Origin of the sequence: Stenotrophomonas sp. SMYL20 (genome assembly GCF_036320045.1) — a bacterium.
Classification (GTDB): Bacteria; Pseudomonadota; Gammaproteobacteria; order Xanthomonadales; family Xanthomonadaceae; genus Stenotrophomonas; species Stenotrophomonas maltophilia_A.
In genome coordinates this window covers 105,219-148,277 of sequence record NZ_JAWIRT010000012.1, presented here as the reverse complement: position 1 = coordinate 148,277, position 43,059 = coordinate 105,219, and the positions used below count along the sequence as shown (strand labels likewise).

General features: G+C 67.2%; 36 protein-coding genes and 1 pseudogene. 24 read left to right on the top strand and 13 right to left on the bottom strand.

The genetic code is table 11. The features are described 5' to 3' along the window. Window positions 1-110 precede the first annotated feature (110 nt). A complete protein-coding gene (locus V3B48_RS11335; RefSeq protein ID WP_004135417.1) occupies window positions 111-536 on the bottom strand; it encodes a YkgJ family cysteine cluster protein in 426 nt (141 codons plus the stop codon). Window positions 537-640: 104 nt separating this feature from the next. On the opposite strand from V3B48_RS11335, the gene oleC reads away from it, so the two are divergent. The 3 genes from oleC to V3B48_RS11320 all read left to right on the top strand — a co-directional run bounded on the left by oleC (window position 641) and on the right by V3B48_RS11320 (window position 3,526). Beyond that, window positions 641-2,299, top strand: coding sequence for an olefin beta-lactone synthetase (gene oleC / locus V3B48_RS11330; RefSeq protein ID WP_285303417.1), 1,659 nt, complete (start codon window positions 641-643; stop codon window positions 2,297-2,299). Further along, entirely contained in the window at window positions 2,296-3,288 is a 993-nt protein-coding gene (oleD, locus tag V3B48_RS11325; RefSeq protein WP_032130147.1) for a 2-alkyl-3-oxoalkanoate reductase, read from the top strand. Before oleC ends, oleD begins: the two co-directional genes overlap by 4 nt. A gap of 82 nt (window positions 3,289-3,370) precedes the next feature. Continuing rightward, a complete protein-coding gene (locus V3B48_RS11320; protein WP_004153593.1) occupies window positions 3,371-3,526 on the top strand; it encodes a DUF1328 domain-containing protein in 156 nt (51 codons plus the stop codon). A 192-nt stretch (window positions 3,527-3,718) separates the two neighbouring features. On the opposite strand, the gene ddlA is transcribed toward V3B48_RS11320, so the two are convergent. Beyond that, window positions 3,719-4,813 carry a D-alanine--D-alanine ligase gene (gene ddlA, locus V3B48_RS11315; RefSeq protein ID WP_285303418.1) on the bottom strand — a complete coding sequence of 365 codons (1,095 nt, stop codon included), beginning with the start codon at window positions 4,811-4,813 and terminating at the stop codon, window positions 3,719-3,721. A gap of 508 nt (window positions 4,814-5,321) precedes the next feature. On the opposite strand from ddlA, the gene V3B48_RS11310 reads away from it, so the two are divergent. The 4 genes from V3B48_RS11310 (at window position 5,322) to V3B48_RS11295 (ending at window position 9,078) form a co-directional block, all read left to right on the top strand. Next, complete coding sequence (locus V3B48_RS11310; RefSeq protein ID WP_032130462.1) at window positions 5,322-5,957, top strand: SCP2 sterol-binding domain-containing protein; 636 nt, start codon at window positions 5,322-5,324, stop codon at window positions 5,955-5,957. Then, on the top strand, window positions 5,954-7,609 hold the full coding sequence (gene ubiB, locus V3B48_RS11305) for a ubiquinone biosynthesis regulatory protein kinase UbiB (RefSeq protein WP_329893759.1): 1,656 nt from the start codon (window positions 5,954-5,956) through the stop codon (window positions 7,607-7,609). The genes V3B48_RS11310 and ubiB overlap by 4 nt, the downstream gene beginning before the upstream one ends. Window positions 7,610-7,614: 5 nt before the next feature. Beyond that, a complete protein-coding gene (locus V3B48_RS11300) occupies window positions 7,615-8,193 on the top strand; it encodes an O-methyltransferase (protein ID WP_279913612.1) in 579 nt (192 codons plus the stop codon). A gap of 141 nt (window positions 8,194-8,334) precedes the next feature. Next, a complete protein-coding gene (locus V3B48_RS11295; RefSeq protein ID WP_032130465.1) occupies window positions 8,335-9,078 on the top strand; it encodes a pseudouridine synthase in 744 nt (247 codons plus the stop codon). A gap of 75 nt (window positions 9,079-9,153) precedes the next feature. On the opposite strand, the gene V3B48_RS11290 is transcribed toward V3B48_RS11295, so the two are convergent. Then, window positions 9,154-9,681 carry a DUF2059 domain-containing protein gene (locus V3B48_RS11290; protein WP_032130466.1) on the bottom strand — a complete coding sequence of 176 codons (528 nt, stop codon included), beginning with the start codon at window positions 9,679-9,681 and terminating at the stop codon, window positions 9,154-9,156. 133 nt (window positions 9,682-9,814) lie between these two features. Here V3B48_RS11290 and arfB point away from each other — a divergent pair, with 133 nt between their 5' ends. From arfB to dcp, 3 genes are all read left to right on the top strand, one after another. Then, the gene (gene arfB / locus V3B48_RS11285) at window positions 9,815-10,246 is read left to right on the top strand and encodes an alternative ribosome rescue aminoacyl-tRNA hydrolase ArfB (RefSeq protein ID WP_032130467.1); all 432 of its coding nucleotides are present in this window, start codon (window positions 9,815-9,817) and stop codon (window positions 10,244-10,246) included. 4 nt (window positions 10,247-10,250) lie between these two features. Beyond that, window positions 10,251-10,853 (top strand): lysophospholipid acyltransferase family protein, encoded by a 603-nt coding sequence (locus V3B48_RS11280; protein WP_032130468.1) that lies wholly within the window; start codon window positions 10,251-10,253, stop codon window positions 10,851-10,853. 111 nt (window positions 10,854-10,964) lie between these two features. After that, window positions 10,965-13,121: a peptidyl-dipeptidase Dcp gene (gene dcp, locus V3B48_RS11275; RefSeq protein WP_329893758.1), complete on the top strand. Its 2,157-nt coding sequence runs from the start codon at window positions 10,965-10,967 to the stop codon at window positions 13,119-13,121. Window positions 13,122-13,234: 113 nt separating this feature from the next. On the opposite strand, the gene V3B48_RS11270 is transcribed toward dcp, so the two are convergent. Together V3B48_RS11270 and V3B48_RS11265 are read right to left on the bottom strand one after the other, a co-directional pair. After that, complete coding sequence (locus V3B48_RS11270) at window positions 13,235-13,681, bottom strand: 3-dehydroquinate dehydratase (RefSeq protein ID WP_004153636.1); 447 nt, start codon at window positions 13,679-13,681, stop codon at window positions 13,235-13,237. Between the two features lie 3 nt (window positions 13,682-13,684). Next, complete coding sequence (locus V3B48_RS11265) at window positions 13,685-14,086, bottom strand: hypothetical protein (RefSeq protein ID WP_329893757.1); 402 nt, start codon at window positions 14,084-14,086, stop codon at window positions 13,685-13,687. Between the two features lie 182 nt (window positions 14,087-14,268). On the opposite strand from V3B48_RS11265, the gene lepB reads away from it, so the two are divergent. Beyond that, window positions 14,269-14,895, top strand: a complete 627-nt coding sequence (gene lepB / locus V3B48_RS11260) for a signal peptidase I (RefSeq protein ID WP_164080343.1) — start codon at window positions 14,269-14,271, stop codon at window positions 14,893-14,895. Window positions 14,896-15,018: 123 nt separating this feature from the next. Beyond that, window positions 15,019-16,275, top strand: coding sequence for an MFS transporter (locus V3B48_RS11255; protein ID WP_285303422.1), 1,257 nt, complete (start codon window positions 15,019-15,021; stop codon window positions 16,273-16,275). A gap of 82 nt (window positions 16,276-16,357) precedes the next feature. On the opposite strand, the gene V3B48_RS11250 is transcribed toward V3B48_RS11255, so the two are convergent. Beyond that, window positions 16,358-17,266, bottom strand: coding sequence for a LysR substrate-binding domain-containing protein (locus V3B48_RS11250; RefSeq protein ID WP_329893756.1), 909 nt, complete (start codon window positions 17,264-17,266; stop codon window positions 16,358-16,360). A gap of 281 nt (window positions 17,267-17,547) precedes the next feature. Then, window positions 17,548-18,516, bottom strand: coding sequence for a LysR family transcriptional regulator (locus tag V3B48_RS11245; protein ID WP_132808798.1), 969 nt, complete (start codon window positions 18,514-18,516; stop codon window positions 17,548-17,550). 110 nt (window positions 18,517-18,626) lie between these two features. Between V3B48_RS11245 and aceB the strand changes: the two genes are divergently transcribed. The 4 genes from aceB to V3B48_RS11225 all read left to right on the top strand — a co-directional run bounded on the left by aceB (window position 18,627) and on the right by V3B48_RS11225 (window position 25,608). Beyond that, on the top strand, window positions 18,627-20,249 hold the full coding sequence (gene aceB / locus V3B48_RS11240; protein ID WP_329893755.1) for a malate synthase A: 1,623 nt from the start codon (window positions 18,627-18,629) through the stop codon (window positions 20,247-20,249). Between the two features lie 64 nt (window positions 20,250-20,313). Next, window positions 20,314-21,615 carry an isocitrate lyase gene (gene aceA, locus V3B48_RS11235; protein WP_285303216.1) on the top strand — a complete coding sequence of 434 codons (1,302 nt, stop codon included), beginning with the start codon at window positions 20,314-20,316 and terminating at the stop codon, window positions 21,613-21,615. 417 nt (window positions 21,616-22,032) lie between these two features. After that, entirely contained in the window at window positions 22,033-23,082 is a 1,050-nt protein-coding gene (locus tag V3B48_RS11230; RefSeq protein WP_329893762.1) for a GGDEF domain-containing protein, read from the top strand. Window positions 23,083-23,097: 15 nt separating this feature from the next. Continuing rightward, complete coding sequence (locus V3B48_RS11225; RefSeq protein ID WP_285303214.1) at window positions 23,098-25,608, top strand: putative peptide modification system cyclase; 2,511 nt, start codon at window positions 23,098-23,100, stop codon at window positions 25,606-25,608. A 7-nt stretch (window positions 25,609-25,615) separates the two neighbouring features. Here the strand turns inward: V3B48_RS11225 and V3B48_RS11220 are convergent, their stop codons facing one another. Beyond that, window positions 25,616-25,900, bottom strand: a complete 285-nt coding sequence (locus V3B48_RS11220; protein ID WP_285303213.1) for an NHLP-related RiPP peptide — start codon at window positions 25,898-25,900, stop codon at window positions 25,616-25,618. 120 nt (window positions 25,901-26,020) lie between these two features. Here V3B48_RS11220 and V3B48_RS11215 point away from each other — a divergent pair, with 120 nt between their 5' ends. After that, complete coding sequence (locus V3B48_RS11215) at window positions 26,021-27,184, top strand: putative peptide maturation dehydrogenase (protein WP_285303212.1); 1,164 nt, start codon at window positions 26,021-26,023, stop codon at window positions 27,182-27,184. A gap of 24 nt (window positions 27,185-27,208) precedes the next feature. Here the strand turns inward: V3B48_RS11215 and V3B48_RS11210 are convergent, their stop codons facing one another. The 3 genes from V3B48_RS11210 to V3B48_RS11200 are packed head-to-tail and all read right to left on the bottom strand — an operon-like array spanning window position 27,209 to window position 32,002. Further along, window positions 27,209-29,191 (bottom strand): acetyl/propionyl/methylcrotonyl-CoA carboxylase subunit alpha, encoded by a 1,983-nt coding sequence (locus V3B48_RS11210; protein ID WP_329893754.1) that lies wholly within the window; start codon window positions 29,189-29,191, stop codon window positions 27,209-27,211. A gap of 26 nt (window positions 29,192-29,217) precedes the next feature. Beyond that, window positions 29,218-30,828 carry a carboxyl transferase domain-containing protein gene (locus tag V3B48_RS11205; RefSeq protein WP_329893753.1) on the bottom strand — a complete coding sequence of 537 codons (1,611 nt, stop codon included), beginning with the start codon at window positions 30,826-30,828 and terminating at the stop codon, window positions 29,218-29,220. Between the two features lie 10 nt (window positions 30,829-30,838). Further along, window positions 30,839-32,002, bottom strand: a complete 1,164-nt coding sequence (locus V3B48_RS11200) for an isovaleryl-CoA dehydrogenase (RefSeq protein WP_032128216.1) — start codon at window positions 32,000-32,002, stop codon at window positions 30,839-30,841. 161 nt (window positions 32,003-32,163) lie between these two features. On the opposite strand from V3B48_RS11200, the gene V3B48_RS11195 reads away from it, so the two are divergent. From V3B48_RS11195 to V3B48_RS11185, 3 genes and pseudogenes are all read left to right on the top strand, one after another. Beyond that, complete coding sequence (locus V3B48_RS11195) at window positions 32,164-32,772, top strand: TetR/AcrR family transcriptional regulator (RefSeq protein WP_005407661.1); 609 nt, start codon at window positions 32,164-32,166, stop codon at window positions 32,770-32,772. A gap of 205 nt (window positions 32,773-32,977) precedes the next feature. After that, a pseudogene (locus tag V3B48_RS11190) lies at window positions 32,978-33,498 on the top strand (c-type cytochrome). Window positions 33,499-33,690: 192 nt separating this feature from the next. Next, window positions 33,691-35,133, top strand: coding sequence for an ExeM/NucH family extracellular endonuclease (locus V3B48_RS11185; RefSeq protein ID WP_049400583.1), 1,443 nt, complete (start codon window positions 33,691-33,693; stop codon window positions 35,131-35,133). Between the two features lie 57 nt (window positions 35,134-35,190). Here the strand turns inward: V3B48_RS11185 and V3B48_RS11180 are convergent, their stop codons facing one another. Beyond that, complete coding sequence (locus tag V3B48_RS11180; RefSeq protein WP_329893752.1) at window positions 35,191-36,048, bottom strand: EamA/RhaT family transporter; 858 nt, start codon at window positions 36,046-36,048, stop codon at window positions 35,191-35,193. Between the two features lie 43 nt (window positions 36,049-36,091). Between V3B48_RS11180 and V3B48_RS11175 the strand changes: the two genes are divergently transcribed. Continuing rightward, entirely contained in the window at window positions 36,092-36,763 is a 672-nt protein-coding gene (locus V3B48_RS11175) for a CocE/NonD family hydrolase (RefSeq protein ID WP_180844599.1), read from the top strand. Next, window positions 36,760-37,860: a cell division protein ZapE gene (gene zapE / locus V3B48_RS11170; protein ID WP_329893751.1), complete on the top strand. Its 1,101-nt coding sequence runs from the start codon at window positions 36,760-36,762 to the stop codon at window positions 37,858-37,860. Before V3B48_RS11175 ends, zapE begins: the two co-directional genes overlap by 4 nt. A 75-nt stretch (window positions 37,861-37,935) precedes the next feature. On the opposite strand, the gene V3B48_RS11165 is transcribed toward zapE, so the two are convergent. Continuing rightward, complete coding sequence (locus tag V3B48_RS11165; RefSeq protein ID WP_032128211.1) at window positions 37,936-38,772, bottom strand: DUF2884 family protein; 837 nt, start codon at window positions 38,770-38,772, stop codon at window positions 37,936-37,938. Between the two features lie 530 nt (window positions 38,773-39,302). Between V3B48_RS11165 and V3B48_RS11160 the strand changes: the two genes are divergently transcribed. Together V3B48_RS11160 and V3B48_RS11155 are read left to right on the top strand one after the other, a co-directional pair. Further along, on the top strand, window positions 39,303-41,705 hold the full coding sequence (locus V3B48_RS11160; protein WP_032128210.1) for a ribonucleoside-diphosphate reductase subunit alpha: 2,403 nt from the start codon (window positions 39,303-39,305) through the stop codon (window positions 41,703-41,705). A gap of 127 nt (window positions 41,706-41,832) precedes the next feature. Beyond that, entirely contained in the window at window positions 41,833-42,852 is a 1,020-nt protein-coding gene (locus tag V3B48_RS11155; RefSeq protein WP_008264781.1) for a ribonucleotide-diphosphate reductase subunit beta, read from the top strand. Window positions 42,853-43,059: the final 207 nt, after the last annotated feature.

The window sequence follows — 43,059 nt, the reverse complement described above, 5'->3', positions numbered from 1 at the left end:
GTGCCGACCAACGGTCGGCACCCACCGGAAGAGGACATGGGTAGGTGCCGACCGTTGGTCGGCACACCCGAAGGGTTCATGAGGTTGCCGGCCAGCGGCCGGCACTACCACTACGCCGCGATCGGCGCCTGCGGTGACGGGCTGTTGCCGTTGTCGTCCGGGTGGTCGTCGTCGTTGCCCGCTTCGTCGCGCCAGCGCCAGTCGGCCAGGGTCAACGGATCCAGGCCATAGGCAATGCGCGCCTTGTCGCACTGCGGGCTGGCCTTGCCGTACTCCCACGATGCATCCACCTCACGGCACACGCTGGGCCGGTTGGGGTGGATGGTGCAGCGTGAATACACGCCGATCTGCGCATCCAGCGCCACGCAGCGCACCGGCTTGGAGTGGGTGCCGCGCATGCACAGGCGATGCGGGTCCAGCACCTCGGTCAGCTGGTGCGGTACGCCGCCGGGGGTGACCTCGTCTGATTCCATCCAGTGGAAGGCCACGCGGTATTGGGTGCAGCAGGCGCCGCAGGTCATGCAGGGATGTTGCATGGGCAAGCCGCCTCGGGCGGCAGTCGGAATCAGGAACGAGGGTGCGGATTTTCCACGAAGTTGGCCGCCGCGCAAGAAATTCCGTAAGCGGCGACAATGAACGGATGAACCGACCCTGCAATATTGCCGCCCGTTTGCCTGAACTGGCGCGTGAACGGCCCGACCAGATCGCCATCCGCTGCCCGGGCCGCCGTGGCGCCGGCAACGGCATGGCCGCCTACGACGTGACCCTGGATTACCGCCAGCTGGACGCCCGCAGCGACGCCATGGCGACTGGCCTGGCCGGCTACGGGATCGGCCGCGGGGTGCGCACGGTGGTGATGGTGCGGCCGTCGCCGGAGTTCTTCCTGTTGATGTTTGCCCTGTTCAAACTGGGTGCGGTGCCGGTGCTGGTCGACCCGGGCATCGACAAACGCGCACTGAAGCAGTGCCTGGATGAGGCGCAGCCGGAGGCCTTCATCGGCATTCCGCTGGCACACGTGGCGCGGTTGGTGCTGCGTTGGGCGCCCTCGGCGACCCGCCTGGTCACCGTCGGCCGCCGCCTCGGCTGGGGCGGGACCACGCTGGCCGCGCTGGAGCGCGCCGGTGCCAACGGGGGGGCGATGCTGGCCGCCACCGATGGCGAGGACATGGCCGCGATCCTGTTCACCAGCGGCTCCACCGGCGTGCCCAAGGGCGTGGTCTACCGCCACCGTCATTTCGTCGGCCAGATCCAGCTGCTGGGCAGTGCCTTTGGCATGGAAGCGGGCGGGGTGGACCTGCCGACCTTCCCGCCGTTTGCCTTGTTCGACCCGGCGCTGGGCCTGACCTCGGTGATCCCGGACATGGACCCGACCCGGCCGGCACAGGCCGACCCGGCACGCCTGCACGATGCCATCCAGCGTTTCGGCGTGACCCAACTGTTTGGCTCGCCTGCGCTGATGCGGGTGCTGGCCCGTCACGGCCGGCCGTTGCCGACGGTGACCCGGGTGACCTCGGCCGGCGCCCCGGTGCCGCCGGATGTGGTCGCCACCATCCGCAGCCTGTTGCCGGCCGATGCGCAGTTCTGGACCCCGTACGGCGCCACCGAGTGCCTGCCGGTGGCGGTGGTGGAAGGCCGCGAGCTGGAGCGTACCCGCGCGGCCACCGAGGCCGGTGCCGGTACCTGCGTGGGCAGCGTGGTTGAACCGAATGAGGTGCGCATCATCGGCATCGATGACGCACCGTTGGCCGACTGGTCGCAGGCGCGCGTGCTGGCCACCGGCGAGGTGGGCGAGATTACCGTGGCCGGACCGACCGCTACCGACAGTTACTTCAACCGCCCGCAGGCCACCGCGGCGGCGAAGATCCGCGAGACGCTGGCCGATGGCAGCACGCGCGTGGTGCATCGCATGGGTGACGTGGGCTACTTCGATGCGCAGGGCCGCCTGTGGTTCTGCGGCCGCAAGACCCATCGCGTGGAAACCGCACAGGGGCCGCTGTACACCGAACAGGTGGAGCCGGTGTTCAACACCGTGCCGGGCGTGGCGCGCACGGCACTGGTTGGCGTTGGCCCGGCGGGTGCGCAGGTGCCGGTGCTGTGCGTGGAACTGCAGCGTGGCCAGAGCGACAGCCCGGCATTGCGCGAGGCGCTGCGCGCCCAGGCCACCCTGCGATTGCCCGAGGCGAACCTGCAGCACGTACTGATGCACCCCGCGTTCCCCGTCGATATCCGTCACAACGCCAAGATCGGCCGCGAGAAGCTCGCCGTCTGGGCCAGCGCCGAACTGGAGAAGCGCGCATGAAGATCCTGGTCACCGGTGGTGGTGGTTTCCTTGGCCAGGCGCTGTGCCGTGGGCTGGTCGAACGTGGCCACCAGGTGCTGGCGTTCAACCGCAGCCACTACCCGGAACTGCAGGCCATGGGCGTGGGCCAGATCCGTGGCGATCTGGCCGATGCGCAGGCGGTGCTGCATGCAGTGGCCGGCGTCGATGCGGTGTTCCATAACGGCGCCAAGGCCGGCGCCTGGGGCAGCTATGACAGCTACCACCAGGCCAACGTGGTCGGCACCGACAACGTGATCGCCGCCTGCCGCGCGCACGGCATCAGCCGGCTGGTCTACACCTCCACGCCCAGCGTGACCCACCGCGCGACCCACCCGGTGGAAGGCCTGGGGGCTGATGAGGTGCCGTACGGCGAGGACTTCCAGGCACCGTATGCGGCGACCAAGGCGATCGCCGAACAGCGCGTGCTGGCCGCCAACGATGCCTCGCTGGCGACGGTGGCACTGCGCCCGCGCCTGATCTGGGGCCCGGGCGACCAACAGCTGGTGCCGAGGCTGGCCGAGCGTGCGCGGCAGGGCCGCCTGCGTCTGGTCGGCGATGGCAACAACAAGGTGGATACCACTTACATCGACAATGCCGCGCTCGCGCACTTCCTCGCTTTCGAAGCATTGGCACCGGGCGCGGCTTGTGCGGGCAAGGCCTACTTCATTTCCAACGGCGAACCGCTGCCCATGCGCGAGCTGGTCAACAAGCTGTTGTCCGCGGTGGGTGCACCAACGGTGGACAAGGCGATCAGCTTCAAGACCGCTTATCGCATCGGTGCGGTCTGCGAGCGGCTGTGGCCGCTGCTGCGCCTGCGTGGCGAGCCGCCGCTGACCCGCTTCCTGGCCGAGCAGCTGTGCACGCCGCACTGGTACAGCATGGAGCCGGCGCGCCGTGACTTCGGCTACGTGCCGCAGGTCAGCATTGAAGAAGGGCTGCGCAGGCTGAAGGCTTCATCTGCCGCATAGGTCGCCATCACTGGTTGCACACCGCCAGATCGGGAGGATGGACCCACGCCATCCAACGGCCCGGACATCTGCGAGGAGCACCATGCTGCATTACGCCGTTATTTTCTTCGTCATCGCCATCATCGCTGCCGTGCTCGGCTTCTCCGGCATCGCCGGTGCCGCCAGCAACATCGCCTGGATCCTGTTCGTTGTGTTCCTGGTACTGGCAGTGATTTCGATGTTCCGCAAGCGCGGCTAGAAGACCGCTGGGTAGTGCCGGCCGCTGGCCGGCACTGTTCTTTCCGGTGGGTGCCGACCGTCGGTCGGCACGCCATCGTCTGGTAGGTGCCCACCTTGGTCGGCGCGCCATCGTCTGGTAGGTGCCAACCTTGGTTGGCACGCCTTTTGTAGAGTCGAACATGGCTCGACTCTACAAAGACACAGAGCGCCTCTACACGGCGCTGTGCAATCCGCGATCGGCTTCATGGCGCTCCAGCGCCAGTTCGATCAGGCGCGTGATCAGCGTGGTGTAGTCCACACCGCTGGCGCCCCACAGCTTCGGGTACATGCTGATGCGGGTGAAGCCCGGCAGCGTGTTGACCTCGTTGATGACGATCTCGCCGTCTGCGGTGAGGAACACATCCACGCGCGCCATGCCCGCACACTCCAGCGCCTGGTAGGCCCGCAGCGCGATCTGCTGGATACGCGCCTGGGTTGCAGCATCGATATCCGCGGGTACCACCACCTCGGCGCCATCCTCGTTGATGTACTTGGTGTCGTAGGCGTAGAACTCGTCGTGTACCACCACCTCGCCGCACAGGCTGGCCTGCGGATGTTCGTTGCCCAGCACCGCGCACTCGATCTCGCGGCCGACCACCGCCGATTCCACCAGCACCTTGTGGTCATAGCGCAGCGCCAGTTCGAGTGCCTCGGTGAAAGCCGCCGCATCCTTGACCTTGCTCACACCCACCGACGAACCCTGGTTGGCCGGCTTCACGAACAGCGGCAGGCCGAGCTGCGCGATCACCGCCTCGACATCGACCGCCGCCGCCTGATGGCGACGGATGCACAGCCACGGTGCAACCTTCAGTCCGGCGTCGCGCAGCAGGCGCTTGGTCACGTCCTTGTCCATCGCCACCGCCGAACCCAGCACCGGCGAACCGACGAAGGGCAGGTTGGCCATGCGCAGCAGGCCCTGCAGCGCACCGTCCTCGCCCAGCGGCCCATGCACGATGGGCAGCACGACGTCGATCTGGCCCAGCGCGCTGGCCGGATCGGAGGGTTGCAGCTGCGCCTGCTCGGCACCCGGGCGCACCGCCAGCGACGTGCCGGACCGATGCAGCGCGATGCGCGACGGATCATCGGCATTGATCAGGAAGGTGTCCGGCTGGCTCAGATGCCACTGGCCCTGCTTGTCGATACCGACCAGCACCGGCTCGAAGCGCTCGCGATCAAGCGCATCGAGGATGTTCTTCGCCGACTGCAGCGAAACTTCGTGCTCGGAGGACTTGCCCCCGAAGATGATGCCGACCCGGGTCCGTGCCATGGTGTTGCGATGTCCTGTGCGTTGCGTGGCCTCATAGCATGAACCTTCATCGGCCCTCCGCGTGAGGCACAGATGAACCAGAAATCCATCCACGCATGGCGTGGATCTAGCGTCCTCCATGGCCCATCAATAGGGGGTCAGAGCCCGTTGCGCAGCAACGGGATCCGACCCCGGATAGCCTGACAGATCGCAGGAACCTGTCGAAGGCGGGGTGGGGCCGGTTGCGGGGGCGTGAGCCGCATGGGCCCGAGGCATGCCTCGGGCGGGTTGGGCAGGACGCCCAACCCCGGTCTTGCCGTGTGCGCAGGACAGCGCACACGAGCATGCGGCGACCGAGCTTACAGGGACGTACTTGCAGCGGCCCCCGCAACCGGCCCCATCCCGCCTACCCACGGAATGCCCGCTGTTGCTTCGGCTGTTGCCGTTGCCGTTGCCGTTGCTGTTGCATCTGCGGGTGCCGGGCGGCAGCCCGGCCCAAGCCCCCCACCCACGCAGGTAGAATGCGCACATGGCTCTCTCCCTGCTCAAGTCCCTCAAGCCGGTCGCTGGCCGCGCCCTGCAGATCGCCCTGAACCGCGCGCTGGCGCTGGATCCGGATACCCGCCATGCACTGGCCAGCCTCGACGGCCGGCACATCGACCTGACCCTGGAAGCGCCGTCGCTGGCCATGCGCATCAGCGTCGACGGTGATGCACTGCGGGTCGGCCCGGTGGACGCGCAGGAAGCCGACCTGGCCGTGCGCAGCAGCCTGGCCGGCGTGCTGGCGCAGCTGCCGCTGCTGGCCAACGCACGGCGCGGCGACAACAACGGCAAGGGTCGCGTGCGCGTGGCCGGTGATGCCGAACTGGCGCGTCGCCTGCAGCAGCTGGCCAAGGGCTTCGACCCTGACTGGCAGCAACCGTTCGTCAGCGTGTTCGGCGACGTGCTGGGCGTGCAGGTGGCCAACACCCTGCGCAGCGCCCTGCAGCATGCGCGCCAGGGCGCGATCGACCTGGCCCACAGCGCCGCCGAGTTCATCACCGAGGAATCGCGCGACGTGGTGCCGCGTGCCGAGCTGGATGCCTTCCACGACGATGTGGACGTGCTGCGCGACGACGTCGAACGCCTCGGTGCACGCGTGCAGCGTCTGCGGGGTGCCGCATGAAGGCCGTGCTGCGTGCCAGCCGCATCGGCCGGGTGATCCTGCGTTACCGCCTCGACGACCTGTTGCAGGGCACTCCCGCCGAGCGCTGGCTGCGCCTGGCCAAGCCGTTCGTGCCGCGCGCCTCGGCCGACATCGCCGCTCAGTCGCGCGGTGCACGCCTGCGTCTGGCGCTGCAGGATCTGGGCCCGATCTTCGTCAAGTTCGGCCAGATCCTGTCCACCCGCCGCGACCTGGTGCCGCCGGATGTGGCCAATGAACTGACCCTGCTGCAGGACCGGGTCAAGCCGTTCGATGGTGAGACCGCGCGTCGCATCGTCGAGGAAGCGCTGGGCCTGCCGGTCAGCGAGGCCTTCGCCAGCTTCGATACCGAACCGCTGGCCTCGGCCTCGATCGCGCAGGTGCACGCAGCCACGCTGGCCGATGGCCGCCAGGTGGTGGTCAAGGTGCTGCGCCCGGGCATCGAGAAGCAGATCGACGCCGATATCGCGTTGCTCAATTCGCTGGCTGCCCTGGTCGAGCGCACCCACCCGCGCGCCGACAAGATCCGCCCGCGCGAAGTGGTGGCCGAAGTCGAGAACACCCTGGCTGCCGAGCTGGACCTGCAGCGCGAAGGCGCCAATGCCAGCGTGCTGCGCCGCTTCTGGGAAAACAGCGACGATCTGTACGTGCCGGAAGTGATCTGGAGCCACACCGCCGAGCGGGCACTGACCCTGGAACGCGTGTGGGGCATCCCGTCCGATGACATCGCCGCACTGGACAAGGCCGGCATCGACCGCAAGGCGCTGGCCGCCAAGGGCGTGCGGGTGTTCTACACCCAGGTGTTCCGCGACAACTTCTTCCACGCCGATGCGCACGCCGGCAACATCTGGGTCGACACCGATCCGGTGCGCCGCGCCAACCCGCGTTTCATCGCGCTGGACTTCGGCATCATGGGCCAGCTCTCGCAGGAAGATCAGTACTACCTGGCCGAGAACTTCATGGCCATCTTCAACCGCGATTACCGCCGCATCGCCGAACTGCACGTGCAGGCGCGCTGGATGCCGGACAACGTGCGCATCGATGACCTCGAGGCCGCCGTGCGTTCGGTGTGCGAGCCGTACTTCACCCGGCCGCTGTCGCAGATCTCGCTGGCCGAAGTGCTGATGAAGCTGTTCCGCGTGGCCCAGCGTTACCAGCTGACCCTGCAGCCGCAGCTGATCCTGCTGCAGAAGACCCTGCTGAACATCGAAGGCGTCGGCCGCCAGCTCGACCCGCAGATCGACATCTGGGCGGTGGCCAAGCCGGTGCTGGCGAAGATCCTGCGCGAGCGTTACAGCCCGCGCCGGGTGGTACGCGAGATCGGCAAGCGCCTACCGGAAATCATGACCCATGCGCCGGACATGCCGCGCCTGGTGCACGCCTGGCTGACCCAGCAGGTGGAAGGCCGCCACGAACTGTCGATGCGTTCGCGCGACCTGGCCGCACTGGATGCCAGCGTGCAGCGCCTGCAGAAGCATGCGGTCGGCGCGATCACCGGTGTCGGCCTGCTGGCCATCGCTGCACTGATGTATGTGCTGCAGCCGCCGGGCTGGTACTGGGGCGACGTGCCGGCGTGGAGCTGGCTGTCCGGTGCGCTCGGCGCAGTGGCGCTGCTGCGCGCGTGGTGGAAGTAGGCCCCATGCTGCAGGCACTCAAGGACGAACTGATCCGCTTCGGCGCCGACAACGACGCACGCGAAAGCGAGCGCGGCCGACGCATGCTCAACATCACGCCCGACACCGGTGAATTCCTGTCGGTGCTGGTGCGCTTCGGCAACGCTCGCCGGGTGCTGGAAATCGGTACTTCCAACGGCTATTCCACGCTGTGGCTGGCCGAGGCAGCCACAGCCATCGACGGCCACGTGACCACGCTGGAGTACGCCGACGACAAGGTGGCGATGGCGCGAGCCACGTTTGCACGGAGTGGCCTGGGTGATCGCATCAGCCTGGTCCATGGCGATGCCGGGCTCTGGCTGGCGCAGGCCGCCGATGCCTGCATCGACCTGCTGTTCCTCGATTCGGACCGCGGGCAGTACGCCGGCTGGTGGCCGCAGCTGCGCCGCGTGCTGCGTCCCGGTGGCCTGCTGGTGGTGGACAACGCCACTTCGCATGCAGGACAGATGGAGCCGCTGCGTGCGCTGCTGGACGCTGATCCGGACTTCAGCACCAGCCTGGTGCCGGTGGGCAATGGCGAGCTGCTGGCCGTGCGCAGCGCCTGACCGCTCTACAGGTAGGTGCCAACCTTGGTTGGCACGCGGTTGCCGGCCGCTGGTCGGCAACCGCAGCCATCCGACTGCCCGGAGACAGCCGGCCAGCGGCCGGCTCTACCCCATTCAGTGCCCAGCCCCGATAATCCTGCCGTGAGCACCGAACCCGATACCCTCGCCGCGGTCGAGACCGACACCGCGCCCCTGCAGCTGCTGCACCTGGATGAGCGCCTGGCCGTGGTCAACAAGCCTGCCGGGCTGATGGTCCACGACAGCAAGCTGGCCCGTGGCGAAGACGACTTCCTGGCCGACCGCCTGCGCGAGCAGCTGGGCCGCCCGATCTTCCTCGTGCATCGCCTGGACCGGGCCACCAGTGGCTGCCTGCTGCTGGCCTTCGACCGCGATACCGCCAGTGCGCTGGGCAAGGCCCTGATGGGCGGCGAAGTGCTGAAGGACTACCTGACGGTCTGCCGGGGCTGGCCGGCCGAGCTCACCTGGCAGGTCGATCATGATCTGGACGGCGGCCCGGGCAAGCCGGTGAAAAAGCCGGCGATCACCGACTTCCAGCGCCTGGCCACCGGCGAGCTGTCGGTGCCGGTCGGTGAATTCACCAGCTCGCGCTACGCACTGCTGCGCTGCCAGCCGCAGACCGGACGCTTCCGGCAGATCCGCCGGCACCTCAAGCACCTCTCGCATCACATGATCGGCGACACCAGCCACGGCGATGGCCGCCACAACCGCATCTTCCGCATGCAGGGCGTGCACCGCATGCTGCTGCACGCCGAGCGCCTGCGCTTCCCGCATCCGGACGGTGGCACGGTGGACGTGCGTGCGCCGTTGGACGGCGGGTTCCAGAAGGCGCTGGACCTGTTCGGCTGGCAGGTGGATACCGATTGACGGTAGTGCCGGCCGCTGGCCGGCATCTGCGCGATTCCAGATGTAATGGGGAGCCGGCCAGCGGCCGGCACTACCTCATTTCTTTTCCGGCTCGTTGACGATCGCTTCCAGATCCTTCTGCAGGTCCGCGAACAGCGGCTGCATGCGCGCCTGGATTGCCACCATCACGTTCTGCATCAGCGCCGGGGTCTTGTCCAGCAGGCTCTGGCCGGCCGCGCTCTCGTAGAACTCGGCCATCGCCAGCACGTCTTCCTTGCTGAAGGTCTTTTTGTACAGGTCCACGTACATCGGCCGCAGCTGCTGCCAGGACAGGGCCTGGCGCAGGGTCTGGCTGGTCCGTGCCTGGATCCGCTTCAGCTGTTCCTGCTGCTGGGTATTGAGCTGGCGCTGTGCGGCTACCTGCTGGAACTGCTGCTGCTGCATCGCCTCGATCTGCGGCAGCATGGTGTCGATCATGCTCTGCGCACGTGACGCCGACAGCAGGCGGTTGATGTCGCCATCGGTCGGCGGCGCGGCCAGGGCCGGAACGCTCGCCACGGCCAGCGCCAGCAGCAGGGCGGCGCGGCGCAGCAGGGACGGCAGGGCGGGTGCGGTGCGGGTCATGCGGGCTTCCTGCAGTACATGGGACGGCCAGCATACCCGCAGCCAAGGCGAAGGCGGCGTGTTCGGTACCTGATCGGCGGCATACGGGGCGCGATGCCGCACTCCGGCACGTGGCTGCCGCTACAATGCGCGGATGGGCAGTGGACCGGTCACCATCAGCGCGCAGCTTGAAATCCCCGACGGCGAGATCGTCGAGCGGTTCGTGCGTGCCAGTGGCGCCGGTGGCCAGAACGTCAATAAAGTCTCCACCGCGGTGGAACTACGTTTCGATGTGGCCAACTCGCCCTCGTTGCCCGAACCGTTGCGCGCGCGCCTGCTGGCGCGGCGTGACCGGCGCATGACCGGCGAAGGCGTGCTGGTCATCGACGCGCAACGTTTCCGGACCCAGGATCGCAATCGCGAGGATGCGCGCGATCGGCTGGCGGCCTTCATCCAGGCCGGGCTGAGCGTGCCCAAGCCGCGCAAGGCCACCAAGCCGACCCTCGGGTCGAAACTGCGTCGTCTGGACGCCAAACGCGGGCGCGCGCAGATCAAGCGCGGGCGCTCATCACGTGACTGGGAGTGATTGCTTGAACAACCCGACTTCGTTGCTGCCGGCCGTGCCGCCGCAGATGCCGCAGGTCAAACCCAACGCCTTCCTGCGCTGGCTGGCGCGCTGCACCCTGCGCATGGGCGGCTGGAAGGTGACCGGTACCCTGCCTGACATCCCCAGGCTGGTCTTCATCATCGCCCCGCATTCGTCCAACTGGGATGGCCTGTGGGGCATGGCCGCGAAGATCGCGCTGGGCATGAAGGTGAAGGTGCTGGGCAAGGCCTCGCTGTTCTGGTGGCCGCTCGGCCCGCTGCTGCACAAGCTGGGTGTGATCCCGCTGGACCGCAGCTCGCCGCAGGGCACCGTCGGCCAGGCCGTGGACCTGCTGCGCAACAACGAGAAGATGTGGTTCGCCATCACGCCCGAGGGCACCCGCAAGGCCGTGAAGGACTGGAAGGCCGGCTTCCTGAAGATCGCGCGGATGGCCGACGTGCCGATCCTGGCCGCGTATTTCCACTACCCGGAGAAGACCATCGGCATCGGCCCGCTGTTCACGCCGACCGGCGATGACGCCGCCGACATGGCCGCCATCCGCGAGTTCTACCGGCCCTGGATCGGCAAGACCCGCGGTACGGTCTGAGCCGGCCGCAGGCCGCCGCATAGACGCCACGTCCGGCACATGCCGGGCGAGCGCGACAGGAGTAGGGTGGAGGGCTGGTATCCCGTACCGTCTGCCCAAGGAGTGTTTTACATGTCGCGTACCGTAGTCCTGGCCGCCGCCATCAGCCTGGCGCTGGCGGCCTGTTCCGGCAAGGAGTCCACCCCCGTGTCCGATGCCCAGAAAGCCCCGGCCCAGCAGCCGGCCGAAGCCTCCACCAATCCGCTGCTGAGCGCCAGCACGCTGCCGTTCCAGGCGCCGCAGTTCGACAAGATCAAGGACAGCGACTACCTGCCGGCCTTCGAAGAAGGCATGCGCCAGCACCTGGCCGACGTGCGCAAGATCGCTGACAGCAGCGAGCCGGCCACTTTCGACAACACCATCGTGGCGATGGAGCGCAGCGGCGAGACGCTGAATCGCGTGTCGCGCATCTTCTTCGGCCTGGTCCAGGCCGATACCAACGATGCGCGCCAGAAGATCCAGGAAGAAGTGGCGCCGAAGCTCGCCGCGCACCAGGACGAGATCAACCTCGATCCGAAGCTGTTCGCGCGCGTGAAGTCGCTGTACGACCAGCGTGACACGCTGGAGCTGGACCCGGTGCAGAAGCGCCTGGTCGAGCACTACTACGACGGTCTGGTGCGCGCCGGTGCGCAGCTGTCCGACGCCGACAAGGCCACCCTGCGCAAGCTCAACGTGGAAGAGACCACCCTTTCCACCCAGTTCCACACCCGCCTGGTGGCGGCCACCGCCGCTGCGGCCGTTGTCGTCGACGACAAGGCCAAGCTGGCCGGCCTGGACGAGAATGCGATCAACAATGCCGCCAATGCAGCCAAGGATCGCAAGCTGGATGGCAAATTCCTGCTGCCGCTGCAGAACACCACCCAGCAGCCGGTGCTCGGCTCGCTGAGCGACCGCGACCAGCGTGCCGCCGTGCTGAAGGCCTCGGAAACCCGCGCCGAGCGTGGCGATGCCAACGACACCCGGCAGACCGTGCAGCGCCTGGCCCAGCTGCGTGCGCAGAAGGCCAAGCTGCTCGGCTTTGACACCTTCGCCGACTACCAGCTGGGCGACCAGATGGCCAAGACCCCGGCCGCCGCGCTCAAGCTGCTGACCGACACCGTGCCGGCCGCCACCGCCAAGGCGCGCGCCGAGGCCGGCGAGATCCAGAAGGTGATCGACGCGCAGAAGGGTGGTTTCCAGGTCGCTGCCTCGGACTGGGACTTCTACGCCGAGCAGGTGCGCAAGGCCAAGTACGATCTGGACGAGTCGCAGATCAAGCCGTACTTCGAACTGGACAACGTGCTGCAGAACGGCGTCTTCTACGCCGCCACCCAGCTGTACGGCATCACCTTCAAGCCGCGTACCGACATTCCGACCTACAACCCGGACATGAAGGTGTATGAAGTGTTCGACAAGGACGGCACCTCGCTGGCCCTGTTCTACACCGACTACTTCAAGCGTGACAGCAAGTCCGGCGGTGCCTGGATGGACGTGTTCGTCGAGCAGGACGGCCTGACCGGTGCCAAGCCGGTGGTCTACAACGTCTGCAACTTCACCAAGCCGGCCGCCGGCCAGCCTGCGCTGATCAGCTTCGACGACGTCACCACCATGTTCCATGAGTTCGGCCATGCGCTGCACGGCATGTTCTCGAACGTGAAGTACCCGTCGATCGCGGGCACCGCCACCTCGCGCGACTTCGTCGAGTTCCCGTCGCAGTTCAACGAGCACTGGGCACTGGATCCGAAGGTGTTCGCCAACTACGCCAAGCACTACAAGACCGGCGAGGCGATGCCGCAGGAACTGGTCGACAAGATCCTCAAGGCACGCAGCTTCAACCAGGGCTACGCGACCACCGAGTACCTGTCGGCCGCACTGCTCGACCTGGCCTGGCACACGCAGAAGGCCGATGCGCCGCTGCAGGATGTCGGCGCCTTTGAAGCCAGTGCGCTGAAGAAGTTCAAGGTCGACCTGCCGCAGGTGCCGCCGCGTTACCGCACCACCTACTTCGACCACATCTGGGGTGGTGGTTACTCGGCCGGTTACTACGCCTACTTCTGGGCCGAAGTGCTGGACCATGACGCCTACCAGTGGTTCACCGAACACGGTGGCCTGACCGCGGCCAACGGCCAGGAGTTCCGCGACAAGATCCTCTCGCGCGGCAACAGCGTGGAGCTGTCGACCCTGTACCGCGATTTCCGCGGCAAGGACCCGTCGGTGGAACCGCTGCTGAAGTTCCGCGGGCTGAAATAAGAAAGCGAAAACGGCGGGGGCAACCCCGCCGTTTTTCTTTGTGTAGCGTCGAGCTTGCTCGACGGTCTTTCCACGAAAAGCCAGTCGAGCAAGCTCGACTCTACACAAGCGGCTTACGTCCCCACGTGCACCCGGTTCGCCTGCTCGGCCAGGCCCAGGTGATCCAGCGCGATATCCAGCGCCAGCACATAACTCTGCGCGCCATACCCAGCAGCGATGCCCAGCCGCTGACCGACACCCGCCGGCAGGCACGGCTCGGCCACTGCACCGTCGTCATGCACTTCCACATAGGCGTTGTGCAGGTAGGGCAGCAGGCGCTGCAGGCGCAGGCTGTTGGCACATGCACCCGGGTCAAGCAGGGTCACCTCGCCGCGGCTGTGGTCGGCCACGCGCAGGGCGTCCAGCAGTTCCTGTTCCGAACCACAGGCACGGATCGCCACGCTGGTACCGGCGTCGATCGCGCGATGCACCAGTGACTTCAGGACCGGTGCCGGCAGCGGCATCGCGGTGCGGATCAGGGCACCGGCCGCTTCCGGGCCACGGATGATGAAGATCGACATGGCTCAGCCCTCCTGTGCCAGACGGCGGCCGACAATGGCCAGCGACAATGGATACCCGGCCTGCTGGCTGCGCTGGTCCACCACCACCGCGGCGGGGCCATGCTGCAGGCGCAGGCGTGCATCCAAGCCGGGCTCGCTGGGGGCCTGCAGCTCGATGTACTGCGCCGGCAACCGTTCCAGCGCCGCCTGCAGCGCGCCCCCCTCGGCCTGCCATTGCGCCTCGTCGGCCACGCCGACATCCAGCAGCACCCAGTCGGCCGAGCGCGCCTGCGGCTGGCACAGGCACTGGCGCACTTCAGACAGGCTGGCGCAGTCGCTGCACAGCACGCGATGGCCGGCCAGCTGCGCCGGCAGCTGCGGGCGCGGCGCCGACGAAGACGCGTGGCGGATCACCAGGAGGGTCATACAACACCTTGCGGAATGCGCCCTGTGGCGCGGTGGGCACACGATGCGCGTGCTGCCCGTAAAGGTGCGATGCCCGCTGCCGGGCCGGGGCGTAAAACCTGCGTAACCCGTGTCCGGCGCTACCGGGAACCTGCGGCGCCTGCGTGTGGTCTGATACCGCTACCAACCACCCGGAGCCTGTCATGGATGCTGTTGCCCGCCCTCCCTTTTCCGAACGCGCGCTGGCCTGGCTGAAGAAGGAAGCATTGCCGCTGCTGGTGATGCTCGGCCTGCTCGCCGCCGCCCGCGATACCCTCGCCAACCACTACGTGGTGCCCAGCGGCTCGATGCAGCCGACCCTGCAGCCCGGCGACCGGGTGGTGGTGGACATGCGCGCCTATGGCCTGCGCCTGCCGTTCACCGGCAAGGAACTGATGCCCACCGGTGTTCCGCAGCGCGGTGAAGTGGCGGTGTTCGATTCACCGGCCGACGGCACCCGCCTGATCAAGCGCGTGGCGGCGGTGGCCGGTGACCATGTGCAGATGCGCGAGGGCCATCTGAGCATCAACGGCCAGCCGCTGCAGATCGCCGACCTGCAGGACGTGGAAGCCTTCGGCGACCGCCATGCCAGCCTCGACCTGGACATGGGCGGCGGCCCGGACATCGCTGACCTGGTGGTGCCGGACGGCAAGGTGCTGGTGCTGGGTGACCACCGCGGCAACAGCTTCGACGGTCGCTTCTTCGGCTTCGTTGACGCCGACAAGCTCTACGGCCGCGCCGTGGCGGTGTACTACCGTCGTGGCGACGGTTTCGAGTGGCAGCGTCTGTAAGCTGAATTGATACTTCTTATGTATCAATCCTGACCTACCAGGTTATGGATCGACTGGATCGACGGGCCTAGTCTGAGGCCCGTTCCCTCCCACGCTTGGCCGCCCCACCGGCCCATCGATCCCATGACTGGCGAAACCGCGGCGGCCGTCGAACGCCGCCCCCCCACTGTCGATCCCATCGCCGAGACCCGCATCCAGCAGGGCACGCCAGCCTTCCGCCGCACCGCGCTGGCGCTGTTCCTGGCCGGCTTTTCCACCTTCGGCCTGCTGTACACCGTGCAGCCGCTGCTGCCGGAGTTCAGCCGTCACTTCGGCGTGTCCGCCGCCGGCAGCGCGATGTCGTTGTCGTTGACCACCGGCACGCTGGCGGTGGCGATGCTGCTGGCCGGCCTGCTCTCCGACGCGGTTGGCCGTCGCCCGATGATGATCGCCGCGCTGCTGGCCTCGGCCACGCTGTCGCTGTGCACGGCGCTGGTGGATGACTGGACCACGCTGCTGGTGCTGCGCACGCTGCTCGGCCTGGCGCTGAGCGGCGTGCCTGCGGTGGCGATGACCTACCTTGTCGAGGAAATGGACAGCCGCGCGCTGGGCCTGGCGATGGGCCTGTACATCGGCGGCAACGCCATCGGTGGCATGAGCGGGCGCCTGCTGGCCGGCATCATCGCCGACCACTGGGGCTGGCGCTGGGGCATCGGCGTCGTCTCGATCATCGCCATCGCCAGTACCGTGCTGCTGTGGCTGCAGCTGCCGCCGTCGCGCCACTTCCACCCGCGCCGCGATGGCCTGCGCCAATTGCCGTCGCGCTGGCGCACGCTGTTCGCCGACCCGGGGCTGCCGTGGCTGTTCGCTACCTCGTTCGTGCTGATGGGCGTGTTCGTCACCCTCTACAACTACCTCGGGTATCACCTGCTGGCGCCGCCGTACCACCTCAGCCAGACCGTGGTGGGGCTGATCTTCAGCGTGTACCTGGTGGGCACCTTCAGTTCGGCGTGGATGGGCCAGCAGGCGACGCGTTACGGGCGCGGGCGCATCCTGTCGATCTCGTTCGCACTGATTGGTGCCGGCATCGCGCTCTTGGCGATGCCGTGGCTGAGCACGATGGCACTCGGTATCGCGCTGGTGACGTTCGGCTTCTTCGGCGGTCACTCCGTGGCCAGCAGCTGGGTCGGCAGCCGCGCCGGCGCGATGCGCGCCGAAGCCTCGGCGCTGTACCTGTTCGCCTACTACCTGGGTTCGAGCGTGCTCGGTGGTGTGGGTGGCCTGGCCTATGCAGCGTGGGACTGGCTGGGCGTGTGCCTGTTCGCCGCCGTGCTGACCCTGATCGGCGGTGGCATCGTCTGGGCGCTGCAGCAGCGCGCCCCTCAGCCGGTGACGGCGTGAACCTGCTCTGGTAGATGCCGACCTTGGTCGGCGCCGTGGCTGTGGGCCAACCAAGGTTGGCCGCTACCGGGTGGGTTGCACCTCACCCTTCCGCGAACGCCTCACGCAACAGCCCGGCGAAGTTGCGGATAAGCGGCATCACACCCTCGCGGCGCCAGGCCAGCTGCACTTCCGAATGCGCACCGGCATCGGCCAGCGCTACGAAGCGCGCGCCTTCCACCCGGATGTGGTCGCAGGACGACGGCAGGATCGCCGCACCGAGACCGGCAGCCGCAAGACTGATCAATGTCGATGCCTCACCGGCTTCCTGCACGATGCGCGGAGTGAACCCGGCAGCCGCACACAACGCGATCATGTGGTCATGGATGCCCGCACCGGCACTGCGCCGGAACGCTACGAACGGCTCCTGCGCGAAGTCGCGCAGCGACAGCGTGCCCTGTTTCGACAGTCTGCGCAGGGCAGGGTGATCGGCATGCACGATCAACGCCAACGGATCGACGAACAGGCTGTGCGCCACCAGCTCCGGCGGCAACGCGCGCTTGCGGATGATGCCCACGTCCAGGCTGCCATCGAGCAGTGCATCGATCTGCTGCAGGGTGTTCATCTCGCTCAGCTGCAGCCGCACCTGCGGATAGCGTTGGCGGTACTGCAGGATTGAACGCGGAATCTGCGGCGACAGCGGCGTGGCGCGGGTCAATCCGATGCGCAGCTCACCCTGCTCACCGCGCTGCGCGCGCTGCACCTCGTCCACCGCCGTTTCCACCTGCTGCACGATGGCGCGTGCACGTTCCTGCAGCAGCTCACCGGCAGGCGTCAGCTGCACACGACGATGGCTGCGCACGAACAGGCGCGCACCGATCAGATCTTCCAGCTGGCGGATCTGCTGGCTGAGCGGCGGCTGCGACATACCCAGCCGCTCCGCCGCCTGTCCGAAGTGCAGCGTATCGGCAACGGCAAGGAAGTAACGCAGATGGCGGAGTTCGATGGACATGGGGCCAGTTTATTCATCGCCAGCCGGAAATGGGGTCAGAGCCCGTTGCGCAGCAACGGGATCCGACCCCGACAGATCGCGGCCAACTGTCGAAGGCGGGGTGGGTCCGGTTGCGGGGGCGTGAGCCGCATGGATGCGGCGACCGAGCTTACATGGACGTACTTGCAGCGTCCCCCGCAACCGGATCCACCCCGCCATCCCACGGAATGCCCGCTTTTGACGTTGACGTTGACGTTGACGTTGATTCGGCAGGTGCAGGGCGCAGCCCTGCCGAACAACCCTCACCGCTCGGAATGCCCGCTCTGGTCGTAGTCGCGCGGACTGAACAACTCCGGCTGGATCAGCTCCACAAACGCCCGCGCCTGCGCCGACAGCGCCTTGCCACGCCGCACGATCACCCCGTAACTGCGTTCCGGGAACCAGCGCTTCATCGACCGCGCCGCCAGCCGCTCGCGGTCGGCCTCGTTCAGGCACAGCGCCGGCACGATGGAAATACCCATGCCCATCGCCACGTACTGCTTGATCACCTCCCAGCCGCCCACCTCCAGCGCCACGGTGTAGGCGATGCGGTGGCGCTGGAAGACCTGGTCCACCAGGCGGTAGGTGATCTGCCGCTTCGGCGGCAGCACCAGCGGATAGCGCGCGATGTCGGCCAGTTCCAGCTCGCCGCCACTGGCCAGCGGATGGTCGTGCGGCGCGATCAGCACCTGCTCGAAGCGGTAGGCCGGGGCGTAGCTGAGGTCGGCCGGCACGTCTGTCATCGAACCGATCGCCAGGTCGGCGGCGTCCTCGCGCAGCAGGTCGGTGCCATCGGCGCTGATCGCGTTGTGCAGGGTCAGGCGCACGTCCGGATGATGCAGGCGGAAGCGTTCGACGATCTTCGGCAGCAGGTAGAGGATGGTCGAGCTGTTGGCGGCGATGTTCAGCTCGCCCGCGTCCAGGCCGCGCACCTTGTCGCGGAACCGCGCCTCCAGCCCGTCCAGGTTCTCCACCAGCGGCTGTGCCATTTCGTACAGCAGCTGGCCCTCGCGGCTGGGCACCAGGCGGCGCCCGCTGCGCTCGAACAACGGCACCCCCAGTTCACGCTCCAGCGCCTGCAGCTGCAGGCTGATGGCCGGCTGGCTGACGAAAAGTGCCTCAGCCGCCCGTGAGACCGAGCCCAGGCGCACGGTCTGGCAGAACGCGCGCAATGGCTTCAGCCGGTCGGATTTGTAGGAAAAACGCGGACTTGGCGGGGGGCGTGTGGTCATCGCGTCACAAGTATTAGCACAATTTATGTAGAACATTGCAAAAACTGTTTTGCCAAATACTCGGCCCCGGCGGCACCGTGGAGGCGTTCCCCCACTGCTGGAGTCGCCCCATGTCCGCCGTCGCTTCCGCTGTTCCCACCCCCGCCAGCAAGGCCACCCCCGGCATCGCCCTGGCGACCCGCGTGGCCGGCCAGGACACCCTGCTGCCGGCGCCGCTGCTGGCCCTGCTGGTGTCGCTGCACCGTGCGGTGGAACCGGGCCGGCAGGCACGGCTGCAGGCACGCCGCGAGCGCCAGGCATTCTTCGACCAGGGCGGCCTGCCGGACTTCCGCGGAGACACCACCGCGATCCGCAGCGGCGACTGGCGCGTTGCGCCGCTGCCGACCGCGCTGCAGGACCGCCGCGTCGAGATCACCGGCCCGACCGACCCGAAGATGGTCATCAATGCGCTGAACTCCGGCGCCAAGGTGTTCATGGCCGACTTCGAGGATTCGACCTCGCCGACCTGGCGCAACCTGCTGGCCGGCCAGCAGTCGCTGGCCGCCGCGGTGCGTGGCGATCTCGAATACACCGCACCCAATGGAAAGCACTACGCCCTGCGCCCCTACGACGAGCAGGCGGTGCTGATCGTGCGCCCGCGCGGCTGGCACCTGGACGAGAAGCACGTGCGCATCGATGGCCAGTTCATCGCCGGTGGCCTGTTCGACGCGGCGGTGTTCGCCTTCCACAACGCCCGCACCCTGCAGGCGAAGGACCGCGGCCCGTACTTCTACCTGCCCAAGCTGCAGAGCATGGAAGAGGCAGCGCTGTGGGAATCCGCGCTGTCGCACATCGAGGGCATGCTCGGCCTGCCGCACGGCCAGATCAAGGTGACCGTGCTGATCGAAACGCTGCCGGCGGTGTTCGAGATGGACGAGATCCTGCACGCGCTGCGTGACCGCATCGTCGGCCTGAACTGCGGGCGCTGGGACTACATCTTTTCGTACCTGAAGACCTTCCGCCGCCACGCCGACCGCGTGTTGCCCGAACGCGGCCAGGTGACCATGACCCAGCCGTTCCTGAAGGCGTATTCGGAGCTGCTGATCCAGACCTGCCACCGCCGCGGTGCGCATGCGATGGGCGGCATGGCCGCGCAGATTCCGATCAACAACGATGCCGCTGCCAACGAGCAGGCGATGGCCCGCGTGCGCGCTGACAAGCTGCGCGAGGTCACTGCCGGCCACGACGGTACCTGGGTGGCGCACCCGGCGCTGATTCCGGTGGCGATGGCGATCTTCGACGAACACATGCCCGGTGCGAACCAGCACAGCGTGCTGCGCCAGGATGTGCGCGTGGGCCGCGACGAACTGATCGCACGGCCGCCCGGCACCATCACCCGCGCCGGCTTCGAAGGCAACGTGGAAGTCTGCGTGCGCTATCTGGCGGCATGGCTGGATGGCAACGGCTGCGTGCCGATCCACCACCTGATGGAGGACGCGGCCACCGCGGAGATCAGCCGCAGCCAGCTGTGGCAGTGGCTGCATACGCCGGGCCAGCAGCTGGACGATGGCACTGCGATCGATCTGGCGTTGCTGGATTCCACCCTCTCGCAGCTGCCGGCACGGCTCGGCGATACCGCCGCGCTGCCCGGTGGCACACGCATCGGCGAGGCCATCGCCCTGCTCGGCGAACTGAGCCGCAGCGACGAACTGACCGATTTCCTGACCCTGCCGGCCTACGCGCGCATCGACTGACCGACTGCCCGCAATTCCGCCGTTTCCCTCCCCGCTGCACGCACGAACCGAACTGGAGAAAGACATGAGCAAGCTGCCCACTGCCGAACAGATCCAGCACGACTGGGATACCAACCCGCGTTGGGAAGGCATCCAGCGCAACTACAGCGCCGCCGACGTGGTGCGCCTGCGCGGCACCGTCCACATCGAGCATTCGCTGGCCCGCCTGGGCGCAGAGAAGCTGTGGGCGTCGCTGCATGAGCGCGAGTTCGTCAACGCGCTCGGTGCATTGACCGGCAACCAGGCCATGCAGCAGGTCAAGGCGGGCCTGAAGGCGATCTACCTGTCCGGTTGGCAGGTGGCGGCCGACGCCAACCTGGCTGGGCAGATGTACCCGGACCAGTCGCTGTACCCGGCCGATTCGGTGCCGGCGGTGGTCAAGCGCATCAACAACACGCTGCTGCGCGCCGACCAGCTGCATCACGCCGAAGGCAAGGACGACATCGATTTCCTGCAGCCGATCGTGGCCGATGCGGAAGCCGGTTTCGGCGGCGTGCTCAATGCGTTCGAACTGATGAAGGCGATGATCGAGGCCGGTGCCGCCGGCGTGCATTTCGAAGACCAGCTGGCCTCGGTGAAGAAGTGCGGCCACATGGGCGGCAAGGTGCTGGTGCCGACCCGCGAGGCGATCGAGAAGCTCAACGCTGCGCGGCTGGCCGCCGACGTGCTGGGCGTGCCGACCCTGCTGGTGGCACGTACCGATGCCGAAGCCGCGGATCTGCTGACCAGCGACATCGATGGCAATGACAAGCCGTTCGCCACCGGCGAGCGCACGGTGGAAGGCTTCTACAAGACCCGCAACGGCCTGAACCAGGCGATCAGCCGTGGCCTGGCCTATGCGCCCTACGCCGACCTGGTGTGGTGCGAGACCGGCAAGCCGGACCTGGAGTTCGCACGCAAGTTCGCCGAGGCGATCCATGCCAAGTTCCCGGGCAAGCTGCTGGCCTACAACTGCTCGCCCAGCTTCAACTGGAAGAAGAACCTGGACGACGCCACGATCGCCAAGTTCCAGAAGGAGCTGGGCAGCTACGGCTACAAGTTCCAGTTCATCACCCTGGCCGGCTTCCATGCGCTGAACTACGGCATGTTCAATCTGGCCCACGGCTACGCGCGCCGCCAGATGAGCGCGTTCGTCGAGTTGCAGGAAGCCGAGTTCGAGGCGGCAGAGCGCGGCTTCACCGCGGTCAAGCACCAGCGCGAGGTCGGCACCGGCTACTTCGATGCCGTGACCCAGGCGATCCAGCAGGGCCAGTCGTCGACCACTGCGCTGACCGGCTCCACCGAGGAAGAGCAGTTCCACGGCGGGCGCAGCGAACGCGCGGCGTGATGCGGTAGTGCCGGCCGCTGGCCGGCAACCACGCGATCCTTCGGGCACCACAGGGAAGCCGGCCAGCGGCCGGCGCTACCGAAGCTTCGGAATCCGATCAGGGTGGCCAGGGAAGGGCCAGACAACGCCGGCCGGTCGGGGGACCTGCCGGCGTTGTTGTATCGATGCAATCGCGTCGGAAGCAGGCAGCGTCAATCAGGCGCACCCTGCCTGCCGGCAACTTGGCCGAACCCTCGTGAAGACCGCCATCGGATTGATCCGGCAGGACTTTTGCGCGGACACCCATGACCAGAACGGCATCACGCATCTTCACATCAGGCAAGATCGCCGGGGCATTAAAAATGAGATAGGGCGCACAGTTTAAAGCGGTGCTATGCTCCGCGGCTCACCAGGGGACGCTGGCGGCAGGTGCAGGGAATGACCGGCAGGGGTGCGGCCGAGAACGTTGACGCAACGACAGGTATCGCTCAAGTGGCGATGGCCGAGGTCGTGCATGCGTTGCTTTCGGAAGCTGAGGTCGAATTGTTCGCGAAATTCGCCCGCCGATGCAAGTTCCATGCCGGACAGTGGATTTTCCAGCGCGGGCACCGCGGCGAGCGGATGTATGTGATCCTCGAGGGTCAGATCGAACTGGATTTCGGCGAAGACCTGGTGATCAAGACGTTGGGTCAGCGTGAGTTCTTCGGAGAGCTAGGCCTGTTGGTCGGTGATCACCTGCGCAGTGCCGGAGCGCGCGCGCTGTTCGATTGCGAGGTACTGGAGCTGGGCCCGACTGATTTCCAGCAACTGGTCGACATCGATCCCGGGCTGGTTTCGCACTTCCTGCGGCGCACGATCATGCGCGTGCTGACCAATGAGCAGGCCCTGATCAGCCAGTTGCGTCGACGCAACCATGATCTGGAAACCGCACTCGACAATCTTTACATCACCACCCACCAGCTGACCCATACCCGTGAGCTGGTGCGCACCGATGAGCTGACCGGTCTGCACAACCGGCGTGGATTGACGCTGTATCTGCAGGAATGCCGTGCGCAGCAGGACGACCAGCCACAGGCATTGCTGTTGATCGATTGTGACCGTTTCAAGCAGATCAACGATCGGCATGGGCACCAGGCCGGAGACCGCGTGCTGCAGAGCATGGGCAACATCCTGCGTTCGATGGCCGGGGAGCACGATCTTGCATGCCGCTTGGGCGGCGATGAGTTCTGCCTGCTGCTGCGCCGCGGTAATCATGACCTTGTGCAGCATGCGGCGGAGTTCATCCTGGCTGCCGTACACGGCCTGATCGAGCGCAATCACGCTACGCCACACGTGAGCCTGGTCAGTATCGGTGCCTGTCTGCTGCAGCCGGAGGCGGGCTGGAGCGAATGGTATGCGTGTGCCGATCGCGCGCTGTACCGCGCCAAGCGCGCGGGCGGGAACTGCCTGCGCTGGGGTCCTGATCCAGATCCCGACCACGGACAATGACCACAGGAGGTGGCAATGGACATTCCGCAGGAACCTACGCCACTGCAGAGCCCTCTGTTACGGGCGCTGCTGTTCACTGACCTGTGCGATTCGCTGCAGCTGGTCGAAAGCATCGGCGACATCGCCGCAGCCGAACTGTTCCAGCAGCACGATCGCCTGGTACTGGGGTTGCAGCAGCGCTGGAACGGGCAGTTGATTGATCGTTCCGATGGGCTGTTCATGCTGTTCGAGCGCACCATCGATGGTGTTGGATTCGCACTGGCCTACCAGAGTGCCGTGGATTCGCTCGGCCGTGAGCGCGGCATCGTACTGCGGGCGCGGGCCGGGCTGCATGTCGGCGACGTGCTGCTGTGGAACAACAGCGCCGAGGCGATGGCGCATGGCGCCAAGCCGGTGGAAGTGGAAGGTCTGGCCAAGCCGATGGCCGCTCGCCTGATGCAGCTGGCCTGGCCGGGCCAGGTGCTGCTCTCGTCCACGGCCGAGGAGATGGCGCGCCGGGCCAGCAGTGAGTTGCCTTGGGCCGCCGACGAACTGCGTTGGAAGGACCACGGGCGGTGGCGTTTCAAAGGCATCAGTGAACGCCAGGAAGTCTTCGAAGTCGGCCTGCGCGGCAGCGCGCCGCTGCGTCGGCCACGTTCCGGCGAGAAGGCATGGCGCGATCTCCCGCTGTGGCAGCGCCCCGCGGCACTGGTGACGGAAGTGGCGCTGGCGATGGCGCTGTGCGTGCTGCTGTGGACACTGCTGCGGCCAGCACCGGCCATCGCCTTCGCCGAACGCGACTGGGTGATCGTGGCGGCGGTGCACAACGCCACGGCTTATCCGCAGCTGGACAGCAGCCTGGAGCAGGCGCTGTACATCAGCCTGGGGCAGTCGCGTTTCGTCAACATCCTCAGCGAGCTGAAGGTTCGCGACACCCTGCAGCTGATGCAGCGTCCTCCGCAGGCGAGGCTGGACCGCAGGCTGGCCATCGAGGTTGCGTTGCGCGATGGGGTGCGTGCGGTACTGATCCCCAGTGTGCTGGAGCTCAACGGCAAGGTACGAGTCAGTGTGGAGGTGGTCGATCCCCGCACGGGCCAGACCGTCTACACCCGCTACGCCGATGGACGTGGGCTGGACTCGATCCTGGCCTCGACCGATCACGTGGTTGCCGCGCTGCGCACCGACCTTGGTGAAGCGCTGCGCGACGTCGGCGCTGACCAGCGACCGCTGCCTACCGTGGCCACCTCCAACCTTGATGCACTGCATGCCTATGCCAAGGGGGTTGATGCCACCGCAGCGGCACGCTATGACGATGCGCTGATGTTCTTCGAGCAAGCGACCCGGCTGGATCCTGCCTTCGCCTTCGCCTACGTCGGGCAGATGAACATCCAGCATGCCAAGGGCAACCTGGAGCAGGCCGCGGCGCTGTACCAGAAGGCAGTCAGCCAGCGCGCGCACCTGACCGCGCGCGACCAGCTGTATCTGGATGCCTGGGCAGCGGATTTCGAGGGTGCCCCGCCGGCACGCATCGCAGACAAGTGGCGGATGCTGACCGAGCTGTATCCGGATGATCCGGCCGGCTGGATGAACTACGCCAAGATCCTCTATACCCAGGGTGACTACGACGGGGCGCTGGCCGCCGCGCAGCCATTGCTTGCCCGACAGCATTCGCGCCGCGCGCTGGTGCTGGTGTTCGTTGCCCGCACGCAGATGGCCCGGGGCGAAATTGCGGCCGCCGCAGCGGCATTGCGTGGCGCTCGCCTGCACCCCGGCTGGAATGGTGATGCAATGGAGCCCCTGCTGTCCGCGTTGTCCGGTGATTTCGACGTGGCCAATGCCGGTTTCGCGGCAATGGCATCACCGGGCCCGGGCGCGCGCATGCTGCGGGCAGCAGTGCTGGCGATGCAGGATCGCAGGACCGAGGCGGCCAGTGACATGCAACAGGCCGCCGCCCAGTGCACGGTGGGTACCGGACTGTGTGACATCCTGGCATTGCAGGCGCTGGCCTGGGATGAGCCGCCCGCCGGAGCACAGCAGCAGGCATACCTGCATGTTCTGGATCGCGCGCTGGCTGCGGTCGATCGCACACAACCGGCGCTGGCGCGCCGCAACGCGTTCATTGCCCTCGCCGCGGCCTACCATGCCGCGCGTGCTGGCCAGAATGCGGTGGTGATGCAGCGGCGCGGGGCGCTGCAGGCCTTGCCTGAGCGTGATGCCGACCCGCGCCTGCGTGAACTGTGGGACCTGCTGCAGGCGCGCCTCGCGCTGAACCAGGGGCAGGTAGCGCGCGCGCAGTCGCTGCTTGCCGGGCACCCCGACGCAAGTCTGTTCCAGTGGCGGGTCCTGCAGATCGACCTGGCCAACGCCAGCGGCGACTACGCTGCTGCCCTGCGCCAGGCACAATGGCTGGAGCGTCATCGAGGCCTGGCGTTTGCTGAAGATGTCGGCGACTACGCACTGCTTCCACTGAACGCGATGGATGTTCAGCGGTTGGCGTCATCCGGCACCACGGCCGTGGCAAGCAAGGCCAGGGCGCGCGTACCCTGACGCAGGCTTATTGATCCAGGCCGGGCAGGCCGTCTTCGAACAGGAACGGCACGGTGAACGCAGCGCGCACATCCAGCAACTGGCTCATGCGTGTAGCCGCACCTGCGAATTCCGCCTTGCCGCCCAGCGAGGAGAGCGGCGCGCGGCATGCACGCACGGTTTCTTCGTCCGCACCAAGTGCGAGCAGGGCCAGGCCCGGGTCCCTGGCAAACTCGGCCCGGAAGGCATCATCACTGGACAGACGCTCCAGCAGCTGTTGGACAACGTCGGCGGAAAGAGGAGAAACAGACATGGGACCGGCACCGGCAGAATGGGAAAATGGAAGTATCGGCGGTGGAGCTGCGAAGTTGATGGGTACCTGCACCCGCCACGCCATGATCGGCGTCCCGCACAGCCCTCGGACGCCATTGCGATGAGATTCCGTCGTTGCCGGACACTGTTCGTCGAACCGGTCGAACGCCCGTCCTTCAACCTGGACGAACTGTTGGCCGGTGGTACCGGCGTGCAGCTGCAGCCGGTCCTGCAGGTGCGCGCGGCGCACCTGCCGTCGGTGCAGGTGATCGACGCGGAAAGCTGTGCCTGGTTGCTGGCCTGCAGTGCAGAACAGTGGCAGCGGTTGCCAGAAGCCACCGACGCGCGCGGCCGGGTGCTGTCACTGCTGCAGAAGGGCCTGTTGGTCAGCGATGATCCAGCCTATGCGGACGTCTGCGCTGCCGAGAAGCGGCTGCGCGACAGCCAGTGGTGGCCGTTGTCCGCGTTGCACTACCAGCACTCGCGCTGGGACGGCGTGGACAGTGTCGGCGACATGCAACGCAGCCAGCTGGTGACCGCGCAGGACCTGGTGCGCAGCTTCGGCCCGCCGCCTACCGAGGCACCCGCCCGCCGCCCTGGCGCGCAGCCGTTGCCGCGTTGCGACGACGATCCGATGCAGGCGCAGCTGCAGGCGCGTACCACCTGCCGCAACTACGACAGCGCTCGCCCGGTGCCGTTACCGATGCTGGCCCTGTTGCTGCAGCAGGTGCTGATGGCACAGGCGCAGGTGGAAACCGGACCCGGCGTGCGCTTCCTGAAGAAGAATGTGCCGTCCGCCGGCAGTCTTCACCCGCTGGAGGCGTATGTGGTGGCGCTTAATGTGGAAGGACTGCCGCCAGGCCTCTATCACTACCATGCCACCGCCCACGAGCTGGGCCCGATGCCGGCACCGCCCGGCGATCTGGGCCGTTTCTGCCAACGCTTGCTGGCCGGTCAGGACTGGTTCGCCAATGCGCAGGTGCAGCTGATCCTGACGTGTCGCTTCGAACGAACGTTCTGGAAGTACCGTGGCCATGCCAAGGCCTATCGCGCGATCACCCTGGATGCCGGCCATGTATCGCAGGCGATCTACAGCGCGGCGACCGCGCAGGGGCTGGGCGCCTTCGTCACTGCGGCGATCAACGAGGCCGAGGCCGAACGGGTGTTGGGTCTGCAGCCGATGTCCGAGGGCGTACTGGCGGTTTGTGGTGTTGGCTGGCGCGCCGCCGAGCGGGTGACGGCGGAGCTGGATCCCCTTGGCCGCGCATGGCCGGCCGCGCATTGATCGACAACGCGCGGCCCTCCTCGGTCACGCCGCTTCGAAATCCACCAGTACCGCGCCATCACCCACCTGGTCGCCGGCCTTGGCGCGGTAGCCCTTCACCGTGCCATCGGCCGGTGCCTGCAGGGTGTGCTCCATCTTCATCGCCTCCAGCACCACCAGCGGCGTACCGCGCTTGACCTCGGTACCGGCCGCGACCAGCGTGGCCACGATCTTGCCCGGCATCGGGGCCAGCAGGCTGCCGGCATCGGCCACGGCGTGGTCCGATTCGCCCACCGGATCGTGCAGGGTGAAGCGGTGCTGGCCATCGGCGCCGAACAGATACAGCTGGTCGCCTTCGCGCAGCAGCTGCGGTGACCAGCGGCGCTCGCCCAGCTGCACGGTCAGATGCTGTGCATCGGCCGTGCCAAGCACCTGCACCAGCGCGGCGTCATCGCGGTGCACGCGCCAACCATCGGCCTGCGCCCACACCTTCAGCGTGTGCCTGCGTTCGCCCTGCTGCAGCGGCAACACGCGCGGCGCGGACGCGCCGAGGCGCCAGCCATCCTGTGCTCGCCACGGCGAATGCGGGTCGCGCGCATCGCTGCCGGCGTGCGCGGTGCTCGCCACCGCGGCCACCGCGGCCAGCAGCCACAGCGCGTCGTCGTTGTCGCCCACCGCACTCAATGCGACCTGCTCGCGTTCGATCAGCGCGGTGTCCAGCTTGGCGTGCGCGAACGAATCCGTGTTCACCAGGCGGCGCAGGAAGCCGGCATTGGTGGTCACGCCCACCACCTGGCAGTCGGCCAGTGCCTGGCTCATGCGGCGCAGCGCGGCAACGCGGTCCACGTCCCAGACGATCAGCTTGGCGATCATCGGGTCGTAGTACGGGGTGATGCTGTCGCCTTCCTCCACGCCGGTATCCACCCGCACGTTGGCCGACGGCGTCGGCAGGCGCAGGCGGCGCAGGGTGCCGGTGGACGGCAGGAAGCCACGATCGGCATCCTCGGCGTACAGCCGCGCTTCGATTGCGTGGCCGTGGATGGCCAGCTGTTCCTGGCGCAACGGCAACGGTTGGCCCGAAGCCACGCGCAGCTGCCACTCCACCAGGTCGGTGCCGGTGATGTACTCGGTGACCGGGTGCTCGACCTGCAGGCGGGTGTTCATTTCCATGAAGTAGAAATCGCCGTCCGGGCCGGCGATGAACTCCACCGTGCCGGCACCGACGTAGCCCACCGCGCGCGCGGCATCGACTGCCGCCTTGCCCATTGCAGCACGACGTTCTGCGCTCATGCCCGGCGCCGGCGCCTCTTCCAGCACCTTCTGGTGGCGGCGCTGCACCGAGCAGTCGCGCTCGAACAGATAGACCGCCTCACCGTGGCTGTCGCCGAACACCTGGATCTCGATATGGCGCGGGCGCTCGACATACTTCTCGACCAGCACGTGGTCGTTGCCGAACGCCGAGGCCGCCTCGCGCTGGCAGCTGGCCAGCGCATCGACGAAGTCCTCGCTGCGCTCGACCTTGCGCATGCCCTTGCCACCGCCGCCGGCGCTGGCCTTGATCAGCACCGGGTAGCCGATGCCGTCGGCCTGTGCGCGCAGGAAGTCCGGCGCCTGCTGGTCGCCGTGATAGCCGGGGGTCAGTGGCACACCGGCCTTGGCCATCAGTGCCTTGGCCGCGCTCTTGTCGCCCATCGCGCGGATGGCGCTGGCTGGCGGGCCGATGAAGGTGATGCCGGCCGCCGCGCAGGCATCGGCGAAGTCGGCATTCTCGGACAGGAAGCCGTAACCGGGGTGGATCGCCTGCGCGCCGGTCAGGCGTGCGGCATCGAGCAGGGCATCACCGCGCAGGTAGCTCTCACGTGCGGCGGCAGGACCAATGTGGATGGCTTCGTCGGCCAGCCGCACGTGGCGCGCGTTGCGGTCAGCATCGGAATACACCGCCACGGTGGCGATGCCGAGGCGACGGCAGGTGGCGATGACGCGGCAGGCGATCTCGCCGCGGTTGGCGATCAGGACTTTGGTGAACATGGCAACAGACTCGGTCATGGCACGGGTTACATGCGGAACACGCCGAAGCGCGTCTGCTGCGGGGCGGCGTTGAGGCTGGCCGACAGCGCCAGGGCCAGCACCCGGCGGGTGTCGGCCGGATCGATCACGCCGTCATCCCACAGGCGCGCGCTGGCGTAGTACGGATGGCCCTGCTGCTCGAACTGGTCGCGGATAGGTGCCTTGAATGCATCTTCCTCCACTGCCGGCCACTGGCCGCCCTTGGCTTCGATGCCATCGCGCTTGACCGTGGCCAGCACGCTGGCGGCCTGTTCGCCGCCCATCACGCCGATGCGCGCGTTCGGCCACATCCACAGGAAGTTCGGCGAGTACGCGCGGCCGCACATGCCGTAGTTGCCGGCACCGAACGAACCACCGATGACCACGGTGAACTTGGGCACCTTGGCACAGGCCACGGCCATCACCAGCTTGGCGCCGTCCTTGGCGATGCCGCCCTGTTCGTACTTGCGGCCGACCATGAAGCCGGTAATGTTCTGCAGGAACACCAGCGGGATGTTGCGCTGGGTGCACAGCTCGATGAAGTGTGCGCCCTTCAGTGCCGACTCGGAGAACAGGATGCCGTTGTTGGCGATGATGCCGATCGGGTAGCCGTTCAGATGCGCAAAGCCGGTCACCAGCGTTGCGCCGTAGCGCGGCTTGAATTCATCGAAACGCGAACCATCGACCAGGCGCGCGATCACTTCGCGCACGTCGTAGGGCTTGCGCGTGTCGGCCGGGATCACCCCGTACAGGTCGTATGCCGGCAACAGTGGTTCCTCGTTGGCCTGCACCGCCATCGCCGGCTCCGGCTTGCGCCAGTTCAACTGCGCGATGATCGCGCGCACCCGCGCCAGCGCCTGCAGGTCGTTGTCGGCCATGTGGTCGGCAACGCCGGAAATGCGCGTGTGCACGTCGGCACCGCCCAGTTCCTCGGCCGTCACCACTTCACCGGTGGCGGCCTTCACCAGCGGTGGGCCGCCGAGGAAGATCGTGCCCTGCTCGCGCACGATCACCGTCTCATCGCTCATCGCCGGCACATAGGCGCCGCCGGCGGTGCAGCTACCCATCACGCAGGCAATCTGCGGGATGCCCTGCGCGGACAGGTTGGCTTGGTTGTAGAAGATGCGGCCGAAATGATCGCGGTCGGGGAACACCTCGTCCTGCAGCGGCAGGAAGGCGCCACCGGAATCGACCAGGTAGATGCAGGGCAGGTGGTTCTGCTCGGCGATCTCCTGCGCGCGCAGGTGCTTCTTCACCGTCATCGGGTAGTAGGTGCCGCCCTTGACCGTGGCGTCGTTGGCCACGATCACGCATTCCACGCCGCTGACGCGGCCGATGCCGGCCACCACACCCGCGGCGGGCACGGCGTCTTCGTACATGCCGTGCGCGGCCAGCGGCGCAATTTCCAGGAAGGCGCTGCCGGGATCGAGCAGGGCGTCGATGCGGTCGCGCACCAGCAGCTTGCCGCGTGCGGTGTGCTTGGCGCGCGCGGCTTCGCTGCCGCCCAGCGCGGTGCGGGCGAGGGTGGCATGCAGGTCGTCGACCACGGCCTGCATGGCGGCGCGGTTGCTTTCAAACGTTTCGCTGCCCGGTTGCAGCTGGCTGTTCAGGACGGTCATCGCGTTGGCCTTACAGGGTGCGCTGGAACAGTTCGCGGCCGATCAGCATGCGGCGGATCTCCGAGGTGCCGGCGCCGATTTCATACAGCTTGGCGTCGCGCCACAAACGGCCGGTCGGGTACTCGTTGATGTAGCCGTTGCCACCGAGGATCTGGATCGCCTGGCCGGTCAGCCAGGTGGCCTTCTCGGCGGCGTACAGAATGGCACCGGCGGCATCCTGGCGGGTGGTTCGGCCCTGGTCGCAGGCGCGCGCGACGGCATAGACGTAGGCGCGGCACGCGCCCAGGCCCACGTACATGTCGGCAATCTTGGCCTGGATCAGCTGGAAGCTGCCGATCGGTTCGCCGAACTGGTGGCGCTCGTGCACATAGGGCATGACCACGTCCATGGCCGCGGCCATCAGGCCCAGCGGGCCACCGGACAGCACCACGCGCTCGTAATCCAGGCCGGACATCAACACGCGCACGCCACCACCGACCTGGCCCAGCACGTTTTCTTCGGGAATCTCGCAGTCCTGGAACACCAGCTCGCAGGTGGGCGAGGAGCGCATGCCCAGCTTGTCCAGCTTCTGCGCGGTGGAGAAGCCCTCCATGCCCTTCTCGACCAGGAACGCGGTGATGCCCTTGGCACCCGCTTCCATGTCGGTCTTGGCATAGACCACCAGCACGTCGGCGTCCGGGCCGTTGGTGATCCACATCTTGTTGCCGTTGAGCACGTAGCGGTCACCGCGCTTGTCGGCGCGCAGCTTCATCGACACCACGTCCGAACCGGCACCCGGCTCGCTCATCGCCAGCGCGCCGACCAGGCTGCCGTTGCACAGGCCGGGCAGGAAGCGCTGCTTCTGTTCTTCGTTGCCGTTCTTGCGTAGCTGGTTCACGCACAGGTTGGAGTGCGCGCCATAGGACAGGCCGATGCCGCCGGAGGCACGCGAGATTTCTTCCATCGCCACCACATGGGCCAGGTAACCCATGCCGGTGCCGCCGTATTCTTCTTCCACGGTGAGGCCGAGCAGGCCCTGCTCGCCCAGCTTCGGCCACAGGGCCAGCGGGAACTGGTTGCTGGCATCGGCCTCGGCGGCCAGCGGTGCGACCTCGGCGGCGGCAAAATGGGCCACGCTCTGGCGCAGCAGGTCGATGTCTTCGCCAAGGTCGAAGTTCAGGGATGGCACGTGCATTGTGGTGGCTCCACGGCGGGATGGCAGGAAATGGACGCACCCGGCGGGGGAGCGGGCGGCGGTCTGCAGGACCGCTGCCCGCACGGGCGATTGGACCCCAGCGTAGCGGGGTTCGGGTAAGAAGTGAATAAAAATTCAAAAATTGAAACTAGAATCAAAACATGGCCTACAAACGCTCTGCACTGATGGAAGAACGCCTGGCCGGGGCCCGTGAACGGATCCTGCTGGCCACCCGTGAGCTGGTCGCCACCGGCGGCTGGCGCAATGCCCCGGTGACCGCCGTGGCGACCCAGGCGGGGGTGTCCACCGGCCTGATCTACCGCCACTTCCCGTCCAAGGCCGAGCTGTTCGTGGAGGTGCTCAACGCCGCGGTGGCCCACGAGGTCGCGATCATGGAGCGCATCGCCAGCGGCCCGGAGGTGGCCAGCGAGCGCCTGCGGTTGGCGATCACCGCCTTCGTCCGCCGCGCCCTGGCCGGGCCGGGGCTGGCGCATGCCTTCATCGTCGAACCGGTCGACCCGGACGTGGAAGCCGAGCGCATGCGTGGTCGTCGTGCCTTCGGCGACGTGTTCCTGCGGCTGGTGGAGGAGGGCGTGGCCGCCGGTGAGCTGCCGGCGCAGGACGCGCATGTGGCCGCCGCCTGCCTGGTCGGCGCCTTCACCGAGGCGATGGTCGGCCCGACCGCGCCCAGCCGCGAAGCACACCGCGACGAAGACGCACTGGTGGATGCGATCTGCAGCTTCTGCCTGCGCGCGATCGGCGCCCGGTAATCCGGTAGAGCCGGCCGCTGGCCGGCTTCTGCACGATCCATCCGGCGGGCTGGCGATGCCGGGCAGCGGCCGGCACTACCGGGTCCGAATGCTGCGCCGCACCAGCAGTGACGCCTGTTGTCGCACGCAAAGCGCGTTCTATACTCGGTCCATCACGCAGTCGCTCAGCCGTGGTCCAACGACTATCAGCCAGGGGTAACGAAGAGTGCGGAATTACGATCTGGAGTTCCTGAAACGCTTCTCCATGGTGATCGCGCTGCTGGCGACCATCACCCTCGGCCTCATCCTCCTTGCCGCTTACATCCACACCCGGATTCCGCCCGAGGTGTCGCCGACCGCAGCCAAGCGCACCGAACAGCGCATCTCGCCCACCGGCGCGGTCTATGCCGGCAGCACCGGCGCCGCCGCGCAGGCTGCGGCCAAGGCCGCCGCGCTGGCCAAGGCCGCCTCGCAGGTGGCCTACGGCGGCACCAAGGACGGCAAGGTCATCTTCGACAACCTGTGCACCGCCTGCCACACCACCGGCGTGGGCATGGCGCCGACGCTGGACCATTCGCACTGGGACAAGCGCATCGCACAGGGCAAGGACACTCTCTACAAGCACGCCATCGAGGGCTATACCGGTCCGGATGGCGGCATCATGCCGCCCAAGGGCGGCAAAACCCGGCGCTGACCGAGGAACAGATCCACGCCACCGTGGACTGGATGCTGGGCAACCTGAAGTAACCGGTAGTGGGGGGGGGGGGGGCGGCGCCCCCCCCGGGGGGGGGGGGGGGTTGGGGGGGGGGGGGGGGCGGGCCCCCCCCCCCCCCCCGGCCACTCCCCAGGCTTTGCCCACCAAGGTCAAAACCCTGCCCGCAGGCGGGGTTTCGCATTTCAGGGTTAGTCTGTGCGCCTCTTCCATGGAGTCGCCCGTCGATGCGCCGCCGTTCCCTCGCCCTTGCCCTGTCCCTGCTGCTGCCGGCCGGCGCCTTTGCCCAGGCCCAGCCGCAGGCCGCACCGGTCGCGTCGCCGTCCGCCGCGCGCAGCAGCGCCACCGTGGTGCTGACCACCGCGCCGGCCGACTGGCGTGCGCTGGATGGCCAGCGCGTGCGCATCGCCGCACCGCTCACACTGGCCGGCACCGATGGCCTGGAGCGCTTTGGGCAGCTCACCGTGGCCTTCGATGGCCGCCTCTGGCAGCCGACCGAAGTGGCCGCGCCGGGTACTGCCGGCTATGAGCAGGTGATGGCCGACAACCAGCGCCGCCGCCTGCTGCTGGACGACGGCAGCGAAGCCCGCGACCCGGCCAGCGTGGCCTACCTGCCAGCCAACCCGGTGCTGCGCACCGGCATGCAGCTGCGCAATGTGGAAGGTGTCGTGCACGTGGACGCACAGGGCCGTCCGCGCCTGCAGGTCGAGGGTGCACTCACGTTGCCCGAGCTGAAGCGTCCGGCGGTGCCGACGGTGCCGGGCAGCCTGCATATCGCTGCATTCAACCTGGAGAACTTCTTCAATGGCGATGGCCAGGGCGGTGGCTTCCCGACCCTGCGCGGCGCGCGCACGCTGGAAGAGCACAAGGCGCAGGTCGGCAAGCTGGTGGCCACGGTCAACGCGCTCGGTGCCGACATCGCCGCGTTGATGGAACTGGAAAACGATGGCTATGGCCCGCAGTCGGCCATCGCCGAACTGGTCAGCGCCCTCAACGCCGGTCTTGCCGCCGACAAGCAGTGGGCCTTCGTCGATGCCGGCGAGGGGCCGGGCAGCAACCCGATCCGGGTTGGCATCATCTATCGCAGGAGCGCGTTCAAGCCGCTGGGCAAACCGTTGACCAGAACCGACGGTCCGTTCGCCGAACACAGCCGCGCACCGCTGGCGCAGGCCTTCCAGGGCAAGGGCGCACCGTTCATGGTGGTCGCCAACCATTTCAAGTCCAAGGGCTGCCGTGATGCCAGCGGCGGCGATGCCGACCGCAACGATGGCCAGGGTTGCTGGAATGCCACCCGGGTGGAATCGGCAAAGCAGTTGAACCAGTGGGTGCAGGCCGAAGCTGGCCGCCTGAAGGTGAAGGACGTGGTGCTGCTGGGCGATTTCAACGCCTACGCGATGGAAGACCCGATCCGCACCCTGCATGACCTGGGCTGGCAGGACGCATTCAAGGTCGCCCAGGTCGAGCATCCTTACAGCTACGTCTACAACGGCTATACCGGCCGCCTCGACCATGCGCTGCTGAGCCCGGGCATGGCCCAGCGCCTGCGCGGTGCCGCCGAGTGGCACAGCAATGCCGACGAACAGGACGCCAGCGGCTACCAGGGCCGCAACGTGCAGGGCCCGTGGCGCAGTTCCGACCACGATCCGCTGCTGCTGGGTTTCGATAAATAACGCACCGCCGGGGTCGGATCCCATTCCCACGGAATGGGCTGTGACCCCGGGAATCGCTCAGCCCCAGGCGATCAACCCGATCGCCAGCACTGCCAGTGCCAGGCCGGCGCGGTTCCACGTCGTGGTCGCTTCGCCGAAGGCGAACACACCCACCAATGCACCCAGCATCACCACGCCGATGTTCATGCCGGCGAACACGGTGGCCGGGCTCTCCGGCATCGACTGATGCGCATGCACATAGAAAAGAATGTTGCCGCCATTGAGCAGGCCCAGCAGTGCACCCGCGCCGAGGTTGCGCCAGGCCAGCCGGCTGCGGCCACTGGCGTGCCGCCACAGCTGAAGTGCCAGCATCAGCACGAAGGCCACGCTGAAGCTGGCCAGCACCGCCGCCATCGACGGCGTGCCGGACAGCGCCACCTGCTTGAGCAGCACGTCGACCACCGCGAACCCGGCCCAGACGCCCAGCAGCCAGCCCCAGCCGCCGGGTGAGGACGCCACCGCCGGGCCGCGCGGGCGCAGGCTGATCGCCACCATCGCCAGCAGGCCCAGGCCGAGACCGGCGAGCTTCCACGGCGTCGCAGTCTGGCCGAAGAACAGGAAGGCGGCGGCCAAAGACAGCAGCAACGACAAGCGCTGCGCCACGTCGCTGCGGACGATGCCGGCCACCGCCACCGCGCGGCCCAGCACCAGGAAGATCGATGGCAGCACCACCGCCAGTGCCAGCAGCGACAGCCACGGGGCATGTGGCGCGCGCAGTGCGTCCAGCGGCGGCTGCAGCACCACGGCGGTGAGCGTTGCCGCCACCAGATAGTTCCAGGTGACCATCTGCGAAACATCCAGCTGGCGGCGTCCGGCCACCTTCAACAACACCGAAACCAGCACGCTGCAGATCACGGCCAAGGACAGGTAGAGCATGGGGCGGGCACAGGGCAGGGGCAGGGGACGGTATCATGGTGCCATGCACAAGCCTTCGTTCCCCGTCGCCCCCGGCGAAACCGCCTGCCTCGAACTGGCCGGCCCGGCCGGCCCGCTGGAAGTGGTCGTCGACCTGCCCAAGGCCGATGTGCCGGCGCAGCCGATCGTGGCCATCATCTGCCATCCGCTGTCCACCGAAGGCGGCACCCTGCACAACAAGGTGGTCACCATGACCGCCACCACCCTGCGCGAGCTTGGCATCGCCACGGTACGCTTCAACTTCCGCAGCGTCGGCGCGTCGGCCGGTGAGTTCGACCATGGCGTGGGCGAGCAGGATGACCTGAAAGCCGTCGCCGCCTGGGTGCGCAGCCAGCGGCCCGACGACCGCCTGTGGCTGGCCGGTTTCAGCTTCGGCGCGTTCGTGTCGCTGAAGGCTGCTGCCGCGCTGCAGCCGGAAGCGCTGATCTCGATCGCACCGCCGGCCGGCCGCTGGGATTTCGATGGCATCGCGCCGCCGGCCCGCTGGCTGGTGATCCAGGGCGAGCAGGATGAGATCGTCGACCCGCAGGCCGTCTACCAGTGGCTGGACACGCTGGACGTCCCGCATGAGCTGGTGCGCATGCCCGAGACCAGCCACTTCTTCCACCGCAAGCTGATCGATCTGCGTGGCGCGCTGACCCACGGCGTGAAGCACTGGCTGGGCGCGGCGGCATGAGTGCAACCGAGCTGACCCCGTCGCAGCGGTACGCGGAAGGGGTTGCCCGTGGCGACTGGCAGAACGACCCGGCCCAGCACGCAGCGCTGGCCGAACTGGACCGCATCCACCTGGGCCTGGTCGACAGCGCCGAAGACGGCTGGCTGGACCGCCTGTCCTCTTTCTGGAAGAAGCCCGAGCCGGTGAAGGGTCTGTACTTCTGGGGCGGCGTCGGCCGTGGCAAGACCTTCCTGGTCGACCTGTTCTACGACGGCCTGCCGATCAAACAGAAGTACCGCACGCATTTCCATCGCTTCATGCGCAGCGTCCACGAGCGCCTGCGCGAGCACCAGGGGCAGAGCGACCCGCTGGCGAAGATCGCCCAGGAATGGCGCAGCAACCTGCGGGTGCTGGTGCTGGACGAATTCTTCGTCACCGACATCGGCGACGCGATGCTGCTGGCACGGCTGCTGGAGCGCCTGTTCGCCGAAGGCGTGACCCTGGTCACCACCTCCAACACGGCGGTGGAGAACCTGTACCTCAACGGCCTGCAGCGCGAGAGCTTCCTGCCGGCCATCGGCCTGCTGCAGCGCTTCTGCGTGGAGCTGTACGCCGAGGGCACCGAGGATTACCGGATGCGCGCGCTGACCCGCTCGCCGGTGTACCGCGCACCGTTGGCCGCCGACAGTGATGAGTGGCTGGCCACGCGCTGGAACGAACTGAGCGGCGGCCAGCCGGCCAAGCCCGGCAACATCGAGATCGAGGGCCGCAAGATTGCGGTGCGTGGGCGCGGCAAGAGCATCGCCTGGTTCGATTTCGCCGCGTTGTGCGAAGGCCCGCGTGGCCCGTCGGATTACATCGAGATCGCGCACGAGTTCAACACCGTGCTGCTGGGCGGCATCCCCGCCTTCGACCGTTTGAACGAAGATGCCGCGCGCCGCTTCGTCAACCTGATCGACGAACTGTACGACCGCCACGTCAACCTGGTCTGCACCGCCACTACCTCGCCGATCGAGCTGTACACCGGCCAGCGCCTGCAGGGCGCGTTCGAGCGCACCGCCTCGCGCCTGATCGAGATGCAGAGCGCCGAGTACCTGGGTACCCCGCACCGGGCGTGAGGGAGCCACCCAGGTAAATGCGTTGCCGGCCAGAGTTCCGGTAGTGCCGGCCGCTGGCCGGCATCCGCCGCGCGGTTACCGGGTCGGCGCCACCGCATTCCCACGCGGCCGCTCATCCGGCCCGGCCGACACATGCAGGCCCGAGCCATCGCCGTGCTCCACCCGCACGCTCTCGCCGCGCTCCAGCAGCCGCAGCGGCTGTCCCTGGTAGCGCACCTCCAGCGCGTCGTGGGCGTCTGCCAGCGACTGCACCAGCGGGCACAGCGCCATGGCCTTGGCTTCCAGTTGCTGGCTGCGCGCCTCCATGCGGCGGTCGACTTCCGCATCGAGGCGGTCGGCGCGGCGCTCCATGGCGCCGGCGCGGCCAGTGAACACCTGCCACAGCACGCTGCGGGTCATCGACCCGGCCATCGTCTCGGCCATCTGCTCGATGTGCGCGTCGAAGCCATCGCCGAAGCTCTCCTGTTCCCAGTAGCCGCGGCCCAGGCTGGCGTCGATCCAGTCCTGCATCTCGCCGCGCATTGCACGCATCTGGCGGTTGCGGGACTTGCCGGTGATGGCTTCGAAGGCGGCGTCCAGCGCATCGAAGGTGACCCCGGAGACTTCATGGGCCAGTGCGGTGACCGCTGGCATCAGCTGGCGGGCACCGGCTTCCATCTGCCGCAGGCGTGCCGCGTCGGCGGCGCTGACCGTAACCATCCTGCCATCCAGGCTCAGCTCGCCGTCGTGGAACACCACCTCATGCGGCGCCTGCGGGCCATGCCGCAGCCAGATGCCGCCGCTGTCCACCAGCACGTCGTAGTCGGTATGGATGCCGCACTGGTCCGAACGCAGGTCCGGCCCTTCGGCGGCCAGCGCCGGGGCAATGAACAGGGCAGGCAGCAGGGCCAGCGCGGGCAACCGCAGGTGCATCGGAGCATCCTTTTCCGGGAGCGAGCGGCCAGCATCCGCTGCCAGCGCGCGGGCGTCACCGGCCGGAAGTCACCCGTCCACCGGATTCCCACCGGCTGCCCACCAGCTATCCACAGGGTTGTCCCTAGCCAGTTTCATCATTGTCATGTGAAGCTGTCATTGTTCCGTTTTCGCGGTGCGTTGTACCACCGCGATGACGCCTTTCGGGCTTGACTGCGCAGCCCGTTCCGGCAGGTCTGAAGCGTCTGATCCGGGCGCCGATGGCACGATCCTTGCGGCGCAAGGGATTGCCGAATTTCACTACATTTGGCGTTGACGGGCCCCATTACCCCCACTATCTTGTGGCCGTCGGTCGCAGCAACCCCAATTCCAGGGGGTGCCCGGGGTACCCATCCGCGATCGTCAACGGCAGTGGCAGGCGCAGGGTCTCATCCCCTGCGACGCCGTCCTGCCATCCTGGGCTGTCATGTCCCGGGCTGCGTCACCCGATGCATCGAGCACCCACCAATCACGCCAAGAGGACACACGCCGTGACCACCGAATCCAGCGCCACCATCGAGAAGGAAAGCGAATTCCTGTTGACGTCGCCGCCGACGGCCAACGCGATGAGTGTGACCAAGCGCAATGGCACGACCGAACTGGTGGACCTGAACAAGATCGTGCGCGCGGTGCAGCGTTCCTCCGAAGGCCTGCACGCCGTCGATCCGATGCGCGTGGCCACCCGCACCATTTCCGGCCTGTACAACGGCGCCACCACCCGCGAGCTGGACGAACTGTCCATCCGCACCGCCGCCCTGCTGATCGGTGAAGAGCCCGAGTACGGCCGCCTCGCTGCGCGCCTGCTGGCCAACTACATCGCCAAGGAAGTCTCGGGCCAGGAAATCTACGCCTTCTCGCAGTCGGTCAGCCGTGGCCATGAAGTCGGCCTGATCAACGACCGCCTGCTGAACTTCGTGCAGACCAACGCGCGCAAGCTCAACGATGCCATCGACATCTCGCTGGACCTGAACTTCGATTACTTCGGCCTGCGCACCCTGTACGACCGTTACCTGCTGCGCCATCCGCACACCCGCAAGGTGATCGAGACCCCGCAGCAGTTCTTCCTGCGCATTGCCAGCGCGCTGAGCGAGGATGTGTCCGAGACCCTGGCGCTGTACAAGCGCATGGGCAACCTGGACTACCTGCCGTCCAGCCCGACCCTGTTCAATTCCGGCACCACCCACGAGCAGCTGTCCTCGTGCTTCCTGCTGGATTCGCCGCAGGACTCGCTGGAGTCGATCTATTCCAAGTACGGCGACATCGCCCAGCTGTCGAAGTTCTCCGGCGGCATCGGCGTCAGCTACACCCGCGTGCGTTCGCGTGGTTCGCTGATCAAGTCGACCAACGGCCACTCCAACGGCATCGTGCCGTGGCTGAAGACCATGGATTCGTCCGTGGCCGCGGTGAACCAGGGCGGCAAGCGCAAGGGCGCAGCCTGCGTCTACCTGGAAACCTGGCACGCCGACGTCGAGGACTTCCTCGAGCTGCGTGACAACACCGGTGACGAAGCCCGCCGTGCGCACAACCTGAACCTGGCCAACTGGGTGCCGGACCTGTTCATGAAGCGCGTCGAAGCCGACCAGGAATGGTCGCTGTTCGATCCGCGCGTCGTGCCGGAGTTCACCGATCTGTTCGGCGAAGCCTTCGAGCAGGCCTACCTGCAGGCCGAAGCCCAGGGCAAGGCCAACCGCACCATCTCCGCGCGCAAGCTGTACGCCCGCATGATGCGTACGCTGGCCGAGACCGGCAACGGCTGGATGACCTTCAAGGACAAGTGCAACCGCGCCAGCAACCAGACCCTGCGTCCGGGCAACGTGATCCACCTGTCGAACCTGTGCACCGAAATCCTGGAAGTCACTTCCAACGATGAAACCGCAGTGTGCAACCTGGGTTCGATCAACCTGGGCAACCACTTCGACGAGCACAACGAGTTCGACTTCGAGAAGCTGGCCGAGACCGTGCGCCTGGCCGTGCGCCAGCTCGACCGCGTCATCGACCTGAACTTCTACCCGATCGAAACCGCCCGCCGCGCCAACCTGCGCTGGCGTCCGGTCGGCCTGGGCTGCATGGGCCTGCAGGACGTGTTCTTCCGCAAGCGCCTGCCGTTCGACAGCGCCGAAGCCCGCGCCCTGTCGAAGAAGATCGCCGAAGCAATCTACTTCCACGCGCTGGAAACCTCTTGCGAGCTGGCCCAGGAACGCGGCAAGCACCCGTCGTTCAACGACACCCGCGCCGCCGGTGGCGAACTGCAGTTCGACGCCTGGAACGTGGTGCCGGAAGACACCGCGCGCTGGGATGCCCTGCGTGCCCGCATCAAGGAGCATGGCCTGCGCAACTCGCTGATGATCGCGATCGCGCCGACCGCGACCATCGCCTCGATCGCCGGCTGCTACGAGTGCGTCGAGCCGCAGGTGTCCAACCTGTTCAAGCGCGAGACCCTGTCCGGTGACTTCCTGCAGGTCAACCGCTACCTGGTGAACGAGCTGAAGAAGCTGGGCCTGTGGACCGCCGACATGCGCGACGCCATCAAGCTGGCCGAAGGCTCCATCGCCGGCGTGGCACAGATTCCGGAAACGCTGCGCGAGGTCTACCGCACCGCGTGGGAACTGCCGATGCGTTCGCTGATCGACATGGCCGCCGAGCGTGGTGCCTTCATCGACCAGTCGGCCTCGCTCAACCTGTTCATGGAAAGCCCGAACATCGGCGCGATGTCCTCCATGTACATGTACGCCTGGAAGCAGGGCATCAAGACCACCTATTACCTGCGTTCGCGCCCGGCCACCAAGATCGCCAAGACCACGGTGAGCAGCGCAGCCCCGGCCAAGGTGTTCAGCCCGGACGAAGCCATCGCCTGCTCGCTGGAAAACCCGGAAGCCTGCGAGGCCTGCCAATAAAAGCGGCCGTGCCGGCCTTTGGCCGGCACACCCCTTTGTAGAGTCGAGCCATGCTCGACTGCAGAAAACACCAAGGTAGCGCCGGGCCATGCCCGGCGTTTTGACCCGAGAAGACAAGGAAACACCCATGGCCGACAAGCCCAAGCAGATGCTGCTCGATCCCGGTTTTGAACTGACCCTGCGCCCGATGCGCTACCCGCAGTTCTATGACATGTACCGGAATGCGATCAAGAACACCTGGACGGTGGAAGAGATCAACTTCCAGATCGACATCACCGATCTGCACAGCAAGATGTCGCCGGGCGAGCGTCACCTGATCCACCGCCTGGTCGCGTTCTTCGCCACCGGCGACTCGATCGTGTCCAACAACCTGGTGCTGAACCTGTACCAGCACTTGAATGCGCCCGAAGCGCGCATGTACCTGTCGCGCCAGCTGTATGAAGAAGCGCTGCACGTGCAGTTCTACCTGACCCTGCTCGACAACTACCTGCCGGATCCGGAAGAGCGCGTCAAAGCCTTCGCCGCGGTGGAGAACATCGACTCGATCAAGAAGAAGGCCGATTTCTGCTTCAAGTGGATCGACTCGATCCAGGACCTGAAGCGCATCGAGACCCGTGCCGAGCGCCGCCAGTTCCTGCTCAACCAGATCTGCTTCGCCGCCTGCATCGAAGGCCTGTTCTTCTTTGCTGCGTTCGCCTACGTGTACTACTTCCGTTCGCGCGGCCTGCTGCCGGGCCTGGCCTCGGGCACCAACTGGGTGTTCCGCGACGAGAGCGCGCACATGGAGTTCGCGTTCGAGTCGGTGCGTGTTGTTCGCGAGGAAGAACCGGACCTGTTTGACGACGAGATGAAGCAGCAGGTCTACGACATGCTGGCCGAAGCCATCGAATGCGAAGTGCAGTTCGCCGAGGACGTGCTGTCCGGCGGCGTGGCCGGCATCTCCACCCGCGACATGCGCCAGTACCTGCAGCACTGCGCCGACCAGCACTTCGCCAAGCTGGGCATGGAAAAGAAGTACAACGTGCGCAACCCGCTGCCGTTCATGGAACTGCAGGACGTGCAGGAGCTGACCAACTTCTTCGAACGTCGCGTCTCGGCCTACCAGGTCGGCGTGCAGGGCGAAGTCGCCTTCGACATGAACTTCTGATCGAACCGGTCAGATCTGTCGCAACGAAAAACCCCGGCCAACGCCGGGGTTTTTTGTTGGTAGCGCCGGGCCATGCCCGGCGGAGCCTGCCTGGTGCTACCGGCCGTCATGCTGCACGCGGGCCTTTGTAGAGTCGGGGGGGGGGGGGGGGGGGGGGGGCGCGGGGGGGGGGGGGCGCGCGGAGGGCGCACAACCGCACCCCCGCCA

Bases quoted from the DNA above. Each gene is read 5' to 3' on its own strand.
- V3B48_RS11210 (WP_329893754.1), bottom strand. From the start codon at position 29,191: ATGTTCACCAAAGTCCTGATCGCCAACCGCGGCGAGATCGCCTGCCGC.
- lepB (WP_164080343.1), top strand. From the start codon at position 14,269: ATGGATGCTGTTGCCCGCCCTCCCTTTTCCGAACGCGCGCTGGCCTGG.
- V3B48_RS11335 (WP_004135417.1), bottom strand. From the start codon at position 536: ATGCAACATCCCTGCATGACCTGCGGCGCCTGCTGCACCCAATACCGC.
- zapE (WP_329893751.1), top strand. From the start codon at position 36,760: ATGAGTGCAACCGAGCTGACCCCGTCGCAGCGGTACGCGGAAGGGGTT.
- V3B48_RS11195 (WP_005407661.1), top strand. From the start codon at position 32,164: ATGGCCTACAAACGCTCTGCACTGATGGAAGAACGCCTGGCCGGGGCC.
- V3B48_RS11265 (WP_329893757.1), bottom strand. From the start codon at position 14,086: ATGACCCTCCTGGTGATCCGCCACGCGTCTTCGTCGGCGCCGCGCCCG.
- V3B48_RS11310 (WP_032130462.1), top strand. From the start codon at position 5,322: ATGGCTCTCTCCCTGCTCAAGTCCCTCAAGCCGGTCGCTGGCCGCGCC.
- ddlA (WP_285303418.1), bottom strand. From the start codon at position 4,813: ATGGCACGGACCCGGGTCGGCATCATCTTCGGGGGCAAGTCCTCCGAG.
- V3B48_RS11180 (WP_329893752.1), bottom strand. From the start codon at position 36,048: ATGCTCTACCTGTCCTTGGCCGTGATCTGCAGCGTGCTGGTTTCGGTG.
- V3B48_RS11225 (WP_285303214.1), top strand. From the start codon at position 23,098: ATGGACATTCCGCAGGAACCTACGCCACTGCAGAGCCCTCTGTTACGG.
- V3B48_RS11270 (WP_004153636.1), bottom strand. From the start codon at position 13,681: ATGTCGATCTTCATCATCCGTGGCCCGGAAGCGGCCGGTGCCCTGATC.
- V3B48_RS11175 (WP_180844599.1), top strand. From the start codon at position 36,092: ATGCACAAGCCTTCGTTCCCCGTCGCCCCCGGCGAAACCGCCTGCCTC.
- ubiB (WP_329893759.1), top strand. From the start codon at position 5,954: ATGAAGGCCGTGCTGCGTGCCAGCCGCATCGGCCGGGTGATCCTGCGT.
- oleC (WP_285303417.1), top strand. From the start codon at position 641: ATGAACCGACCCTGCAATATTGCCGCCCGTTTGCCTGAACTGGCGCGT.
- V3B48_RS11165 (WP_032128211.1), bottom strand. From the start codon at position 38,772: ATGCACCTGCGGTTGCCCGCGCTGGCCCTGCTGCCTGCCCTGTTCATT.
- V3B48_RS11230 (WP_329893762.1), top strand. From the start codon at position 22,033: ATGACCGGCAGGGGTGCGGCCGAGAACGTTGACGCAACGACAGGTATC.
- V3B48_RS11250 (WP_329893756.1), bottom strand. From the start codon at position 17,266: ATGTCCATCGAACTCCGCCATCTGCGTTACTTCCTTGCCGTTGCCGAT.
- V3B48_RS11290 (WP_032130466.1), bottom strand. From the start codon at position 9,681: ATGACCCGCACCGCACCCGCCCTGCCGTCCCTGCTGCGCCGCGCCGCC.
- V3B48_RS11185 (WP_049400583.1), top strand. From the start codon at position 33,691: ATGCGCCGCCGTTCCCTCGCCCTTGCCCTGTCCCTGCTGCTGCCGGCC.
- V3B48_RS11300 (WP_279913612.1), top strand. From the start codon at position 7,615: ATGCTGCAGGCACTCAAGGACGAACTGATCCGCTTCGGCGCCGACAAC.
- V3B48_RS11200 (WP_032128216.1), bottom strand. From the start codon at position 32,002: ATGCACGTGCCATCCCTGAACTTCGACCTTGGCGAAGACATCGACCTG.
- V3B48_RS11245 (WP_132808798.1), bottom strand. From the start codon at position 18,516: ATGACCACACGCCCCCCGCCAAGTCCGCGTTTTTCCTACAAATCCGAC.
- V3B48_RS11205 (WP_329893753.1), bottom strand. From the start codon at position 30,828: ATGACCGTCCTGAACAGCCAGCTGCAACCGGGCAGCGAAACGTTTGAA.
- V3B48_RS11155 (WP_008264781.1), top strand. From the start codon at position 41,833: ATGGCCGACAAGCCCAAGCAGATGCTGCTCGATCCCGGTTTTGAACTG.
- V3B48_RS11215 (WP_285303212.1), top strand. From the start codon at position 26,021: ATGAGATTCCGTCGTTGCCGGACACTGTTCGTCGAACCGGTCGAACGC.
- aceB (WP_329893755.1), top strand. From the start codon at position 18,627: ATGTCCGCCGTCGCTTCCGCTGTTCCCACCCCCGCCAGCAAGGCCACC.
- aceA (WP_285303216.1), top strand. From the start codon at position 20,314: ATGAGCAAGCTGCCCACTGCCGAACAGATCCAGCACGACTGGGATACC.
- oleD (WP_032130147.1), top strand. From the start codon at position 2,296: ATGAAGATCCTGGTCACCGGTGGTGGTGGTTTCCTTGGCCAGGCGCTG.
- V3B48_RS11320 (WP_004153593.1), top strand. From the start codon at position 3,371: ATGCTGCATTACGCCGTTATTTTCTTCGTCATCGCCATCATCGCTGCC.
- arfB (WP_032130467.1), top strand. From the start codon at position 9,815: ATGGGCAGTGGACCGGTCACCATCAGCGCGCAGCTTGAAATCCCCGAC.
- V3B48_RS11220 (WP_285303213.1), bottom strand. From the start codon at position 25,900: ATGTCTGTTTCTCCTCTTTCCGCCGACGTTGTCCAACAGCTGCTGGAG.
- dcp (WP_329893758.1), top strand. From the start codon at position 10,965: ATGTCGCGTACCGTAGTCCTGGCCGCCGCCATCAGCCTGGCGCTGGCG.
- V3B48_RS11255 (WP_285303422.1), top strand. From the start codon at position 15,019: ATGACTGGCGAAACCGCGGCGGCCGTCGAACGCCGCCCCCCCACTGTC.